Here is a 56,533-nt window from a genome sequence, read left to right as displayed (position 1 = left end):
GACGACGACGGCACCAGCGCCGGCGCCGGCGCCGGCAGGATCGGAGACGCCTGCCGAGCCGAGTGCTACGACGCCGGCCAAGCCGGCTACCCCGCCGGGAGCACAGAATACTCCGGCTGCGCCGGCGCAGCCGAACCAGCAGGTGGCATCGCTCAACAATGACGGTGCGGCCGCCAATTCCAAGTTTACGCAGCGGCTGCTTGCCGACGGAACCGAAGTCGACAGCGGGCCGGCGTCGGTGCCGGGAACGCCGACCGCGGAAGGCAAATCGGTCGCCGAACAGAACGTCGCCGCAGCGGCTGCTGCTCCGCCTGCCAGCGCGCAGAGCGATACGGCTCCCGCTGAAACACTGACCCCGAACGGCCCGGCGGCATCGCCGCAGCAGACCGCACCCATCGGCGCGTCCGAGAAGATGTTCCTCTATGAGGAGCGTATCGGCCAGAGCTCGCCGACGGCGATCGAAGGATCGGTCGTCTGGAGCGTGCAGCACGAGGCAGGTCAGGACGGCCGGCAGGAGGCGACGGTGCAGGGTGCCGTCACCGTTCCCGAACGCAATCTCTCGGCTCTCGTCACCTTCAAGCGCAATTCCGATCCGTCGCTGCCGGCAAGCCATCTTGTCGAGATCGTCTTCTCGGTGCCGCCGAATTTCGAAGGCGGCAGCATAGAAAGCGTCCAGCGCATCTCGATGAAGCGCACCGAGCAGGATCGCGGCGACGCGCTGATCGCGGTTCCGGCCAAGATCACGGACGATTTCCACATGATCGCGCTCAACGACTATCCCGATGCGCGCAAGGCCAATCTCGACCTGATGGCGACCCGCAACTGGATCGATATCCCGATCACCTACCGCAATGGCCGCCGCGCGCTGCTGACGATGGAAAAGGGCGGTTCAGGAACGGACGCTTTCAACGCTGCGATCAAGGAATGGACCGCGCTCGGGGATGTCTCGACGAGCCAGTGATCTGGCTTGCGGGCGGCATGCCTGATAGCTCTTCCTTGCACTCACCACGGAAACAAAAACGCCCCCTTCCATGCCGGGAAGGGGGCGTTTCCAATTCTGACGTTCAGCCGATCAGGCCGTCGCTTCGACGACGCGGACGGCTTTGGCGCGTTCCAGGGCTTCCTTGCGAACGGCGTCCTGGACCTTTTCGAAGGCGCGGACCTCAATCTGGCGGACGCGCTCGCGGCTGATGTCGAATTCGGCCGACAGATCTTCCAGCGTCACCGGATCCTCGGCGAGGCGGCGGGCCTCGAAGATGCGGCGCTCGCGCTCGTTCAGCACGCTCATCGCTTTCGCCAGCATGCGCCGGCGGGTGTCGAGTTCGTCCTGCTCGATCAGCACGTCTTCCTGGCTGTCGTGGTCGTCCACCAGCCAATCCTGCCATTGTCCGCTGTCGCCTTCGGCCGCCTTGATCGGCGCGTTCAGCGAGGCGTCGCCGGAAAGGCGGCGGTTCATCGAAATGACCTCCTCCTCCGAGACGTTCAGCTTGGTGGCGATTTCGGAGACATGCTCCGGCTTCAGATCACCGTCGTCGATCGCCTGAATGCGGCCTTTCAGCCGGCGCAGGTTGAAGAACAGGCGCTTCTGGTTGGCGGTCGTGCCCATCTTCACCAGCGACCACGAACGCAGGATATATTCCTGGATCGAGGCCTTGATCCACCACATGGCGTAAGTGGCAAGACGGAAGCCGCGCTCGGCGTCGAATTTCTTGACGGCCTGCATCAGGCCGACATTGCCCTCGGAGACGACTTCACCGATCGGCAGGCCATAGCCGCGATAACCCATGGCGATCTTCGCGACGAGGCGCAGATGGCTGGTGACGAGCTTGTGGGCGGCGTCGCGGTCGCCATGCTCGGCATAACGTTTCGCAAGCATGTATTCCTGCTGCGGCTCGAGCATCGGGAACTTGCGAATTTCGTCGAGATAACGATTGAGACCGGCTTCGCCGGCGGTAATGGACGGCAAGGTATTTCGGGCCATAGTGCACCCTCCTAAAGTGGATTCCGGTTCCCGATGGAAACGCGCCCCCGCGTCAAATAGGCAAACCGGGACGTGCGGCTCTCTACCCAAGCCCGCACTAAGTCCATGTACAGATAAGTATGGCAAAACGGCGATTCAAGGTGCCGCTCACGCAGGTGTGAGCGCGCAGGGCCGCGTCCGAAGTCGCCTTTACCCCCGCAATGCCTCGACCAGTTCCACCATGTCGTCAGGCAGCGGCACCTCGAAATGCATGACCTCGCCGGTGCGGGGATGCTCGAACTGCAGCATGAAGGCATGCAGCGCCTGACGGCCGAAACGGTTGACGACCTTGCGGATATCTTCGGGCAGGAGATTGGCCTTGGTCCTGAAGCCGGCGCCATAGACTGTGTCGCCGAGCAGCGGGTGACCGATATGGGCCATGTGGACACGGATCTGGTGGGTTCTGCCGGTTTCGAGGTGACATTCGACCAGCGAGGCAAGCGCGGTGGCGTCGGGTTTCTCCTGAAAGCGCTCGATCACCTCGTAATGCGTGATCGCCTCGTCGGCGTCATGGCTGTCCGGGCGCTTGACGGCGCGGCGCGTGCGGTCGCCGGTGGAGCGGCCGAGCGGCGCATCGACCGTGCCCGTCAAAGTGCGGGGCCGGCCCCAGACGACGGCCTGATAGGCACGCTCCAGCGGCATGGTGCGGCCGTGGTCGGCAAATTGAAGCGAGAGGTGGCGATGGGCGATGTCGTTCTTGGCAACGACCATCACGCCTGTCGTATCCTTGTCGAGACGATGAACGATGCCGGGGCGGCGCACACCGCCGATGCCGGAGAGCGTGTCGCCGCAATGGTGGATCAGCGCATTGACCAGTGTTCCCGTCCAGTTGCCGGGGCCGGGATGAACGACGAGGCCGGCGGGCTTCGATATGACGATGAGGTCTTCGTCCTCATGGAGGATATCAAGCGGGATGTTCTCGCCCTGCGGCGTCGGGTCCTCGGGCTCGGGCAGGGTGATCTCGAAACTGTCGCCGGCGCGCACTTTGCGCTGCGGATCGGTGACCGGCTCGCCGCGCATGGAAACCTGGCCGTCCTTGATTAGCGCCTTGATGCGGCTGCGGGAAAACTCCTCGCCGACCTGCGCCGTCAGCCAGGCATCGAGCCGGCCTTCGGCGGTTTCATCGGCGGTCAGGACTTTTCTAATGCCAGCTGCTTGTTTAAAGGGGTCGCTCAAGACGCTTCTTCTCCGAAGTATTTTTAGAACGGAACGCACAGATGACGACGATCGAGCCAGACGACCAGGAAGAGAAGCCCCTTGATCCGGCGATGGAAAGTGTCCGGCGCAAGATGGTCCGCCTGCAGATCGTGTCCGGCGCCATCATGTTCGTGAGCCTTATGGCGGTCTTCGGCGCGGTTGTCTACAAGACGATGCACAACGAGCCGAAGGACACGGCGTCCACGGCGGCAGCCTCCGGCGTGCCTTCGGATGCACCGCTTGCGGCATCCGTTTCGCTGCCGCCCGGCTTCAAGGTGCAGTCCACCTCGTTCTCGGCAGGGCAGATCCTGTTCTACGGCGAAACCGTCGACGGCAAGAACAAGGCACTGATCTTCGACCTCAGGACCGGCCGCACCGTTGCCGACGTCACCGTCGCGGGCAATTGAGGCCGGCATGGCTGCCGCTCCGATCGCCATCGACAGTGCCGACGATCCGCGCATCGCGGAATTCCGCGATATAAAAGAGCGCGATCTGACGGGCAGAGAGAACCGCTTCATCGCCGAAGGCACGGTGGTGCTCCGCATGCTTGCCGAGGCGCATGCGGAAGGCCGCGGCTTCGCGGCCGAGAAGATCCTGCTGCTGCGCAACCGCGTCGAGGGCGTGCGGCTTATCCTGGAACGGTTTCCGAGCAATGTTCCGGTCTATGTCGCCGACGCCGACGTGCTCGACGGCGTGGTCGGGTTTCATCTGCATCGCGGCGTTCTCGCCATCGGCCGGCGGGAAGACCGCGGGGAGGCGGCCCTTTTCGATGCGCTGTCGGAACGGGCGCTGGTGCTCGTCGGCTGCGGTATTTCCAATCACGACAATGTCGGCTCGATGTTCCGCAATGCGGCCGCTTTCCGGGCCGATGCCGTGCTCCTCGACGAAACCTCTTGCGATCCGCTTTATCGCAAGGCGCTGCGCGTCTCGGTCGGATCGGTGCTGAGCGTCGCCCATCGCCGTGGCGGCAAGGCCTTGGACGTATTGCTGGCGCTTGCCGAGCGGGGCTTTGTCATCTGGACGCTTTCGCCGCACGGCAAGACCGATATCCGCAGCATCCGGCCCTCGCCGCGGATGGCACTCGTCGTCGGTACCGAAGGGGAGGGCTTGCCCGAGGCGCTGCTTGCGCGCTTCCAGAGCGCCTGCATTCCCCAGTCGGAAGAGCTCGACAGCCTTAACGCGGCGACGGCGACGGGGATCGCGCTGTTTTCCATGGCCTCCGCGATGGGGCGGATCTGAAGCTTATCGCTTCGTTCAGTTCGAACTCCGGAGCTTATTAAAGCGGCGGATTGGCGATGATCGCGGTCGCCCTGTCGGCAAGGCTGACGCGATCGTTCGGGTTCTTTTCTGCTGCATCAGGCAGAAGCGTGCGGATCGGCGAAGAAGGGCCTTCATTGAGCGCGGTCAGCGCCACCATGTTGGCGGCGATCGAGGCGATCTCCTCGCGGATCGCGCCATCACGTGCGGTGACGGTCTTTGCCTTCTGCAAGCGCTCGGCGAGGGCGGCGCTGCGCAGGCGGACATCATCGGCCATCTGCCCGGTGACGGCGGCAGTATCAGGCGTGGGTTCGGCCGTCTCTTCGACGGTCGTTTCTGCCGGCAGATCCACTGCCATTTTGGCAAGGCCGGCGTCGCGCAGCACCCGATTGACCTTGCGGATCTCGGCATTGGCAGCCTTCAACTGATCCTTCAATTTGGCGATCTCCTGCTGGCGGCGGGCAAGCAGGGTTTCCTTCTCAGCGGCGGAACCGCTCTCGCGCGCGGCCTTGTCCTCCAGACGGATCACCATATGCTGCTGCTGCGTCAGCTTCTGTTCGGCATCCTTGGCGCGCTTCTGCAGCAGGGTGACGTCCTGGCGCAGAGTGTCGCGTTCGTCGCGAAGCGCGTTGGCGCGGAATTTCAGGCTTTCAGCCTCGGTCTCGCGTGCCGCCAGGTCGATCCTCAGCCCGTCCGCCTGTTCGCCGAGCTTGCTCAGGCGCGTGCGCATCGTCGCCAGTTCGCTTTCCTTGTTGGCGGCGGACTGCTCGGCGATATGCAGATTGGTCTTCAGCTGGCTGATATAGTTCTCGTCCTTGCGCAGACGCGATCGCTGCTCTGCCGCCTCGACCTGCATCTCGCCGATATGAGCCTGCAATTCACCGATCTCGGCGGCAAGCCTGCCGGCATCGACGGCGATCGCATCGTGGCGCAGCTGGAGCGACAGGGATTTCTCGCGCTCACGCAGAAGATCCTGTGTGGTGCGGGCATTTTCGGCGGCGTAGAGCGCGCGCACCATATCCTTCTGGGCGCGCACCTCCTGCGGGCTCAGAGGCATCGTCGCCTTCAGCCGGTTCTCGGTATACCAGACAATGCGGCGATGAACGGCGGGTGAGACCAGGAAGACGAGGAAGGCCGCGGTCAGGAAGCCCAATCCGAACAAGAGAGCATATTCGATCACGGCGCGGCCATCGATTCGAAGGTTGATAGGGGTCAGCCGCGATGATTAAGCAGGCATGGCGTGCATGGCAAGGCCGCCGATGTGAACGGCGGCCGATTCCTGCGGGTTTGCCGCTCAGAAGGGGTTCCAGGTCGGCGTACTGGTGATCTTGAGATAGCCGACATTGATGCCGAGACGGGCGCCGACGCCGGTGCGGATCGGCACAACGAGTACGTCGTTGTTCTTGAGCAGCGTCATGCCGAAGCCGGCGATGACATAGGCCGAGCCGCTGACGCCGCCGAAACGGGCGTAGATGCCGTTGATGGAAGGCAGATCGTAAACCAGCATCATCACGCGCGAGCCCTGGCCGCCGTAATCGATGCCGAGCGAAGGTCCCTGCCAGTAGAGCGGATGTTCGCCGGCATTCTTGGTGTTCAGCTGGCCTTCGCCATAGGTGAGGCCGGCGATGAAGGCGCCGCCGCCTTCCTGTCCGAGGATATAGCCGTTCGGTAGGCCGTATTTCTGGAAAGCGCTTTCGACCACCTTGGCCAATCCGCCACTGGCGGAGCCGAAGAAGGAGTGGCCGGCATCGATGATTTCCTGCATCGTGTACTGGCCGTTGCCGTTGCTCTGGGCGGCAGCCGGTGCGGCAACAATGAGCGAGGAGAAGACGAGGGCCGAAAACAGCCTGCAGAAGCCGATGAAGCGGCGCGGAAGTCGAAGGCGCATGGTGTCATCCATTCGTCGTTTGGCTCAGAGCGGTAACCGCTCGCGGCGATTGGTGCATTTTGCGCCGATGATCTTAACAATCGGTTTACCAAATATGGTGTCATTATGGCGCTGAGTAAGATCGCAAACTTCGCGCAATTTTGATGAAGCATACTACCGGGCGCAATGAGATTGCCGCCCCTCAGGAGACGATGATGTCCAACAACCCTAATCTCACCCTGTCCGGCCCGGATCTGGCCGCGCTTCTCTGCAGCCGCGTTTGCCATGATGTCATCTCGCCGGTCGGCGCGATCAACAACGGCCTGGAACTCCTGGATGAGGGTGGCGCCGATTCCGATGCCATGGATCTGATCCGCACCAGCGCGCTCAACGCTTCCGTCCGTCTCAAATTCGCACGTCTCGCTTTCGGCGCGTCCGGCTCCGTCGGTGCCTCGATCGATACCGGAGAGGCCGAGCGGGCGGCCAAGGATTTCGCTATCGCCGAGAAGAAAACCGAGGTGATCTGGAATGGGCCGCGCGCCATCGTCGCCAAGAACCGTGTCAAGCTGCTGCTCAATCTCTTCCTCGTCGCTTATTCCTCCATTCCGCGCGGCGGCGTGCTGGAGGTGACGCTCGAAAATCCTGAATTCGATGCGAAATTCAAGCTCACGGCCAAGGGCAAGCTGATGCGCTTGCCGCCGAAATTCGTCGAGATATCGACCGGCACGATCGAGGAGGCGATCGACGCCCATTCGATACAGCCCTATTATACGGTGCTTCTGGCCGAGGAGTGCGGAATGACGCTCGATCATAGCGCCAGCGCCGAGGAGCTGGTGTTCACGGCCGTAGTCGCAGCTGCCTGAAAATGGAGCGCGGACGGGTGTCGGCGCCCGTCCGGTAACGATTCCTTAGCCTGATGGAACTATCATCCATGGTTGTAAGAGGTCCCTCGCTGCGACGAATGCGAGGGCAAAGGAGCGGCCATGCAGAGGTTCATGATCACCGATAATTCGGACATCGTCCGCAAGGTTGGCAAGCGCATTCTCTCCGAACTCGACTTTCTCGTCAGCGAGGCTTCCAATGCCGGCGAGGCGCTGCAGCGCTGCCAGACGGAGCTGCCGGAATATCTGATCGTCGATTCCGGCATGGAAGGCGCGCTCGAGCTCATCGCCGCCATCCGCGCCATGGAAGGCGGCAAAGAGGTCAAGATTTATTACTGCGTCGTCGAAGCGGATCTGAAGAAGCTGATGGCAGGCAAACGGGCCGGCGCCACCGACTTCCTGCTGAAACCCTTCGACCGCAAGATCCTGACCGCCGTCTTCGGAAATCGCGCAATCGCGGCCTAAAGGCAGGTGTCTTTTCCTGGAGCATGATGCCGAAAGCGCAAGCGCGCTCGGCCGGGTCGCCCTCTATTTCCCGATCGCAATGCCGAATTTCAGGCTGGTTCCACCACGAATCCCTCGCGGCCAACGGCATCTTATCGCTCCGCAGGAACGAAAAAATCCCGCCGAAAAGACGGGATTTTCGTTATCCGATAAGGGGGATCGGAAAATCAGGCGGTCTCGGCGTATTCGGTACCGTCAGGCTCGCGAAGAACGTAACCACGGCCCCAGACCGTCTCGATGTAGTTGGCGCCGCCGGCGGCATTGGCGAGCTTCTTGCGCAGCTTGCAGATGAAGACGTCGATGATCTTCAGTTCCGGCTCGTCCATACCGCCGTAAAGGTGGTTCAGGAACATTTCCTTGGTGAGAGTGGTGCCCTTGCGGAGCGAAAGCAGCTCCAGCATCTGGTATTCCTTGCCCGTCAGATGGACACGCTGGCCGCCGACTTCGACAGTCTTGGCATCGAGATTGACGATCAGCTCGCCGGTCATGATGACCGACTGGGCGTGGCCCTTGGAGCGACGCACGATGGCGTGGATGCGGGCGACGAGCTCGTCCTTGTGGAAGGGCTTGGTCATGTAGTCGTCGGCGCCGAAGCCGAGCCCGCGCACCTTGTCTTCAATGCCGGCCATGCCCGAGAGAATGAGGATCGGTGTCTTGACCTTGGACAGCCGGAGAGTGCGGAGCACTTCATATCCGGACATGTCGGGCAGGTTCAGATCGAGAAGGATGATGTCATAATCATACAGCTTGCCCAGATCGACGCCTTCTTCACCGAGATCGGTGGTATAAACATTAAAACTCTCTGATTTGAGCATCAATTCGATGCTCTGCGCCGTAGCGCTGTCATCCTCGATGAGAAGTACCCGCATAATTATCCCCTTTACCGCCGCCGAAAGGTGGTCTGGCCCCTACTCACGATACCGAACAAGCTACGTGATTTGGAAGCTGCCACGAAATGGTTAACAAATTCTAATTCACTCTGGCAAGGAGTATCGAATTTATTAAATAATTTTTCCATTTCTCTGTTTTCCAATAGGAATCTCAAATAGGCCATCCTCAACCGCTACATTAGGAAAAGGCGCTAAGTGATTCATCCGACTCGCCAATGAAAAGGTTCGAACTTCATGCCGCGGCATTTACCGAGCCTTAAATCATCCGCTCTATCATTAACGATGCCCGTAAACGAAAGGTTACCAGCGGTAGGTTTTTGTTAATATCGCAGGAAATTTTTTAGCAAACCGTGTCAAAGCGGCGCGCAGGGCAGTTTCAAGTTGAGCCGGGGTCTCGCATCACGGGAGTAATGCGTATGAAGTCGCGAGAAAGTCTCGTTCGCCTGAAGGAGTTTCAGGTGAACGAAAAAAGGCGTCAGCTGCAGCAATTGCAGATGATGATGTCCGAATTCGAACGGATGACGAAGGATCTGGAGAGCCAGATCGTCGTCGAGGAAAAGAAGTCCGGTATTTCCGACCCGAATCACTTTGCTTATCCGACCTTCGCCAAGGCAGCGCGTCAGCGGGCCGACAACCTGCAGATTTCGATCAAGGAACTGAAGATGCAGGAAGAGGCGCTGGAATTGGCGCTCGAAGAGATGCAGGCGGAATATGCAAGGGCGACGGCGCTGGAAGAGCGTGACGGCGGCGCCCGCGCAAGGGCGTAAAAGAAAACGGTGGGCGCCGGCTTCGGCGCCCCGGGGATCGCCACAGAGAAGCCATGTATGGCGGGCGCGCTGTCCGTCATACATGGCTTTTGGTGTTTTCGTGTTTTGAGGTTCGCAGGCCGCGGTGCGAAGCCGAGGCGAAGGAACTAGTTCACGACATCCTTCCATTCGGGATGGTGTTGCGCCTGCGCCTTGAAGAAGGGGCAGAGCGGGATGATCTTCCAACCGCCGGCGCGGGCCGCCTCCACGGCATGAAGCGCCAAAGCCTGGCCGACGCCCTTGCCACGCAGCGCGTCGGGAACGGCGGTGTGGTCGATGATGACAAGCTTCGGCGATGTTCTGGAATAGGTCATCTCCGCCTCATGTCCTTCGAGTTCAGCCGCATAGCGGCCACCGGAGGCGCCTTCCTCGTTTCGAATGTGCATTGTATTCCTCGTGAACGGATATTGTTGTCACCGACCGTGACACGGCAGCGCAGCCGTGCCAAGTCGGTGCGACAGATGGTGGAGGAGACGGAGTGTTCATGAAAAATGCCGGATCGACACGAGGTTCGTCGTTATGAGAGCGTTTTCGATGATCCGCCCCATTCTTCTTGTTGCGGCGCCCTTTCTCCTGGCGCTCGGCCTCATCTTGCCGCTGGTCCGTTTCGAGACGCTGTATTTCTTCAACAAGACGCCGTCGCTCATCGAAATCGTCATCTCGCTCTGGCGGGGCGGGGATGGGCTGCTGGCGGCGATCGTGGCGCTGGTGTCGATCGTGCTTCCATTTCTGAAGATGATCGGGATCGCCGCGGAGGGGACGGCTGCCGGCGGCGGGGCCGGCAGTTTCTTCTATCGTCACGTCGTACCGCATCTGTCCAAGTGGTCTATGATGGACGTGCTGCTGGTCGCGATCGTGATTGCGGCGGCGAAGACGACAGGCCTGGCGGATGCCTTCACGCAGCCAGGCCTCTGGTGTTACGCGGCCTCGTCAATGATTTCGGGCCTTCTTCATTCCCTTATGGGAGATGCGTCCGGCCCGAAATAAATGGCGGTAATGGCGTGTGATCAGTGGCGGTATTGCTGGATGCGCGTGGTGCGCAAGCCGGCGAGGCCGTGGCTATTGATCGACGACTGCCAGGAGAGGAATTCTTCGACCGTGAGCGTGTAACGCTCGCAGGCCTCTTCCAAGCTCAACAGGCCACCGCGAACAGCCGCGACAACCTCTGCCTTCCGGCGGATCACCCAGCGCCGCGTATTGGGCGGCGGAAGGTCCGCGATCGTCAAGGGGCTGCCATCGGGGCCGATGACATATTTTACTCGGGGACGTATCATTTCGGTCATTGGACTCTCTACACAACGCAAGACCACGAACGCCACTCTAGCCTGCCACATTTAAAAATTGCCTAAACCCATCGTAAGACTTTGATAACAAATTTAGATGCCCTCTCGCCCCCTGTGATTTGGGCAGACCGCCTGCCGCTACGTCAATTTGTGGCGGCTGCATGGGAGCCATGCGGAATAGATATTACCCGGACTGCCGGGAAAAATTTATAAGCACTTCAACATAAACGAGCGCCAGACTTCGTCTCCGCTCTTCCCGCTGCATCAGCCCAGGTCGCGCCTTCGACGCTTCGTATTCTCGGAATACGGGCGAAAACCGGCTTTGCCGATGCTCCGGCGCGAGCTTCTCGTCGCCGGCAGCGAGGCCGAGCCGAAGCGCGCCGTATGAAGGATACGAAAATGAAAAGACGTGAGCGCGCCGTCGACGACTGCGCTGAGGATACTGCATTTTCGCCTTCGCGGGCCAATGCCGCAGGTATTGGGTTCAAGGAGGGCGAAGAGCGGCTCGGCGAGATGGCTAAGCTTGCGGGCTTCGATTTCTACCTGCTCTCGGCCTTTCCGCGGGGCGACAGAACGGCCTTCATCGAAAACCGGTTGATCAGCAACTGGCCGCAAAGCCTCGTCGGCTTCTACGAGACGGCCGATCTGTTCTATTGCAGCAAGCTGGTGAGTGCGATGAAGCGGACGGTGCTGCCGATTTTCTGCGAGGAGGGGCCCTTTGCGGGCAGCGCTGCCAATCAGGAAAACCGCCGTCTGAACACGCTCTTCCAGATGCACGGGCTGAAGAACACCTTCGCCTTTACGCTGCATGACGCTGACCTGAAACAATACATCTTCGCCTTCTCAGGCGGTTCTCCCATGCCTCCACGGGAGCAGGCGATGGCGCTGCTCTATGGCTGCATGGAACTTCTGGACAAGGCCTCGCGCAGCATCAGGCCGGAGGAAGGGCCATCGGAGGCGCTCACCCGGCGCGAAATCGAATGCCTGCGCTGGTCGGCTGCCGGCAAGAGCAGCGACGAGATCGCCATCATTCTCGATCTCTCGCCGCATACGGTGGTGGGATATCTGAAGAGCGCGATGCGCAAGCTTGATTCGGTCAACCGCATGCAGGCGGTCGCCAGGGCATTTCGCTACCGGCTGCTCTAAAACGGATTGTTTCAGACCCGCTTCCCGCGCTTCAGGTTCTTGATCAATGCAAATCGCCCAAAACCGCTGAGCAGTTTTGGGCGATTTGCATTGAGGGCAGTTGGTTCTTCTCGGAAAACTTAGAAGCCTTTTCCGCCAGCCAGTTCGGACACGACGGTTCCGGCAATGATGCGCATATCCATCCAGATCGAAAAATTCTCGACGTAGTAGAGATCGCTGGCGATACGAGCACGCGCCTTGGCCGGACGATCGGTCGGGCCGCGCAGGCCGCGCATCTGGGCGAGACCCGTCATGCCGGGGCGCATGGCATGGCGCTGGTGATATTCGGGTACGAGCTCTTCATAGAGCATGTCGCTGGCGCGCATGCCGATGGCATGGCAGCGCGGACCGACGACCGACATGTCACCCAGCAGCACATTCAAGAGCTGTGGCAGCTCATCGATATTCGTGCGGCGCAGGATAGCGCCGATGCGGGTGATGCGCGGATCGTTCATCACCGTCTGGGCAACGCCCGAGGCATCGCAGAGGTCGGTGCGCATTGAGCGGAACTTGTAGACCTTGATGGTCTTGCAGTTCTTGCCCCAGCGGGTCTGTTTGAAGAGCACCGGTCCCGGGCTGTCGAGCTTGATCAGCAGGGCGACGAGCAGAAGGAAAGGTGCAAGGACGAGGAGGGCGCTCAACGACGAAACGATGTCGAACGCCCGCTTCAGGGCAAGATCCATCCACGGCGCCTGCGGCGCATCGCTATGGATAACAGGGGTCTGGAGCTTCAGGCTCGGCAACTGGCGGCTGCTCGGCCGGAAGGACTCAGTCGAAATGCTGTTGTTTAGTTCCGTGATGCTCAAGGATCGTACTCTGTTGTCTTCGAGGGGCGCGGCGGCAATAGGCGATCAATGGTTAACCCTGTCACCAGGGCTGCACTCAGGTCTTGGTAACCCTACTAAAACGGAAAAATGCGACAATTGTGTAATGCTGTCCAGAGAAATATCGCATCGCAACAAATCTTTCGCACCTGCGTTAAGTTGAGGCAACCTCATGATATTCCGTTAAGAATTGGAATTTCGTCAAGGTTTCTAGGCTCTTGGCGAGGGCTTCCATAAGGGCGGCGGCGTGCTGTTCCGACACGCCATCAGCGCCCGTTAACCAATATTTTTAACCAGATCCGCCACGAAATTTTTTCGGCGGAGAGGTTTGGCTGCCATCAACATGTGTCACAATGTGACAAAATCAAGGCGAGATCGGCGGCATCCCGTGCCGGAAAAAGAGAATCGGGTCGCGTAGAGAATCACCTCTGCCGACCGCCGAGCCCTGCGAATCGCTCCGCGGCGATCGCGCTGTTGCCAGAGCCGGCCGCTTGAGAGTGATGAGATAATGGGAAGGTCTCGCGCGGAGCCGTGCCAAGCCTTGGAACGGGGGAGCGTCACATGGTGCGGTGATTGCGCTGGGTATTCAGCGCCTGGCGGGGATGGTCACGCCGGTTCGAGGACGCGCTTCCTGCCGCCCCAGGAGATGAAGTTCGGGTTGGCGAAGTCGAAATCGGCTGCCGTTCCCGTCTTGCCATAAGTCAGCGGTGCGCCGTCGAGCGTCACCGTCGAGCCGCCGGCGGCGCGCAGCACCGCATCGCCGGCCGCCGTATCCCATTCCATTGTGCGGGTGAAACGCGGATAGACGTCAGCCTTGCCTTCCGCCAGCAGACAGAATTTCAGCGAGGAGCCGATATTGGTGCATCTGGAGATCGCATGGTGAGCGAGGAAGCTGCCGGTTTCCGGACTGTTATGGCGAAGGCTGGCGAGCGCCAGCCTGTCGTCCGGCTGTTCGCGCACGGTGATCGCGCTGCGCGCGCCAACCGTGAAATCGTCCATCACGACCAGCCTTTCGGCGTGGCCGCGCTCTCCCGAGAAGGCGAGCCCGAGCGCTGGGGCATAGACGATGCCGGCAACCGGGGCGCCATCCTCGATATAGGCGATGTTGACGGTGAATTCCTGCCGCCCGTCAACGAATTCGCGCGTGCCGTCGAGAGGATCGACCAGGAAGAAGCCTCGGCCGCTGATGTCGGGCACCTTGCCGGCGGCGACCGACTCCTCCGCCACGACGGGTATTTCGGGATAATCTCTGGCAAGATGGGCGAGGATAATGCGTTCGGCCTCCTCGTCGGCGACCGTGACCGGACTTGCATCCGCCTTCATGGCAACGGGAAAGCCTTCGCGTAAGACCGTGATGATGGCCTTACCGGCTTCCAGCGCCGCCTTTTCAAATGTCCTCAGCATTGTCCTTTTGCCGTTCGCCGTGCGGGCCGAGCACCCCGCTGTCGCTCGTCCGCAAACCATCCCTGTCACACCACAATACCAGTCCGGAATTTATATGGTGTTTCCCGTCGCGCTTCGCACCCTTCACACTTAATCCGGCGATGCTACCATAAGTTCCCGGCTCTGTCAGACGATGGTGAGCATCCGCGCATGAAATGGCGTTCGAAAAAGCGCCCGTTCAGGGGGCTGAATTTGCGCCATCTTCCAATTCTGTGGAATAGCTTACGCCGCGAACGGAGCGGAAAATCGGCGGCGAAATCACCGAATAGTTAAACCGACAGCGATTTCTGGCTAAAAATCCGCCTTTCCGTGCTGTTTTTCTGTTGATTTTGGTTCAAAACGAGCCATTTAGCCCTGTTCTGTCAAGAATCTGTCGGAAAAAATCCTTTTTGTCTTCACATTTTCAACGAAACCGCTATGCATGCGGCTTATGAGGTTCTCTGAAACGGAGAACCAAAGAACCAAAAAGAGATGCAGCTTATTCGGCTCGCATCCAGGGGAAAACGACATATGGAGTATTTCGTCCAGCAGCTCTTCAATGGGCTGACGCTCGGATCCATCTATGGCCTTGTGGCTATCGGCTATACGATGGTTTATGGCATTATCGGCATGATCAACTTCGCCCATGGCGACATTTTCATGCTCGGCGGATTCGCTGCTCTTATCGTCTTCCTCGTCCTCACATCCATCTTCGCAGGTCTCCCGGTGGCAATTCTGCTGCTGGCGATGCTTGTCGTCGCGATGCTGATGACGAGTTTGTGGAATTGGACGATCGAGCGTATCGCATACCGTCCGCTGCGCGGTTCCTTCCGCCTGGCGCCGCTGATCACCGCGATCGGCATGTCGATCGTGCTGTCCAACTTCATCCAGGTGACGCAGGGTCCGCGCAACAAGCCCATCCCGCCGCTGGTGAGTTCGGTTTATCAGTTCGGCAATATTTCCGTATCGCTGAAGCAGATTGTCATCATCATCATCACGGCGGTGCTGCTGACGGTCTTCTGGTACATCGTCAACCATACCGCGCTCGGCCGCGCCCAGCGCGCTACGGAACAGGATCGCAAGATGGCGGCGTTGCTCGGCGTCAATGTCGATCAGACGATCTCGATTACCTTCGTCATGGGGGCAGCGCTCGCTGCCGTCGCCGGCACAATGTATCTCATGTATTACGGCGTCGCTTCGTTTTCTGACGGCTTCACGCCGGGTGTAAAGGCATTTACCGCAGCCGTTCTCGGCGGCATCGGCTCGCTGCCGGGCGCCGTTCTCGGCGGATTGATGATCGGCCTCATCGAATCTCTATGGTCGGCCTATTTCACCATCGCGTACAAGGATGTCGCGACCTTCGCCATCCTCGCTTTCGTGCTGATCTTCAAGCCGACGGGTATTCTCGGGCGGCCGGAAGTCGAGAAGGTATAACGTCATGGCAAACATTGAGAATTCCGCAGGCAAGCCCGATGCCGGACTTGTCCGCAAGGGTCTTATCCAAGCCCTTTTTGCCGCCGTGCTGGCGCTCGGTATGTTCGTTCTCTATGTCGGTCTCAAGACCGACCAGAATATCAGCAACGAGTTGGTCATCGTTCAGCGCTGGGGACTGCTTGCGATTTTCGTCATAATCGCTGCAGTTGGCCGCTTCGCCGTCGTCATGTTTGCAGCAACACCCGGCCTGTTCGCCAAGACGATGCGAGTGGTGGCTCCGTTAGCGGTTTTGCTGATCGCCGTCTATTTTGGCTACGTGTTCGTTCGTGAACAGCTATGGTTCGACCTGCTCATCCTGGGCGGTCTGGTTGTGTTTGCCGCATTGTTGTATGCGCTTATCAAATACGTCCTACTGCCGGCAGAGGAGAGGCGTCGGGAACGCAATGTCGAGGCCGAAAGACTCGGATTGCCGCTGGAAGCAAGCCCGTATGAGACCCATTATCTGAAGGTCGTGCTGGCTGCGTTGCTACTTTACCCCATGGTGGCTGTGGCGTGGAAAGGCCCTCAGGGTTCGTTGACGTTTGTCGACAATTTCGGCATTCAGATCCTGATTTACGTAATGCTCGCCTGGGGTCTTAACATCGTTGTCGGCCTTGCCGGTCTTCTCGACCTTGGTTATGTCGCCTTCTATGCCGTCGGCGCCTATTCCTATGCATTGCTATCGAGCTATTTCGGCCTGTCTTTCTGGGTGCTGCTGCCGCTTTCCGGTATCTTCGCCGCACTCTGGGGTGTCATCCTCGGTTTCCCGGTATTGCGCTTGCGCGGCGACTACCTTGCCATCGTGACGCTCGCCTTCGGCGAAATCATACGCCTCGTGATCATCAATTGGACTGATTTGACGAAGGGCACCTTCGGCATCTCTGGCATCGCCAAGGCTTCGGTCTTCGGTGTCTGGACCTTCGATGTCGGCAAGGTGAATAATTTCGCCAAGGCTTTCGGGCTGCCTTCGTCATCGGCCTATTACAAAATCTTCCTGTTCTACGTCATCCTGGTGCTCTGCATGCTGACCGCCTATGTTACGATCCGGCTACGCCGCATGCCGATCGGCCGAGCTTGGGAAGCGTTGCGTGAAGACGAGATCGCCTGCCGCTCACTTGGCATCAACACGGTGACGACCAAACTTACGGCGTTCGCTACCGGTGCGATGTTCGCGGGCTTCGCCGGCTCGTTCTTTGCAGCACGCCAGGGTTTCGTTTCGCCAGAATCCTTCGTCTTCCTGGAGTCGGCTGTCATCCTCGCCATCGTCGTGCTCGGCGGCATGGGCTCGCTGACTGGGATCGCGATTGCTGCGATCGTCATGGTCGGAGGGACCGAGGCGCTACGCAGTATGGACTTCTTGAAAGAGATCTTCGGTCCGACCTTCACGCCGGAACTTTACCGCATGCTTATCTTCGGCCTCGCCATGGTTGTGGTGATGCTGTTCAAGCCGCGTGGTTTCGTCGGCTCGCGATCGCCGACAGCCTTCCTCAAGGCGCGAAAGGCTATCTCCGGAAGCTTCATCAAGGAGGGACACGGTTGATGAGCCCGGTCACCAATACGATGTCGAGCGACATTCTTCTCAAGGTCGAGCACCTGTCGATGAAGTTCGGCGGCCTGATGGCCATCAACGACTTCTCTTTCGAAGCCAAGCGCGGCGACATCACCGCGCTGATCGGACCGAACGGCGCCGGCAAGACCACCGTCTTCAACTGCATCACCGGCTTCTACAAGCCGACGATGGGCATGATTACGCTCAACCAGAGAGGCGGCAAGCAATACCTGCTGGAGCGCCTGCCGGACTTCCGCATTACCAAGGAAGCCAAGGTCGCACGCACCTTCCAGAACATCCGCCTGTTTTCCGGCTTGACCGTTCTCGAAAACCTGCTCGTCGCCCAGCACAATAAGCTGATGCAGGCATCGGGCTATACAATCCTCGGCCTGATCGGCGTAGGTCCCTACAAGCGGGAGGCTGCCGCGGCGATCGAGCTCGCGCGTCATTGGCTTGAGAAGGCCGACCTGATCGAGCGCGCCGACGATCCGGCAGGCGATCTGCCCTACGGCGCTCAGCGGCGCCTCGAGATTGCGCGTGCCATGTGCACCGGTCCGGAACTACTCTGCCTGGACGAACCGGCAGCAGGCCTTAATCCGCGCGAATCCGCGACGCTCAATGAACTGTTGCAGAGCATCCGTGCCGAAACCGGAACGTCTATCCTTCTCATCGAGCATGACATGTCGGTGGTCATGGAAATCTCGGATCACGTCGTCGTCCTCGAATACGGCCAGAAGATTTCCGATGGCACGCCGGATCATGTGAAGAACGATCCTAAGGTCATCGCGGCCTATCTCGGCGTCGAGGATGAGGAAGTGGAAGAGGTGATCGCAACCGTCGAGCAGCTCGAAGGAGGCGCAAACTGATGGGCGCTGAAGTAATGACCGGTCAAACGCTCCTTCAGGTAAAGGGCGTCGAAACCTATTATGGCAATATCCGTGCGCTGGCCGGCATCGATGTTCATGTCAACAAGGGCGAGATCGTCAGCCTGATCGGCGCCAACGGCGCCGGCAAGTCGACGCTGATGATGACGATCTGCGGCAGCCCGCAGGCCCGCAAGGGTTCGGTCGTCTTCGAAGGCCATGACATCACCAAGCTGCCGACGCATGAGATCGCCCGGTTGCGCATCGCGCAATCTCCGGAAGGCCGCCGCATCTTCCCGCGCATGACGGTTCTGGAAAACCTCCAGATGGGCGCAGGCCTCGACAATCTCAAATATTTTTCCGAGGACGTCGAGAAGATCTTCACGCTCTTCCCGCGTCTCAAAGAACGCCATGCCCAGCGCGGCGGAACGCTTTCGGGCGGTGAGCAGCAGATGCTGTCGATCGGCCGCGCGCTGATGGCGCGCCCGAAGCTGCTGCTTCTCGACGAACCCTCGCTCGGCCTCGCGCCGCTGATCGTCAAAGGCATCTTCGAGGCGATCCGGAAGCTCAACGAACGGGAAGGGCTCACCGTTTTCCTTGTCGAGCAGAACGCCTTCGCTGCGCTGAGGCTTTCGCATCGCGCTTACGTCATGGTGAACGGCAAGGTGACGATGAGCGGCTCCGGCAAGGAACTGCTCGCCAATCCGGAAGTTCGCGCCGCCTATCTCGAAGGCGGAAGACACTAATCGAAGGGGAGAGTTTGATATGCAGGGACTTTTCTTCGAAAGCGACGATGGCGCTCGTGTCGTCATCCGTGCCATCGTCGTGTTGATCGGCTTCTGGACGGCCTGGCGGGCAGGCAAGGCGGTTGCGGACGGCTGGAACAATTATCCCCGGGCCGTCGTCTATACCTTCCTGCTAGCCTGGGCGATGCAGTTCCTGCACCACGCCCTGTTCAACGGGCCGATGCTCAGCGCGCTTTACTACGGCATCGATTTCGTGACGCTGCTGGTCTTCTCGACGGCCGGCTTCCGCTCTCGCCGCACCAATCAGATGGTCAACAACTATTACTGGCTGTACGAAAAAACTTCCGCGTTTTCGTGGAAGGACAAACATTGACAGTCCGTTGAAACTAGGCATGAATTGCCTTCAGAGTGGAACAGCTTTCCTGGCGCAGTCAATGGTGGGTAGTGCGCCGGGTCTTGGACCGGAACCCGCCCAAAAATTGGGAGTAACAATATGAAGAAGTCTCTTCTGTCGGCAGTGGCTCTGACGGCGATGGTCGCCTTCAGCGGCAACGCTTGGGCCGACGTTCTCATCGCTGTCGCCGGTCCGCTGACCGGCCCGAACGCCGCATTCGGCGCTCAGCTTCAGAAGGGTGCCGAGCAGGCAGCTGCCGACATCAACGCAGCCGGCGGCATCAACGGCGAGCAGATCAAGATCGAGCTCGGCGACGACGTTTCCGACCCGAAGCAGGGCATTTCGGTCGCCAACAAGTTCGTTGCTGACGGCGTGAAGTTCGTCATCGGCCACTTCAACTCGGGCGTTTCGATCCCGGCTTCTGAAGTCTATGCCGAAAACGGCATTCTCGAAATCACTCCGGCCGCTACCAACCCGAAGTTCACCGAGCGCGGCCTGTGGAACACGTTCCGCACCTGCGGCCGTGACGACCAGCAGGGCGCCATTGCCGGCAAGTATCTTGCCGATCACTTCAAGGACGCCAAGATCGCCGTCGTTCACGACAAGACCCCCTACGGTCAGGGCCTTGCCGACGAAACCAAGAAGGCCATGAATGCCGCTGGCGTCACCGAAGTCATGTACGAAGGCATCAACGTCGGCGACAAGGACTTCTCGGCCCTCATCGCCAAGATGAAGGAAGCCGGCGTCTCGATCATCTATTGGGGCGGTCTGCACACCGAAGCCGGTCTCATCATCCGCCAGGCTGCCGACCAGGGCCTGAAGGCAACGCTCGTTTCGGGTGACGGTATCGTTTCCAACGAGCTCGCCTCGATCGCTGGTGACGCCGTCGCCGGTACGCTGAACACCTTCGGCCCCGATCCGACGCTGAACCCGGCCAACAAGGACCTCGTCGCGAAGTTCAAGGCCGCCGGCTTCAACCCGGAAGCCTACACGCTCTATTCCTACGCTGCGATGCAGGCGATCGCCGGTGCCGCCAAGGCTGCCGGTTCGACCGACGCGGAAGCCGTTGCCGCGGCCATGAAGGAAAAGGGTCCGTTCCCGACCGTTCTCGGCGACATCTCGTTCGACGAAAAGGGCGACCCGAAGATTCCTGGCTACATCATGTACGAATGGAAGAAGGGCGCAGACGGCAAGTACACTTACGTTCCGCAGGGCATGTAAGCCTAGCCGTTCCTTCTGGAACAAGATTATCGAAGCCCGGTTTCGACCGGGCTTCTTTCGTTTTCGGACATTTCAATTGCTGGGCGTCTTTTCAAGGCGGGACGTGCGCGACCGGGTTGTTTGAAGGCTCGTCGCCGACATCGTGCCGGGCAGTACCGCTCTCAAATCCTCTCACATCTCATGCAGCACATGCGTCGCCTTCACGGCCGCCGACGCACGGTTTTCGACACCGAGTTTCACGTAGATCTGTTCGAGATGCTTGTTCACGGTGCGCGCCGACAATCCCAGTATCTCGCCGATATCGCGGTTGGCCTTGCCCTTGGCGATCCAGAGCAGCACTTCGGATTCGCGCTGGGTGAGCGAGAAACGCTGGCGCAGCACCTCGTCGTCGCTGCGCTGGCTGGCGGCGGTCAGGCGGAAGAGATATTCGTCAGGCCCGATCGCGCCGAGGAAAGCAAGCTGCAAAGCCGCCTGGCCGGCATGAGCGATGGAGATAATGCCGTCGCGCACCGCTGCCATACGATCGCGCATCCAGCCGGAAATATGGCGCACGACGATCTCCATGCCGTCGTCGCTGCCCATGGCGGCATTGACGAGCCGCGTCGCCTGCGGCGTCGACCAGTGGATCGCACCGTCGCCTTTGACCGCCAGCAGGTGACGGCCGGCGGCATCCAGCGCGACGCGGGCGCTCTGAGCCGAGCGGGCATTGCGCAGGTGGACGCGGATGCGGGCGCGCAGCTCGTCGATGTTGATCGGCTTGGTGAGATAATCGACGCCACCGGATTCCAATGCGTGCACGACATGTTCGGTCTCGGTCAGCCCGGTCATGAAGATAACAGGCACCTGCGCCACCGCTGCATTCGCCTTCAGCCTGCGGCACGTCTCGAAACCGTCCATAACGGGCATGACGGCGTCGAGCAGGATGAGATCGGGCGTGATGCGCTCGACGATACCAAGCGCCGCCGTGCCCGAGGTGGCGATCAGAACGGAGAAACCGGATTGTTCGAGCGCATCGGTCAGGAAGCCGAGCGCTTCGGCCGAGTCGTCGACGAGCAGAACGATGTCGCGGGGGAGGGCCGGCTCAGCCAATGGATTCTACCTTTTCGTCGAAGTCGTGCAGGAAGGTCATGAAGCCGGCCAGGTCGAAGGCGGCGACATAGGCGCGAAGCGCCTCTGTGAATGGACGATTTGCCTCTGCCTTGGCAAGGTCGGAGAGCTTGGCTTCGATGCCCCTGATATAGCCGATCTCGCCGAGCCGCAGCAGTTCCCGCACGTGGGCGGCACCCGGGCTCAGCATCGGCGCTTGGGGCTTTTCCGCTATAATGGGCGCCGCGTCGGCATAGACCCATGTCAGGCCGAGATGCAGGGCAAGTTTATCGCGCAGCTGGCGGATGTCGACGGGCTTGCCGATCGCATCATTATGGCTGTCGTCGCTGTCGCTCAGAACCGCCGCATCGCCGATATTGGCCGAAAGCATCAGCATCGGTGCGGTCTGACCCGCTTCGCGAAGGCGTGAGACGAGCTGCCAGCCGCTCATGCCGGGCATCAGGATATCGACGAGGAAAAGGTCAGGCATGATGCCTTCGATCAGCGTCAGGCATTCGGTGCCGCCAGCCGCCGTCAGCACGATGAAATCGAGCGGCGCCAGGATTTCGCGCATCATCTCGCGGTGATCTTCGTTATCGTCGACGACAACGACCGTGCGCCGCGGGCCGTCATAACCGACGATACGCTTTTCCTGCGGCGGGGCGGCGGCGCGCATGACGGCCGACAGCATCAGCCGCACGCGGAAGGTCGAACCTTCGTCCTTGACGCTCGAAACCGCGATCTCGCCGCCGAGCGTGTTGGTGAGAAGCCGCGTGATGGTGAGGCCGAGGCCGAGGCCCGGCATCGGGCGCACGCTGTCGGCTTCGCCACGCTGGAAGGGTTCGTAGATACGCGTCAGGTCTTTCTCAGTGATGCCGCGGCCGGTATCGGTGACGGTGAATGTCGCAACCTGGCTGCGATAGCCGACGTCGAAAGTGACGCGTCCCTCGTCGGTGAATTTGATGGCATTGGAGAGCAGGTTGACGAGGATCTGGCGCAGGCGCTTCTCGTCCGTGCGGACGAATTGCGGCAAGGCCGGCGAACGGTCATGGGTGAAAGTCAGCCCCTTTGCCTGCGCCTGCGGCCGGAACATCTCGACGATCTGGTCGAGGAAATCCTGGATGTTGATCTCGTTGGAATAGACCTGCAGGCGACCGGCCTCGATCTTGGAAATATCGAGCAGGCCATCGATCAGCCCGGAAAGATGTTCGGCGCTGCGGCGGATGACCTTGATCGAGGATTGGCGCGGGGCCGGGATCGTCTCGTCGCGTTCGAGGATCTGAGCATAGCCGAGCACGGCATTCAAAGGCGTGCGCAGCTCATGGCTGAGGCCGACGACATAGCGGCTCTTGGCGCGGTTGGCGGCCTCGGCCGTCTCCTTGGCGTTCTGCAGGGCCGCGTCAGTCTTTTTGTGGGCGGCGATTTCCTTGAGCAGCAGCGTGTTCTGGCGCGAAGATTCCTCCTCGGCGACGACCCTGCTGTCATGGGCGAGCACATAGAACCAGCAGACGACGCCCGAGATCACCGAGAAGACGAAGAAGACGATGAGGATGGTGCGGTTGACCACCTCGGCGGTCTCGGGAGAGGCGGAGGAGACCTGATGGGCGATCATCGCCAGGATCGCGCCGATGGCGGTCAGCGCCAGCGCGACGGCAATGCAGTAGCGGCCAAGGCGCGTCGTCAGCTTGCCGACAATGCTCTCCGACAGCAGCGTCTTGGCGACCGTGCCGACCTGGGCGTTGAAACGGGCGGCCGGCTTGCACATGTCGTGACAACGGCTGTCGAGCGAGCAGCAGAGCGAGCAGATCGGCGCTGAATAGGCCGGGCACCAGGCCATGTCTTCTGGCTCGAAGGCATGTTCGCAGACCGAGCAGGTGATGCTCGTCAGCTTCTTCCAGCTCTGGCGCGGCTTGCGGGCGAGGTAGAATTTTCCCTTCGTCGTCCAGGCAATGGCGGGTGAGGCAACCAGCGCGATGACGAGGGTGATGTAGGGAGCGAGCGAGGCCGCGATCTCGCCGAAGGCGCCGAAATGGGCGATCAGCGATAGCGTCGCCGAAAGCGTCATGGCGCCGAGGCCGACCGGATTGATATCGTAGAGATGGGCACGCTTGAACTCGATGCCGGGAGGGGCAAGACCGAGCGGCTTGTTGATGAAAAGATCGGCGGAGATCGTGCAGAGCCAGGCCATGGCGATGATCGAGAAGATGCCGAGTGTTTCCTCCAGCAGCCGGTAGATGCCGAGCTCCATCAACAGCAGGGCGATCGCGACATTGAAGACCAACCAGATGACGCGGCCGGGATGGCTATGGGTCAGCCGGGAGAAGAAGTTTGACCAAGCGAGTGAGCCGGCATAGGCATTCATCACGTTGATCTTGAGCTGCGAGACGACGACGAAGGCGGCCATCAGCAGCAGCGCGGCATTGTGCCAGGGGACCATATAACCGAAGGCGGTCAGATACATCTGCGCCGGATCGGCGGCGCGATCGAGAGGCACGCCCGAAGTGAAGGTCAGCACGACGAGAAACGAACCGGCAAGCAGCTTCGGCGCGCCGATGATGACCCAGCCCGGACCGGCGAGGAAGACGGCGAGGCGGTGGCGCCACTTGCGCTGCGGATCGGGCGGCAGGAAGCGCAGGAAGTCTGCCTGCTCGCCGATCTGCGACATCAAGGCGAGGATGACGGCGGAGGCGGCACCGAACTCGACTAGATCGAAACCTGCGACCGTGCCCGGCGGGCCGGAGGCGTGGCGAATGCCGGCGAAGGCGCGCCAGAGATCGAATTTTCCCCAGTCCGTCAGGGCGATGAAGATGAAGGGCAGGATATTCAGCACGATCCAGAAAGGCTGGGTCATCAGCTGGAACTTGCTGATCAGCCGCACGCCGTGGGTGACGAGCGGGATCACCATGACGGCGCTTATGATGTAGCCGATCCAGAGCGGAATGCCGAGGGTAAGCTCTAGCGCGCCGGACATGATCGAGGCCTCGATCGCAAACAGCATGAAGGTGAAGCTTGCATAGATCAGCGAAGTAATGGTCGAGCCGATGTAGCCGAAGCCCGCGCCGCGCGTCAGAAGATCGATGTCGACGCCGTGGCGAATGGCGTATCGGCTGATCGGCAAGCCGATCGCCAGCATGGCGACCGAGGCGACGATGATCGCATAGAAGGCGTTGGTGGTGCCGTAGGAGAGGGTGATGGCACCGCCGATCGCCTCCAGCGCCAGGAAGGAGATCGCGCCGATCGCCGTCTGCGAGATGCGCTGGGAAGAGAAGTGGCGCGCGCTTTTTGCGGTAAAGCGCAGCGCGTAATCTTCGAGCGTCTGGTTGGCGACCCAGCGATTATATTCGCGTCTCACCGGAATGATGCGTTGACGCGCTGTCATGCCCTCTTTCCGGCGCTCTGGTTAGCTTGTCGTCTCCCGGGCACTTTTGGCGGGATGGGCGGGAAAGGCAAGAGGCGGAGGACCGGGAGATTCACAGAACGGCAATATTTTTGAAACGGGTCTGTCACATAAGCACTCTAACTCTCCCGCCGTTCGTTCAACCATTTCGGATGCACCCATGTCTGTTTTAAGCCTTTGCCGCCTGAGCACCGCTCTCGTCTGTCTTCTTTCGATTGTGCCGTCTCTTGCCGCCGCCGAACAGGTAACAGCGGCGAAAGCGCCTTATGCGGAGGCCGGAAACACCAACAAGCGTGGCGACGCCTGTTTTTCCACGGTGGACACCAATGCCGCCGTCCATCTTCTCTCCGGCTTTCTCGAAGTCTGGACGCCGCGCACGCCTTTCGTCGACGCTGGTGTAGAAGCCCCGGCCAAGGACAATTGCCCTGCAGTTGCCAAGACCGATTGGGACGGCATTCCCTCCAGCAAGACCGACGGCCAGATCGTCAACAAGCCAGTCCATGATGCCAATATCGCCTATGTCGTCAAGGCGACGAAGGCGCGGACGGCCGAGCAGGCGGTCGCCGCCTATCTCGACGACCGGCGCGGCAAGAATGCCAGCATCGTCGACGGCCTTGGCCCGCTGACGGCGGCCTGGAAGGCGGGCTCCAAGCAGACCACGACGATCACCGAAGTCGCGGCCGATGCGACGACGGTCAAATACGACGACAAGGGTAACAATCGCGGCGCCGGCAGCAAGCCGGACACGGAAAACAAGACCGATGCCAACCCGGACATGGGCCTTGCCATCGACTTCATCAATGCCGCGAGCGGTGACGGCTCGACGGAGCCCGCCAAGCGCTATTTCAAATATGCCCGTCCCTATCGCTGGAGCCAGGACGTCTCGGTCGTCCCGACGCTTGAGCCCGCCAAGAGCGGCAAGCCGGTCGAGGACGGCGGCTTTCCGAGCGGACATACGGCGGAAGCCTGGCGAGATGCGCTCGCCATGGCCTATCTCGTGCCGCAGCGCTTCCAGGAAATGATCACGCGGGCCAGCGAAATGGGCGAAGACCGCATCCTCGCCGGCATGCATTCGCCGCTCGACGTGATGGGCGGCCGCATGCTCGGCACTGCTACCGTCGTCTATAACTTGAACAAGGCCGACAATTCAGCGCTGAAGAGCGATGCTTACGCGCAGGCGCAGTCCTGGCTCGTTGCCAAATCAGGCGTTGCGGATGCGGGCGCGCTCGAAGTCGCCGCCCATGCAGCGCCGCTCGCCGCGGACCGTTTCGCCGATCACGACGCCAATCGCGCTTACGTGCTGCAGCGCCTGAGCTACGGCCTGCCCACCATTCATGCGACCGACCAGCCGGCCCGCGTGCCGCAGGGCGCAGAAGCGCTTCTCGAAACGCGTCTGCCCTATCTCGACGGCGAGCAGCGCCGCGACGTCCTGAAGACCACGGAGATCGCCTCGGGCTATCCGCTGCTTGACGATGCGGAAGGCTACGGCCGTCTCAACCTGTTTGCCGCCGCCGACGGTTATGGTGCCTTCGAACAGGATGTGACCGTGACGATGGACGCTGCAAAGGGCGGTTTCAACGCGATCGACACCTGGCGCAACGACATCGGCGGCAAGGGCAAGCTGGTGAAGCGCGGCAACGGCATTCTCGGCCTTTCCGGCGCCAACAACTATGCCGGTGGCACGGTGCTCGAAGAAGGCGTGCTGGTGGCAGGTTCGCCCGCGGCCTTCGGTACCGGCGGATTGTCGGTGAATGGCGGTTCTCTCGTCCTGGCGGCCGATAAGCCCCTGACTGTAGGCGGGGATTATCAGCAGCTTTTCAATGCCGCGGCGAAGCCGACGCTCGGCCCTGACGGCGCAGGCACGCTTGTCGTCGCAGGCAAGGCGGTGCTTGCCGGTAACCTCGACGTCACGCTTGCCTCGGGCTACGCCCCGGCGCCCGGAACGAAGATCGAGATCCTGAAGGCGGCAGCTATCACCGGCATATTCGACAAGTTCACCATCTCCGGCCACAGGGCGACCCTTTCCTATGGCCCGACGTCCGTCACCTTGACGATCGGTGAATAATAACGAACTGACAGGGCATCCTCTCCGCGGGATGCCCTGTCTTGTCCTTGCCTGCTCGTTTGCCCCCTGCGCCTACGTCATTTTGCGTATGTGTTTTTGCGCTGCAGCACCCGATAGTCCCCCTCGGCAACAGTTAATTTCCGTTTCCGGCCTGTTGCGGAACAAGAGAGGGGATCAACCAAATGAATCTCAAATCCATCTTTACGGGCGCTGCACTCGGCGCCGTCATGGCGGCATCTGCCGCCTTCCACGGTGCTGACGCCGCCGACGACACGATCAAGGTCGGCGTGCTGCATTCGCTATCGGGCACAATGGCGATTTCCGAAACCACGCTGAAAGACGCCATGCTGATGCTCATCGACGAGCAGAACAAGAAGGGCGGTCTTCTCGGCAAGAAGCTCGAGGCCGTCGTCGTCGATCCGGCTTCCGACTGGCCGCTCTTTGCCGAAAAGGCGCGCGAGCTGATCGAAAAGGACAAGGTCGCCGCCGTTTTCGGCTGCTGGACATCGTCCTCGCGCAAATCCGTGCTGCCGGTTTTCGAAGAGCTGAATTCGCTGCTCTTCTATCCGGTTCAGTACGAGGGTGAAGAATCCTCGCGCAACATCTTCTACACGGGTGCCGCCCCGAACCAGCAGGCGATCCCGGCTGTCGACTACCTGATGAAGACCGAGGGCGTGAAGCGTTTCGTGCTGGAAGGCACCGACTACGTCTATCCGCGGACGACCAACAAGATCCTGGCAGCCTATCTCGAATCCAAGGGCATTCCGAAGGAAGACATTCTGGTCAACTACACGCCGTTCGGCTTCTCCGACTGGCAGACGGAGGTCGCCAAGATCAAGGAATTCGGCGCCGCCGGCAAGAAGACCGCCGTCGTCTCTACCATCAACGGCGACGCGAACGTTCCCTTCTACAAGGAACTCGGCAACCAGGGCGTCAAGGCAACCGATATTCCCGTCGTCGCCTTCTCGGTCGGCGAAGAAGAGCTTGCCGGTCTCGACACCAAGCCGCTCGTCGGCCATCTCGCCGCCTGGAACTACTTTGAATCGGTCGATACGCCGATCAACAAGAAGTTCATCAAGGAATGGCACGCCTACACCAAGAACGACAAGCGCGTGACCAACGACCCGATGGAAGCCGCCTATATCGGCTTCAACGCCTGGGTTAAGGCCGTCGAGGCCGCCGGCACGACTGATACGGATGCGGTTCTCGACCACATCATCGGTGTTTCCGTTCCGAACCTCTCCGGCGGCACTGCAACCGTCATGCCGAACCACCACATCACCAAGCCGGTGCTGATCGGTGAAATCCAGGCTAACGGCCAGTTCGAAATCGTCCAGCAGACCCCTGAGGTGGTTGGCGACGAATGGTCCGATTTCCTGCCGGACTCCAAGGATCTGATCTCCGATTGGCGCAAGCCGATGAACTGCGGCAACTTCAACGTTGCCACCGGCAAGTGCGGCGGCAAGGGCTCCTGAGTATATCCCAACCGTTGAAAGCCTGAAGACTTCCGTCCGGACTTGATCCGGGCGGAAGCTCCGTCCTTACCGCTGCGCCGCAAGGCCGACGACAATCGAGGCGAGAGAGCGATGTTTCGCGCCATCAAGATTTTCCTTCTGACACTCTGCCTGGTGCTCCCAGGGCTGACGCTTTCCGGATTGGCGACCGGCCTTCGCGCTCAGGATGACGTGCACGCCCTTATCGACGCGCTCGGCACGGGTGGTTTTCCCGAGCGGGACGCGGCCATTCGTGCGCTCGTTGCGTCGGGGGATCCGCATGTCAGCCAGATCCTGCAGCAGCTGAGCGACGGCCAGCTCTACGTCAATTCGGAAGGTGGCCCAGTTCTCGTGCAGGGCGGGACGGAGGACGAGCCTACCTATTCCGACCCGATCACCGGCGAGGCGGCCGCGGATGTCGATCCCGACATGATGTCGAAGGTCAAGATCAACAATGCGCTGCGCATCACGATCACGACAATGATGAGCCAGCTGACGCTTCTGAGCCCGGATCGTTCCGCGCGGCTCGCGGCAGCTGAGGGCATGCTTAAAGACGCCGATCCCGCCAATCTCGAGCTCCTGAATTCGGCTCTTTCAGCCGAGAAGGACGGCGAGATCAAGAACACCATGGAAGCGGCGCGCGCCGTGATGATGTTGAAGAGCGATGCCGGCATCGAGGAGAAGAAGGCCGCGATCGATACGATTGCAGCGCGCGGCGGCCGCGATGCGCTGACGATCCTGACGACGGCGATGGCGAGCGCGCCCGACGATCTGAAGCCTGCGATCCAGACGGAGATCAATTCGATCAACCGCGACCTGGCGCTCTGGGACGTTGTCCAGAACGTCTGGTACGGGCTGTCGCTCGGTTCGGTGCTGTTGTTGGCCGCCATCGGCCTCGCCATCACCTTCGGCGTCATGGGCGTCATCAACATGGCGCATGGCGAAATGGTGATGATCGGCGCCTATACGACCTATGTCGTGCAGGAAACGATTGCCTCGGCCTTCCCCTCGCTTGCCGATTATTCGTTGGCCTTCGCAGTGCCGGCCGCTTTCCTCTTCACCGGCCTGGTCGGTCTCGTCATCGAACGTTCGGTGATCCGCTATCTCTACGGCCGGCCGCTGGAAACGCTGCTCGCCACCTGGGGCGTGTCGCTGATCCTGCAGCAGGCGATCCGCAGCTATTTCGGCCCGACCAACCGTGAGGTCCGCAATCCGAGCTGGATGTCCGGCGCTTTCGATTTCGGCGGGCTCGTCATCACCTGGAACCGGCTCTGGATCATCGTCTTTGCGATGGTCGTGTTCCTGACGCTCTTGATGCTGCTCAAGCGCTCGGCCTTTGGCCTGCAGATGCGGGCAGTGACGCAGAATCGGCGCATGGCGTCGTCGATGGGCATCCGCACGGGCTGGGTCGATGCCTTCACCTTCGCGCTCGGCTCCGGCATCGCCGGCATGGCGGGTGTGGCGCTCTCGCAGATCGACAATGTATCGCCGAACCTCGGCCAGAACTACATCATCGACAGCTTCATGGTCGTCGTCTTCGGCGGTGTCGGCAATCTCTGGGGCACGCTGGTGGGGGCGCTGTCGCTCGGCGTCGTCAACAAGTTCCTCGAGCCTTTCGCCGGCGCCGTGCTCGGCAAGATCCTGGTGCTCGTCCTCATCATTCTCTTCATCCAGAAGCGTCCGCGCGGGCTCTTCGCACTCAAAGGAAGGGCGGTGGAAGCATGATAACGTCCTTCCTTCTCCGGTCTCTCGATCGCAGGATCTCAATCGCCGTCGCGCTGCTGCTGGCGGTCGCCATTCTGGTGCCGGTGCTGAACCTTGCGACCGGCCCGACCCACCCGCTGCACGTCCCGACCTACATCATGGCGCTGTTCGGCAAGTACCTGACCTATGCGCTGCTGGCGCTGGCGCTCGATCTCGTCTGGGGTTTCTGCGGCATTCTCTCGCTCGGCCACGGCGCCTTCTTCGCGCTCGGCGGTTATGCGATGGGCATGTATCTGATGCGGCAGATCGGCTCACGCGGCGTCTACGGCGATCCCATCCTGCCCGACTTCATGGTGTTCCTGAACTGGAAGGAGCTGCCCTGGTTCTGGTACGGCTTCGATCAGTTCTGGTTCGCGGCGCTGATGGTGCTCCTCGTGCCCGGCCTGCTCGCCTTCGTCTTCGGGTGGTTCGCCTTCCGCAGCAGAGTCAACGGCGTCTATCTCTCGATCATCACCCAGGCGATGACCTATGCTCTGCTGCTTGCCTTCTTCCGCAACGACATGGGGTTCGGCGGCAATAACGGCATGACCGATTTCAAGGACATCCTCGGTTTCAACATCCAGGCGGATGGCACGCGCGCCAGCCTCTTTGCCGCGACCGCTATCTTCCTGGCGCTGTCGCTGACGATCGCGTCTGCAATCGTGCGCTCGAAGTTCGGCAAGGTGCTCGTCGGTGTGCGCGATGCTGAAAGTCGCACGCGCTTCCTCGGCTATCGCGTCGAGCATTTCAAGCTCTTCACCTTCGTCGTCTCGGCGATGATGGCGGGCATTGCCGGCGCGCTCTACGTGCCGCAGGTCGGCATCATCAATCCCGGCGAATTCGCGCCGGCAAACTCCATCGAGGTTGTCATCTGGACGGCGGTCGGCGGGCGGGGAACGCTGATCGGGCCGATCATCGGCGCGATCCTCGTCAATGGCGGCAAGACGATCTTCACTGGCCTGTTCCCGGAGTTCTGGTTGTTTGCTCTCGGCGGTCTCTTCGTCGCCGTGACGCTGTTCCTGCCGAAGGGCGTCGTCGGCACGATTTCGCACTATCTCGGCAAGCGGAAGATCGTGTCCGAACGTGCGCCGCCGCCGGCGCGGGAAGACGGCATCGAGCCGAAAATCCAGGCAGCGGAGTGAAGCCCATGATCCCCGACGTCAAACCCACCAGCGTTCTCTATCTCAGCGGCGTCTCCGTTTCATTCGACGGCTTCAAGGCGCTGAATTCGCTCTCGATCGTCATCGAGCCGGGCGAGCTTCGCGCCATCATCGGCCCGAACGGCGCTGGCAAGACGACGATGATGGACATCATCACCGGCAAGACCAGGCCCGACGAAGGCGAGGTGTTCTTCAACGGCACGATCGATCTCACCAAGAAGGATGAGGCCGACATTGCCCAGCTCGGCATCGGTCGCAAGTTCCAGAAGCCGACAGTCTTCGAAAGTCATACGGTCTGGGACAATCTGGAACTGGCGCTGAACCGCCGTCGCTCGGTCTTTTCGACGCTGTTCTACCGCCTTTTGAGCGAAGACAGGGCGCGCATCGAAGAGATCCTCGAAACGGTGCGGCTGACACACCGGCGCGACGAACTGGCGGCCAACCTCTCGCACGGGCAGAAGCAGTGGCTGGAGATCGGCATGCTCCTGGCTCAGGAGCCGAAGCTGCTGCTCGTGGACGAACCGGTCGCCGGCATGACGGATGCAGAGACGGCGGAAACGGCGATCCTGCTCAAGGATATCGCCAAGACCCGGTCGGTCGTCGTCGTCGAACACGACATGGGCTTCATCCGCGACCTCGGAGTCAAGGTGACGTGCCTCGCGGAAGGCTCTGTGCTGGCGGAAGGCTCGATCGATTTCGTCAGCTCCGATCCGAAAGTGATCGAGAACTATCTCGGGCGGTGAGGGGATGATTGAACTCTTTGTTATCGCTTCGGGTTCGACCCCTCCCCAACCCCTCCTCACAAGGGGGAGGGGCTTAACCGAGCGGCTCGCTTACCGCCATAATTATCGGTTTTCCCGCGGTTGGATGGGAAGCAAAGCGGCAGCTCTGAATCAGCCCCTCATTCTTGTGGGGAGGGGTCGAGGAGGGGTTTTTGCATCCGCAACGCGCCAGGAGGCGACATCATGCTGACAGTCGAAAACGCAAATCTGCACTATGGCGCAGCGCAGGCGCTGCGCGGCATCTCCATCAAGGCTGAGATGGGCAAGATTACCTGCGTACTTGGCCGTAACGGCGTCGGCAAGAGCTCGCTACTGCGCGCCGTCACCGGCCAGCATTCGCTGTCGGCCGGCACCGTCACCTTCAACGATACCAAGCTGAACGGACTGCCGCCCTTTGCCCGCGCCAAGCAGGGCATCGGTTATGTGCCGCAGGGGCGTGAAATCTTCCCGCTGCTCACTGTGAAAGAAAATCTCGAAACCGGCTTTGCTCCGCTTGGCCGTCGCGACCGCAACATTCCTGACGATATCTTCAGTCTCTTCCCGGTGCTGAAATCGATGCTGTCACGGCGCGGCGGCGATCTTTCAGGCGGGCAGCAGCAACAGCTGGCGATCGGCCGCGCCATGGTGACCCGGCCGAGAATTCTTGTGCTCGACGAGCCGACCGAAGGCATTCAGCCGTCGATCATCAAGGATATCGGTCGGGCGATCCGTTATCTCCGTGATTCCACCGGCATGGCGATCCTGCTCGTCGAGCAGTATCTGGATTTCTGCCGCGAGCTTGCCGATTACGTCTACATCATGGATCGTGGCGAGATCGTGCATGAAGGGCTTGCCGAGACGCTGGATACGCCGGAGGCCCGCCGCCACCTGACCGTTTGACGGGCAGCTGCCGTATTTTGCGGCAGGGTGTGTGCGGCGCTTCGTCGATCTCCCGAGCGCGTCGCCGATGTCTCCGGGACGGCATGGGAATTGCTTGGTTTCCGTGATCGGCGCGGTCGAATGGAAAGCCGATCGCGCGACCGAAAGGAACGATATGACGATTGCGGCGGCCAGTACGAGACCGCAAAGAGCGGAAGGACGCGGGCATCTGGCGGCAAGGCTGCTCGATGGGCGCACGCGTATCCGTGAACTCTATCAGGAGGGCGCGGCGAAGATCCGGCTGCCCGACACGTTCGATGCCTCGATGGAAGCCGTCATCATCAACACTGCAGGCGGGCTGACGGGCGGCGACCGGATGGACTGGAGCGTCGTAGCCGGCGCCGGCACGAAGATCGACGTCACCACCCAGGCCTGCGAGAAGATTTACAAGGCATCGGCCGGCATCGCTGAAGTGACGACCCGCATCGAGGTGGGGGCAGGGGCTCGTGTCGACTGGCTGCCGCAGGAAACGATCCTCTTCGACCGGGCGGCGCTTTTCCGCCGGCTAGATGTCGATCTTGACGAAAACGCCGAATTTCTGGCCGTCGAGGCCGTGCTGCTCGGTCGCAAGGCGATGGGTGAGGCGGTGGGGACGGGACTGTTTCGCGACCGATGGCGCATCCGCCGCTCGGGCCGGCTGATCCATGCCGAGGAACTGAGGCTTTCCGAAGGTATTTCGGCGCTGGCGGCGCGTCAGGCCGTGCTCGGCGGACAGGTTGCCTTTGCGACGTTGCTTTATGCCGGTCCGCTGGCGGAAGCCTATCTCGGCAAGGTTCGGCCACTCGTCGAAGGGCCGATGGGCGGTGCCAGCGCCTGGAACGACAAGCTCGTCGTGCGCCTTGCGGCAGCCGACGGCTTCTCGCTCAGAAAAATCCTGATCCCGGTCATTTCCACCTTGCGCAACGGTGCGCCTGTGCCGAAAGTCTGGAATCTATGAATTTAAGCGCGAAGCAGATGGGTGCGTAATGAACCTCACTCCGAGAGAAAAAGACAAGCTGCTGATATCGATGGCGGCGATGGTGGCGCGGCGGCGGCTGGAGCGCGGCGTCAAGCTCAACTATCCCGAAGCGATCGCTCTGATCAGCGATTTCGTCGTCGAAGGCGCCCGTGACGGGCGTCCGGTCGCCGAACTGATGGAGGCCGGCGCCCACGTGATCGGCCGCGACCAGGTGATGGAAGGTATTGCCGAGATGATCCACGACGTGCAGGTGGAGGCGACCTTCCCCGATGGCACCAAGCTCGTCACCGTGCACGAACCGATCAGGTGAGGAGACAGAAATGCTGGAGCTCAGGCCCAATTGCGAATGCTGCGACAAGGATCTGCCGCCGGAGAGCGCAGAGGCGCGGATCTGCACGTATGAATGCACCTTCTGCGCCGATTGCGCCGACGGTGTATTGAAAGGCGCCTGCCCGAACTGCGGCGGCAATCTCGTCGCAAGGCCCATCCGGCCTGCCGCTATGCTCGCCAAAAATCCGGCATCAACGAAGCGCGTGTTGAAGGCCGAGGGCTGCGCGCCCAAGGCGGCTTGAGGAGAATGAAAATGATTCCGGGCGAGATCATTGCCGCAAGCGGCGACATCGAACTCAATGCCGGCGCACCGACGGTGACGCTGGAGGTTTCCAATACAGGTGACCGGCCGGTGCAGGTCGGCAGCCACTATCATTTCGCCGAAACCAATGCCGGGCTTTCCTTTGATCGCGCAGCGGCTCGTGGCAAGCGGCTCGATATTCCGGCAGGGACGGCCGTGCGTTTCGAACCCGGGCAGACGCGCTCGGTGACACTGATCCCGCTTTCCGGCAAGCGCGAGGTCTATGGCTTCCGCCAGCTGGTAATGGGCAAGCTCTAGGATAAACGGGAGAGATGCATGCATTTGAATATCTGCCTCGTCGCGGCAGCGATCTTGCTGCCTTCAGGTGCGGCTTCTGCACAGGATATCGATTGCAAGAATCCCCAGACGCAATCAGACATGACCTCCTGCGAGGCGGCGCGGCATGAGACCGCCGACAAGGCGCTGAACGCGCAATACAAGAAGACCCGCGCCGCGATGGTGGCGATCGACAAGGATCTGGATGGGGGCATGAAGGGCGCGGAGCAGGCGCTGGTCAAGGCGCAGCGCGCCCGGATCGACTATCGTGACGCCGAATGCGACGCCGTCGGTTTCCAGGCCCGCGGCGGCACGATGGAGCCGATGCTGGTTGCCGGGTGCCTTGCCGATATCACGGACAAACGCACGAAAGAGCTGAAAGAGCTCGAAGACACGATGAGCAACTGAGGTGGCGCAGATCGTGATCGTCGGCAATGGCGAGGTCGGAGATGGGATGGCAGGCATCATCGATGCCGCCGATTTCGTCATCCGCTTCAACGATTGCCGCTCCTATGGCGCCGGCGGCAGCCGCACGGATGCCGTCGCAGTCTGCAATACCGGCCGGCCGGCCAAGGCGATGCTCGGCTCGTCCGAATGGCGTGATCATCCCGGCGTCGTTGCTGCGCGCGAAATCTGGAGCGTGCGTGACCCGGAAAAATTCGCCGCGATGCGGGCGCCGCTTGCCGTCTCGCATCCTGATCTCGACGATTTCTGCGACGACTATACAGAGGCATTCGACGCCTTCTGCGCTAAGACCGGCAAGGCGCATGTCGTCATCGACAAATCGGTCCACGAAGCCGTCGACGTCTCGCTTTCGGCCTTTGCGCCTGCGCCCTACGTCGTGCCGAGCAGCGGCATGATCGTCATTGCCGAGGTGCTGAACAAATATGCCGGGGCCGAGGTAGCGCTGGCCGGCTTCGGTCACGTCGGCTGGGAATGGCACCCGTTTGCAGCCGAAAGGCAGCTTGTCGATGCTTATATTGCCGCCGGCCGCATCACGCGGCTCGACGGAAAAATGCTTGTTTCTTCCTCCCACGGAGCCTGATGGATGCCTTACAAGATCTCGCGCGCGGCCTATGCCGGCATGTTCGGACCGACCACCGGTGACAAGGTGCGCCTTGCCGATACGGAGCTCTTCATCGAGATCGAGAAGGATTTCACCACCTACGGCGAGGAGGTGAAGTTCGGCGGCGGCAAGGTCATCCGCGACGGCATGGGCCAGAGCCAGGTGACGCGGGCGGACGGCGCGGTCGACACTGTTATCACCAATGCGGTGATCGTCGATCACTCAGGCATCTACAAGGCCGATATCGGGCTCAAGAACGGGCGTATCGTTGCGATCGGCAAGGCGGGCAATCCCGACATGCAGCCCGGCGTCAACATCATCGTCGGTCCGGGCACGGAAGCGATCGCCGCCGAAGGCAAGATCGTCACAGCCGGCGGCATGGACAGCCATATCCATTTCATCGCGCCGCAGCAGATCGAAGAGGCGCTGATGTCGGGCATGACCTGCATGCTCGGCGGCGGCACGGGGCCGGCGCATGGCACGCTTGCCACCACCTGTACGCCCGGTCCCTGGCATATCGCGCGCATGATCGAGGCGGCCGACGCCTTCCCGATGAACCTGGCTTTTGCTGGCAAGGGCAATGCCTCGCTGCCGGGTGCATTGACCGAAATGGTGCTGGCCGGCGCTACCTCGCTGAAACTGCACGAGGATTGGGGCACGACGCCCGGCGCCATCGACTGCTGCCTGTCCGTCGCAGACGAATACGACGTGCAGGTGATGATCCACACCGATACGCTCAACGAAAGCGGCTTCGTCGAGGATACGATCGGCGCCATCAAGGGCCGCACGATCCATGCCTTCCACACGGAAGGGGCTGGCGGCGGGCACGCGCCCGATATCATCAAGATCTGCGGCCAGTCGAACGTCATTCCCTCGTCGACCAATCCGACGCGGCCCTATACGGTCAATACCATCGCCGAGCATCTCGACATGCTGATGGTCTGCCATCACCTGTCGCCGTCGATCCCCGAGGATATCGCTTTTGCCGAAAGCCGCATCCGCAAGGAAACGATCGCGGCGGAAGACATCCTCCATGATATCGGCGCCTTCTCGATCATCTCGTCCGACAGCCAGGCCATGGGCCGTGTCGGCGAGGTGGCGATCCGCACCTGGCAGACGGCGGACAAGATGAAGCGCCAGCGCGGCCGGCTGAAGGAGGAAAAAGGCGACAACGACAATTTCCGCGTCCGGCGTTATATCGCCAAATACACGATCAATCCGGCGATCACGCATGGCCTCAGCCACGAGATCGGCTCGGTCGAGATCGGCAAGCGCGCCGACCTCGTGCTCTGGAATCCGGCCTTCTTCGGCGTGAAGCCCGACATGGTGCTGCTCGGCGGCTCGATCGCCGCCGCCCCGATGGGCGATCCGAATGCTTCGATCCCGACGCCGCAGCCGGTGCATTACCGGCCGATGTTCGCTTCCTATGGCAAGAGCCTTACCAACTCCTCCGTCACCTTCGTCAGTCAGGCCTCGCTCGATGCCGGCCTGAAAGGCAGGCTCGGCGTCGCCAAGGAACTCGTGGCGGTGAAAAATACGCGCGGCGGCATCTCCAAGGCGTCGATGATCCACAACGACCTGACGCCGGAGATCGAGGTCGATCCGGAGACTTACGAGGTGAGGGCGAACGGCGAATTGCTGACATGCGAGCCGGCGACGGTGCTGCCGATGGCGCAGCGCTATTTCCTGTTTTAGGCCAGCCATTCCGTGCGGAGGGGCATAGGCTGGCTGTTGCGGATCATCGTCCTGCTCGTGGCTCTGGCCGCGGGTGGAACCTTCATTCCCCGGCCGCTGATTGCCCCGGTCGAGGCGTCGTCCGCGCCGGCGACGCACCGGATTCTCCTGCTGTCGGGACCGATCCACACGGATATCGCAATCCCGATCGATGAGGGGACGCGGGCGGCATTTTCCTTCCTCGACAATGCCGATTTTCCGCTCGGCCATCCGAATGCGGAATGGCTCGTCGTCGGCTGGGGCGGCCGCGCTTTTTATCTGGAAACCCCGACCTGGGCGGAACTGAAGCCGCTGCCGGTGCTGCGGGCGCTGACAATCGACCGGTCGGTGCTGCATGTGGACCTTGCCGGCCATATCACCGAGCCGCAGCCGGCTGTGACGTCATTCGATATCAGCGACGACCAACTGGCGCGGCTGCGCAACTTCATGGTGGACAGCTTCGCCCGCGAGGCAGGCGAGACATTGCCGATTCCGGGTGCGGGTTATGGCGAGATCGACCGGTTTTTCGAGGCGAAGGGATACTTCAACGCCCTCTTCGGCTGCAACACCTGGACTGCCGCCGCCCTGCGTGCGGCCGGGCTTAGGACAGGCTTATGGAACCCGCTTCCACAATCTTTGCGATTATCTGTATCTGTCTACAATTGAAGCAACAGGCGACCGGTTCGCCCTCAAACTAAATTGTGAACGGCACTCTCCGTTCGGTTGTAAAAATCAGTGGAGAAACCGGTAATTTCCCGGGTTAAACCATTCTGGAACAGCCCTACCGCCAAGCTCAAAAAAGTCTTTTTATATCAAATATCTAACTGTCTCCCTGAATTGTCCGATTCAGGGATTTTCCGTTTGCATCCCCTGCTAGAAAAAATCTGTCCACCAAATCGTCCAAAACCGTTCGAATTTTAAGGAGTGGATTAAGACACCCGCAGCAATTGGGCTCTTATCAATGCCTTGCAACGCCGGGCAGGAAGGTCGATTCTCATGAGAAACTGGATGTCGCTGCAGGCCGATTTGGGCAATTTTCAATATCGCAGGAACGTCTATGTCTTCGCGCTGAAGACGAGCTTTCTCGCTGTCATTCTTTCCGGCGTCATTATCGGTCTGACGATACCACCGCTCGGTTTTCTCGGGCTGCTGCCGATGACGCTGCCGCATGCGCTCGGCTTCGGCGCCATTTTTTCCTGGCTCGTCGGCGGAACGGTTTCCGGCATGCTGTCGCTGACCGCAGGGTTCGCCATGCACGAGCTGTCGCTGTCGCGGGCGAAATTCGAAAGGCTCAGCCGCACGGATATGCTCTCCGGCCTGTTGAACAGGCGCGCCTTTACTGAGGCGCTCGACAGTATCGAGGACAATGCCTCGCTTGTCATTTTCGACGTCGATCGTTTCAAGGCGATCAACGATCGCTTTGGCCACGCCTGCGGCGACGCCGTCATCACCGCGGTCTCGGCTGTGCTGACCTCGGCCTTCGACGAATTGTCCGTCGTCGCGCGGCTTGGCGGTGAGGAGTTCGGCGTCATCGTCTGCGGCGAACCGCTGGAGGCGCGGCTGGAGCGCATTCAGGCCGTCCGGGCAAGCATCGCCGGCAGGCCGATCACCGCAGAGGGGCATAATATCGCCATCACCATTTCCGGAGGCGTCGCCGATCTTCTCGCCGGACGCAACAAGCAGCAGGTCTATGCCTCGGCCGATCGGGCGCTCTATCTTGCCAAGGCGCTCGGGCGCAATCGCGTCGTGCACGAGCGGGAAGGTCTTCAGCATGCCTGGCACGGGCTTGCCGAAAACGGCTTCGGGACCGAGAGCAGGGGAACAGGCAGCGACACTGTGATGCAGGCCTACGGAATATAAAGCCGAGCGCCAAAGGCGTCTCGCGATGCCTCGGCGCGCTTTTGCGCGGCATGCCGCAAGCGAAAGACTATTGGTGCTTGCATCAGGCAAGGCTATTTTGCATGGTCGTCGTCTCAGCAAAACGGACATATCATGCAGCGCGTCACCTCCTATCTTCCCGCCGGTACCCCTTCCTCCCATCCGACCGCCCAGGTCAAGCTGCCGCATGACCTGCGCCATCTCAGACGCAAGCTCCTGCATCTGGAGAATGGCGAGATGGTCATGCTCGACCTCAAGGACCCGGTGCTTTTCGCCAACGGCGACCTGCTGGTGCGCGAAGACGGCGAGCTGATCGAGATCCTTGCGGCAGACGAGAAGCTCTTCGAAATTCGGGGCCGCGACCGTACGCATCTGGTCGAGCTTGCCTGGCATCTCGGCAACCGCCATCTCGCGGCCCAGATCGAAGAAGACCGCATCGTCATCCTGCGCGATCACGTCATCCGCAGCATGCTGCAGGGACTGGGTGCCACCGTTCTCGATATTGACGAGCCCTTCCAGCCCGCGCGCGGAGCCTACCATTCCCATAGCGGGCATTCTCATGATCATGGACATGCGGCTCATGACCACGGGCACAATCACGACCATGGACATGACCATAAGCATGATCACAGCTGCAACCATGATCATGATCACGACCATGGACATGGGCACGGGCATCACGGCCACAAGCACGACTGAGGCTCCATGACCGGGGATACTGAGCTGCAGGCATTGCTGCGCCTGACGGCATGGCTCTCGCCGGCCTTTCCGATCGGCGGGTTTGCCTATTCGGGCGGGTTGGAGCGGGCGGTGGCCGATGGGCTGGTCACCGATGCGGCCTCGCTTGCCGTCTGGATTGGCACTCTGATCGAGCGTGGTTCGGCATGGAACGATAGTGTGCTGCTCGCCGAAAGCCACAGGCATCAAGCAGACTCCGTCGGCCTCGCCGAAATCGCCGCACTCGCCGAGGCGCTTGCAGGATCGCGCGAGCGCCATCAGGAAACGATGCTGCTCGGCGAGGCATTTCTCGCGGCGGCGCGAGCCTGGCCGGACGGCGTATTCGAGAGGCTGCCTCAGAAGGCCGCTTATCCCGTTGCAGTTGGTGCGGTGACAGGCGCGCACGACATCGCCCCCGAGAAGGCGCTCGCCGCCTTTTTGCATGCCTATGTCTCACAAGCGGTTTCGGCGGGCATTCGTCTCGGCATCGCCGGGCAGAGGGACGGTGTTGCCGTGCTTGCCGGTCTTGAAGAGCACATTGCGGAAATCGCCCGGCGGGCCGCGGTCTCGACGCTCGACGATCTCGGTTCGGCGACGGTGCAGGCCGATATCGTCAGCCTGCGCCATGAGACCCAGACGACGCGGTTGTTTCGCTCGTGACGGTTCAAAATTTCCGCCGGAGTTGCGTCATTTGACGGTGGCGCCCGCCGTCGGTCTCGCTATCATCGGGGTTCGATTGGAGTAAGACACATGAAATCAAGAAACGGACCTCTGCGCGTCGGCATCGGCGGGCCGGTCGGCTCGGGCAAGACGGCGCTGACGGAAAAGCTCTGCAAGGCGATGCGCGACGACTATTCCGTCGCCGTCGTCACCAACGACATCTATACCACCGAGGACGCCGAGGCACTCGTGCGCATGCAGGCGCTGCCTTCCGATCGCATCGTCGGCGTGGAGACGGGCGGCTGCCCGCACACGGCCATTCGCGAGGACGCGACGATCAATCTTCAGGCGATCGCCGGCCTCAACGAGCGGATTCCCGACCTCGACGTCGTCTTCATCGAATCCGGCGGCGACAATCTGGCAGCGACCTTTTCGCCCGATCTTGCCGATATCACCATCTATGTCATCTCCGTCTGCCAGGGCGAGGAAATCCCGCGCAAGGGCGGGCCAGGGATCACCCGCTCGGACCTTCTCGTCATCAACAAGAAGGATCTGGCACCCCATGTTGGCGCCGATCTCGAAGTGATGGACCGCGATGCGACGCGCATGCGCGCGAGCCGACCCTTCGTGTTTTCCGACATGAAGCGCGGCGACGGGGTCAGCTCCATCGTCAGCTTCCTGAGGGAGCAGGGCGGGCTCTAGATTCGTGTGATTTTGGCCCGAATTGACCTAGAGCGTCTTACTTTTCGGAATGGGCATAGGATTCCCTAATTTGAGGCACGTCTCCAGGAAGACCGGCGCGGGCAGCGGACGTACTTCCTTGATGAGCACGTCAAGACGTGAGGCGCTTCGCTCCCCCGCCATGGCGGAAAGCAGCATGCGGCAGCCGCGACAATCGCCGCGGCGTGGACACGCGGCCGGAATGCCGGCCTTGCCGTTCGGTTTGCACATGGTTCTTCTCCGGAAATGCTCGGCGATGCCACGGGCGGAGCCTCAATCCTCCGCCCGCAGCAATCTTTTCAGGCGGCCAGCTTCAGCGCGTCGGCAAGCTTGGCGAAGTCGCCGGCCGAAAGCCCCGGACGGACGGCGAAGTCGATGACGGCCTGGAAGATTTCCGGCGGCGCATTCTTCTTCATGGCGCCCAGCAGTGCTGCGCGCTCCGCCGGATTGACCGCCGGGATCATGATGCGCATGAAGGCCATGCTCTTTTCCGGCGGCAGGGAGCCGATGATGTTCATCTCGATGCCGAATATTTCCTGGTCGGTGAAGTAGCGCCACAGGAGAGGGCCGGTCACCGCCTCCTCCTCGTGCATATGCGCGAAGTCATCGGCGATATAGGCGGCGAAGGCGAGGTAGAGCTTGCGGCCGCAGGCCGCCTTGTGCAGCGGCCAGGCGTTCTCCCAGGCGACGACAAGGTCTTCCAGTTCGCGGAAGGCGGTGCGGTGGTCGTCGTGCTGCTCGTCCAGCGTGACGGTCGAGACGCCCTTTTCGGCAAGCGCCGTGTGGATGTTGTCATCCTCGTGAGTGACATGGGAGGCGGCAAGCATCAGGTAATGGCGCAGGTCGCCGATCAGGAAAACAGTCTCCTCAACGTTCTGGAAATCGGCTGTGCCGAGGCGTCCGAGCAGGTCGCAGCCGGCCTTGCGCAGGCCTTTGTGGATCGCGCCGTAAATGTCGTAGCGGCCGTTGAGATCGGGGATGCTGGTAAGCGAGAATTCATGGCTCATGATGGTTTTCCTCTCGTTATCAGGCGCCTCTCTATGTGCGCCGGGCTGATGGCCGTGAAATAACCGAGCCCTTTGCGAGGCGCTTCCTAAAACCATCCTAAGCAATTGGAACGATTGCTAAGAATATCCTAACTAACTATCATCGCCTGACATCGGGGGGACAAGCATTGCTGGGGCCGGAACTTGCGGAATTTATAGAGAGTCCCGTCATGATCCTGTTCGCGACGCGCGACGAGGCCGGCCGGCCGATGATTGGCCGCGGCTCGGGCGTGCGCGTCGACCGGCAGAGCGGGCATTTGCACTTTCTGGCCTCCCGTAGCCAATGGCCTGATGCCGTCAGCCAGGCGCAGGTCGGCCGGCCGATTGCCATGACCTATGTGCGGGCCGCCGATTACAAGGCCTGCCAGATCAAGGGCCGCATCCTCGCGGCGGGGCTGGCGGATGAGGCCCACCGGGCACGGGGCGAGGCCTATGTCGCAGAACAGCTCGCGCGGATGACGGCGCTTGGGGTCACCCGCATGCAGCTCTCCAGCACACTCTCGGACCGGGAACTCGTCTGCCTGACGATCGAGCCGCAGGCGATCTTCGAGCAGACGCCGGGGCCGGGCGCGGGGCGCAGGCTGACGCCGGAAGCCGCCGCATGATCCCGCTCGAAGGGCTGCGCGACAGTTTCGAAGGCGTCATTCCCTCCGTCATTGCCACCACCGATGCAGACGGAATGCCCAATATTTCCTATCTCTCGCACGTGCATTGCGTAGACGAGACGCATGTGGCGCTCTCCGACCAGTTCTTCTCCAAGACCGCCGCCAATGTGGCGCGCAACGGGCTTGCGACCGTGATGGTGGTCGACGGTTATAGCGGCCAGCAACACGTTCTCGACCTGGCGTTCGTGCGTTCCGAGACGAAGGGCGAGACATTCGAGCGGATGGCGGTCCACCTGGCGATCCTGGAAAGCCGGCTGAGCGGGATCATGAAGCTGCGCGCCGTCGACATCTACCGGGTGGAGGACTGTCGGGCGGTGCCGGCCGCCAATCCGCTGGTCGAGCCGGTGGCACTCGTGCTGCCCGACCTGATGGGCAAGGTGGCGAGGCTGACGGCACGGATGTCAGACTGCGGCGATCCGGAAACGCTGCTCGATGTGACGCTTGAGGGCCTCGGCAAACTCTTCGGCTATAACCATTCCATGGTGCTGGTGCCGGACGGCGAACGCGGAGGGCTGACGACGATCGCCAGCCGCGGCTACGACCAGTTCGGCTTCGGGGCCGAGGTTCCGGCCGGGCGCGGCATTATCGGGCTGGCGGCCGAGCGGCGGCGCAATGTGCGAATCACCGATCTCAGTCGCGGCCAGCGCTATATCCAGGCGGTGCGGGCCATGGCGGGCGTCGAGGATGCGGCGCCGATCCCGCTTCCGGCGCTCGAAAAGCCGCTCAGCCAGATTGCGCTGCCGCTTGTCGCGCGGGGAAGGCTTGTCGGCGTGCTGTTTTCGGAATCGACCGAGCGCTTCACCTTCCGCCATCGCGACGAGGAGGCGCTGATCGTCATCGCAGCGCATCTCGCCACCGCGCTCTCCTTCCTGTCCGAGGAACGCGAGCGAACGGAGACGAATGGGCAGGAAAAACCGGAGGCTCCGGCCGACCGAGCAGGCAGCGAGCCGGCCGGCCGGCGCATCGCCGTTCGTTTCTATCCGCGCGACGGCTCTCTGTTCGTCGACGACGACTATCTGATCCGCGGCGTGCCGGGGCGGCTGCTCCTGCATTTTCTGCAAGACTATGCGCTGACCGGCAAGCGGGACTTCCTGAACCGCGAGATCCGCCGCGACCGTCGCCTGCAACTGCCTGACTTCAAGGACAATCTCGAAACAAGGCTGATCCTCCTGCGCCGGCGGCTGGAGGAAAAGGCCGGTCCGATCACGCTCGAACGCGCCGACCGCGGCCGCCTGCGGCTGACGCTCGCCGGCTGGCCGGAGATTGAGGTGGTCGAGGAATGACGGGTGCCAGGTTTCGCTCCCTGGCGAGGGAAGCAGCTCTCACCAACTGCCGACAAGCGGATTGCCGACAAGAGGAACGCTTCTGCTCTTGCCTGACGGATTGTCCACGGAAATAGCGGCAGCCATACTTTTGGGAGCCTTTCGAAACCACCTTGCTGCAATCGTTGCAAGATCGCCGATCATCGCAAGTTTGTGCCAATCCTGAAAACGCGCGGCGGTCGCGGCAGGTTCGGACAGATAGAAGAAATCTCCGGAGTGATTCAAATTATTGATGCTGGACGCCATCGCTGACAAGGGCCGTTGAAACATCTTCGACGGGACCTGGAGACCGGCCGCTGTCTCTGAGAACGCAGGGGCCATGAAATCAATGGCCCAACCCTCTGCCTCGACCCAGCAATGGAAATTCTCACCAGCTCCTGTGACGTAGCCATCCTCACGATGATCGGCAAACAGGATCATTGTCCCATCCAGATTATACGCCGCAAGGCCGCCTTTAGGCGTCGCTTTCACCTTATAGTGCTGTTCAAGAATGAACGAACCGAAGGTGGCGAAGTACATGCAGGCGTGCGCGGCATTTCCGTTCTCATTGAGGATCAAGCTATTTATAACTCGATAAATCCGATGATAGTCGGTTTGCTTGATTAGCATTCTTGTTTGCCCGTTTTCATTCAACTGGTTGCGTGTCGGTGACATGGTTCAGCATTTCTGCAGCTAGGCTGTGAACCTATTAACGGCCATCGGCATGGCGTGGACGTTCAATGAATTGCGAACAGTTTCAAAATATCGCTGAATTCCTCGCCGAAGGTGGCGCTCGCCGCTGCGTGGCCCTGACGGGAAAGGATTGTCGCTGATGTTGCTGCGTCAATTGCCTCGGCATAGAAATTCCCGTCGGACCACAATGTAATGCGCCCCAAAAGTTCGCTGCTTTCAAAGTCGATTTTGGCGGCTGGATTCGGCGTGGGCGTAAAAACCTCAACATCGATGCCCAAGCTTGACGACGGAGTTGCTGCAAGCCTCGTTCCCCAGGCAATGAACCCATCAATCAAGGTGGCGTCAGACATTTAGCGGATATAGACCAAAATTTGGAACTCGCAAACGCCGGCATGCCGGCTAAGATAGGGGAAAGAGAAAGCGGCGGAATTGATTTCGGTCAAATGCTGAGATGACCGATAAAACGAACGGGCCGGGAGATCGTCCCGGCCCGTCCGTTTACTGGACGTTGCTCACTCCGCCGCGAAGGGCGGCAGGCGAAGCACATTGGTGTCTTTGGCGCCCTTGCGCTTGCTTTCCGGCTTCTCGATCGCGGTCAGGCGCTCGTCCAGCGAGTCGATGTCGGTGCGGTTCTCGCGGGTAACGCGGGTGAGATCTTCGCGCGACAGCGGCAGCTCTTCCTCGTCCTTCCTGCCGACCAGACGGCCGAACATCCAGCCGAGCAGGCGGGACAGATCGTCCATGATCAGGAAGAAGGAAGGCACGACGACGAGGGACAGCACCGTCGAGACGATGATGCCGCCGATCACCGCGATTGCCATCGGCGCACGGAACGAGCCGCCTTCGCCGACGCCGAGCGCCGACGGCAGCATGCCGGCCGACATGGCGATCGAGGTCATGATGATCGGCCGGGCGCGCTTGCGGCCGGCTTCGACCATGGCCTCGACGCGGCCCATACCCTGATGGCGCATCTCGATCGCGAAATCGACGAGCAGGATCGCGTTCTTGGTGACGATGCCCATCAGCATCAGAATGCCGATCATGACCGGCATGGAGAGCGGATTGCTGGTGACGATCAGGCCCGCCGCGACACCACCGATGGCAAGCGGCAGCGAGAACAGGATGGTGAAGGGCTGGATCACGTCCTTGAAGAGCAGGATCAGCACGGTCAGCACCAGCAGGAGGCCCATCAACATGGCGTTGACGAAGCTCTGCTGCATTTCGGTCTGCACCTTGGTATCGCCGCTTTCGGCAAGATGCACCGTGGCCGGGATCTTGGCGTCGTTGACGATCTGGCGGAAACGGGCTGAGGCCGTATCGAGCGCCACGCCCTGCGGCAGGTCCGAACCGATCGAGACGACGCGATAACGGTTGTTGCGCTTGATCGAGCTCACGCCTTCCGAATAGTCGATATTGGCGACGCTCGAAAGCGGAACGGTGCCGCCACTGGCGGTCTGGATCTTCAGCGCCCGAATGGCCGCAAGGTCACGGCGCATGTCGACCGCGGCCTGGACGCGGATCGGGATCTGGCGATCGTCGAGCGAGATCTTGGCGAGAGCCGCATCGACATCGCCGATGGTGGCGACGCGGATCGTCTCGGAGATCTGCTGCGGCGTGATGCCGAGGCGGGCGGCCTCGTCCTTGCGCGGGTAGACCTGCAGTTCCGGACGGGGCAGGGCGCCGTCGGCGCTGACATTGGCGAGCAGCGGATCGGCGCGGAGCTTCGATTCCAGAATGCCGACAGCCTCATTCAGGTCCTTCTCGTTCTTGGAGAGGAAGTTGAAGGAGAGGTCGCGTTCGCCGCGGTCGTTGAGCTTGAGGATGTGGACGTCGGGAATGTCGGCCAGCTTGGCGAAGACTTCCTTTTCAATATCCCATTGCGGACGCACGCGGCCGTGGACGTCCACCTTCGGCAGTTTCGGGCCGATGACCGGGATATGGCCGATCACGTCGTTGACCACCTTCTTGACCAGCGACTGGTCGAGCTTGCCGAGCGCGAGTGTGATGGTTGCGCGGCGCAGTTCGAGCTCGCCCTTCGGCGATGCGCCGCCGAGAACGAAGACGCTTTCGACGCCGTTGATATCCTTGACCCTTTTATAGATCGCATCGGTCGTCTTCTCGGTGTCGTCGAGCCGCGCATTGGGCGGCAGTTCGACCGAGAGAACGATGCGCGACGCGTCTTCCGCCGGCAGGAAGCTGCCGGGCACGAACATGAACAGCGAGATGACCGACCCAACCGTCAAGAGAAAGGCTACGATCAGAGTTGTATAACGCCAATACCACTTGCGGGTCGTGCCGCTGACAAGACGCGTATAGCCCTTCATCAGCAAGCCATCATTGTCGTGATGGTCTTCCATCGCGTCTTCGGCACGCATCAGATAAGCGGCCATCATCGGGGTGATGAGGCGCGCGACCAGCAACGAGAAGAAGACGGAGAAGGCGACGGTCAGGCCGAACTGGATGAAGTACTGGCCAGGAATGCCCGGCATGAAGGAAACCGGCACGAAGACAGCAATGATGGTGAAGGTGGTGGCGATGACGGCGAGGCCGATTTCATCCGCCGCCTCGATCGCCGCTCGATAGGGCGTCTTGCCCATCTTGATGTGACGGGCGATGTTCTCGATTTCCACAATGGCGTCGTCGACGAGAATACCTGTCGCGAGCGTCAAGGCGAGGAAGCTGACGAGGTTCAGCGAGAAGCCCATCATGTCCATGACCCAGAAGGTCGGTATGGCCGACAGCGGAAGGGCAATCGCCGAAATCAGGGTCGCCCGCCAGTTCCTGAGGAACAGAAGAACGACGATGACGGCAAGCAGTGCGCCTTCCAGCAGCGTATGAATGGCGGCTTCGTAGTTGCCGTATGTGAAATAGACCGAATCGTCGATCATCTCGATCTTGACGTTCGGGTTTTCGCCCCTGACCTTGTCGAGGCTCTGCGCCACGGTTTCGGCGACGCTGACTTCGCTGGCGCCCTTCGAGCGGAAGACGCCGAAGGTGACAACCGGCGTATCGTTGAAGCGCGAGAAGGATTTCGGCTCCTCGTAGGTATCCTTGATCACGCCGAGATCGGATAGCTTGACGAAACGGCCGCTCGGCAGCGCAATCGTCGTGTCGGCAAGCTCGGCGACGTTGCGAGCGTCGCCGAGAACGCGGATCGCCTGTTCGCTACCCGCTACCTGGCCGCGGCCGGAGCCGAGGTCGACGTTGGTGCCGCGCAGCTGCTGGTTCACGCTCGCGGCGGTGATGCCGTGGGCGTTCAGCTTGTCGGGGGTGAGTTCGATGCGAACTTCGCGCTCGGCGCCGCCGTAACGGTCGACACGGCCGATACCGGCCTGGCCCTGCAGCGCCCGCTTGATCGTATCATCGACGAACCAGGAGAGTTCTTCCAGCGACATGTCGGGCGAGGAAACGGCGAAGGTCTGGATCGCCTGGCCCTCGACGTCGACCTTGGTGACGATAGGCGCTTCGGCTGTCGCTGGCAGATCACTGCGGATGCGGTCGATCGCGTCCTTGACGTCCTGTACGGCCTGTTCCGTCGGCACTTCCATCCGGAACATGACGTTGGTCTGCGAGCTGCCGTCGGTCACCGTCGACTGGATTTCGTCGATGCCGGTGATCGAGGCGATCGCATCTTCGATCTCCTTCGTCACCTGCATTTCGAGTTCGGCCGGCGAGGCGCCGCTCTGTGTTACGCTGATCGAAACGAGCGGCACGTCGATGTTCGGGAAGCGCGTGATCGGCAGCTTGTTGAAAGACTGCATGCCGATGAAGATCAGCAGGCAGAAAGCCAGGAGCGGCGCGATGGGATTTCGTATGGACCAGGCTGAAAAATTCATCGGATGGTCTCTTTAGTTGGAAGCCGAGGGCTGCTCACGCACCGGCGTGATGTGGTCGCCGTCACGGACGTAGGCGCCCGCCTTGGCGACGACCTCATCGCCGGTCTTCAATCCACTGATGATTTCGACATAGGGGCCGTCCTGAATGCCGGTTTCGATCTTTGCGAATTTTACCACGCCGTCCTCGACCTTGCGGGCGGAGGAGCCCTCCGTGCCGGTAAGGACCGCGGTCAGGGGAAGCGATACGCCCTCTGCCTCGCGCACGATGATTTCGGCGCTGCCATACATGCCGGAACGCGCCTTGCTGTCATCGTCGATGGAGATGTGGACAAGGCCGAGGCGGGTCACCGGATCGACGGTCGGCGAAACCAGACGCACGGAACCGGAAAGTTTTTCGCGGCTGCCGGAGAGTGAAACAGTCGCCTTCTGACCCGGCATGACCCTGACGATGTCGCTTTCGGCGACTTCGGCGACGAGCTCGACATCACCGTCGCGGATGATGGTGAACAGCGGATCGCCGTTACCGGCGGCAATGGCGCCGACCTTGGCGTTCTTAGCAGCGACGGTGCCGGCGACCGGCGTCTTCACGTCGGTGCGCGCAAGCTTCAAATCCGCATCGGCGATCTGGCTGTCGAAGACCTTGAGATCGGCTTCGGCGACCTCGATCGCCTGTTCGGCGGAGACGACGCGGGCATTGGCGGCGGCGGCGGTCGCATCGGCCTGCTCGACCTGGGCGGTGGAAACCGTGCCCTTCTTGCCCATTTCCTGGGCGCGGGCCTGCTGCTGCCTTGCCTGTTCGGCATTGGCCTGCGCCTCGATGAGTTGTGCGCGCAGCTGGGCAAGGCTCGCCTCGCCCTTGGCCTTCGTCGCCATCATCTGGCTCTTCTCCAGCACCAGCGCGTCGTCGTTCAGCGTCGCCAGCCTGCTTTCCGCCTGGACCTTATCGCCGACATCAGCCTTCAGCGTGCGGATCGAGAGGCCCTCGACCTGCGGCTGGATATAGACTTCCTCGACGGGCTTGACCGTTCCCGTGCCGATGACACGGTCGACGAGGGTGCGATTGACAGCCGTGGTGACGACGATCGCCGGCAGGTTCTGCTGCGGCTTTGCGACCGGCGCCTCCTGCGAAAATGCGGTGGATGCAGCCAGGAGCGCTGCAAAGAGTGCGGATGTTCCTAGAATTCCGTTCGGCTTAAGTGCCATGCGTCTTGGTCCAATCTTGTCAAAAGGTTAGCCGAACTCGCGCGTCTGCCATTTCAGCTCGCGACCAGGCCACTGCCTTTCCTGCATTCTCAGGGGTATCCACACATCATTTGCCGTCTTCATCCCTCGTCGGCAAATCGGCTTGTAGTTGGTATCGATTTGCTCGATATGCAAGCCCGATGGAAAACAATTCCCCATGCGCCCATAATAATTACCATCAGAACCTGAATCAATCATCGAAGGGTTATGCGAACATGACGATGATTGATCGAGCTTCTCTCCTAAAGCGCATTGCGATCTTTCAAATTCTCGCCTGCGCGTTAGCTCCTGTTATGCATGTCGAGCCGAAAAACCGCTGCACAGTTTTGCGCGACATGCATCAATGACGTTTGGCGCCGGATAAATGCGACAGTTGCGAGGCATTTTTTTCATCTCGGTGCGAAAAATAAAAAAACGCGCGGAAATCTTTCCGCGCGTCTCGCTTCGCATGCTGGCGTAATTACTTGGAGGCGGCGTCGGTGACGTCGTGCGTCCAGGCGCCGGATGGCTCCTTGCTGATGATCTTCTGGTCGAGCAGCGCCTTCGCCGTGCGGGCATAGAGCGCCTCGTCGAGCTTGCCGGAGCCGTCGCCGACAAGCTTGGCGACTTCGCCCATCATGCGCTTCTGATGGTTCTCGTCCTGGCCGCCATTGTCGACGACGATCTCGGCGGCTTCGTCGGGGTTCTCGGTCGCATATTTCCAGCCCTTCATTGAGGCGCGGACGAACTTGACCATCTTTTCCTTGAAGGCTGGGTCTTTCAGCTTGTCTCCCATCGCATAAAGGCCGTCTTCCAGGAGGTCGTTGCCCATCTGCGTATAGTTGAAGACCGTCAGTTCCTCCGGCTTGAAGCCGGCATCGATCGCCTGCCAGTATTCGTTATAGGTCATGACGGAGATGCAGTCGGCCTGCTTCTGGACGAGCGGCTGCACGTCAAAGCTCTGCTTCAGCACGGTGACGCCGTTCGCGCCGCCTTCCGTGGACAGGCCGAGCTTGTTCATCCAGGCGAAGAAGGGATATTCGTTGCCGAAGAACCAGACGCCGAGCGTGTGACCCTTGAAGTCGGCTTCGGTCTTGACCGGCCCGTCCTTGCGGCAGATCATTTCCAGGCCCGACTTCTGGTAGGGCTGGGCGATGTTGATGAGCGGAACGCCTTTTTCGCGGGCAACCAGTGCGCCGCCCATCCAGTCGACAATGACATCGGCGCCGCCGCCGGCGATCACCTGCTCAGGGGCGATATCGGGGCCGCCCGGCTTGATGTCGACGTCGAGGCCTTCTTCCTTGTAGAAACCCTTCTCCTTGGCGACGTAATAACCGGCGAACTGGCTCTGTGTGACCCATTTCAGCTGCAGCACCACCTTATCGGCGGCCATCGCATGGGCCGCGGCCAGCGACATGGCGCTTGCCATCATTGCAACCATCAATTTTTTCATTTTCTTGTCCTTACCCTCTGAAGTTATGCCCGGACCTTTTGCGAAGCCCCGTGCGCGCCTAGCCACCACGGATAGACGGATGCCAGAAAGTCACCGCCCGTTCCGTCAGGGCAATGACGCCATAGAAGATCGAGCCGGCCAGCGCCGCAACGGCGATTTCCGCCCAGACCATGTCGACATTCATGCGGCCGATCTCGGTGGAGATGCGGAAGCCCATGCCGACGATCGGCGTTCCGAAGAATTCCGCAACGATGGCACCAATCAGCGCCAGCGTCGAGTTGATCTTCAGCGCATTAAAAATGAAGGGCATGGCTGCCGGAAGCTTGAGTTTCAGCAGCGTCTGCCAGTCGCTCGAGGCATAGGTGCGCATCAAGTCGCGCTCCATGCTGCCGGAGGCGGCAAGGCCGGCCACCGTGTTCACCAGCATCGGGAAGAAGGTCATGATGATGACGACGGCGGCTTTCGACGGCCAGTCGAAGCCGAACCACATGACCATGACGGGAGCGATGCCGATGATCGGCAGCGCCGACACCATGTTGCCGATCGGCAGCAGGCCGCGGCGCAGGAAGGCGACGCGGTCGGCCAGCACTGCGACAACGAAGCCGCTGAGGCAGCCGACGACATAGCCGATCAATACCGCCTTGAAGATCGTCTGCCTGACATCGTCACCGAGAATCGGCAGCGAGGCCATGATGCGTGCGCCGATGGCGCTCGGCGGCGGCAGCAGGATAAAGGGGACACCGGCACCACGCGTGACCGCCTCCCAGAGAATGAGGATCCAGGCGCCGAAGATTGCGGGGATCAGAAGCTGGAGTGACGACTTGCCGAAGGTGGTGACGGGCTGCAGTTTCGAAAGCTCGGTGACACATCGCCAGGCAAGCAGCCAGGAGGCAAAGAGCAGCAGGAAGAAAGCCCGTGTTGCCGTAGCCTCGTTGCCGGAAAGAGCCGAAAGCAGCATCCAGGCGGCACCATGCGCGCCGATGAACAGCACGGTGGCGCGATAGGCCGGCGGCTGCGGCGCAAAAGACAGGAGAGCGGCTGCGGCGACGATGATGAAGATCAGGCTCGCCGTGCCGTCGCTCAAGGGTCGCGTCATGCCCTCACCCAGAAGCGGAAGGCTGGTCAGCGCCGCGATGCAGAGAACGAGGGCGATTACGCCCTGCCAGGAAAAGGTCAGATGTCTCATGCCGGTCTCCCGCCCATGGCGCGATCGACGATTTTCCCCGCAAGGCCGACGATCGCGACGAGAACGCCCGCAAGCAGCGATCCGGCGACGAGGGCCGCCCAGATATCGATGGTCTGGCTGTAATAGGAACCGGCAAGCAGCTTCGAGCCGATGCCGGCGGTCGCACCCGTCGGCAGTTCGCCGACGATTGCGCCGACAAGGCTCGCGGCGATCGCGACCTTCATCGACGTAAAGAGGAAGGGGACCGAAGCTGGGACACGCAACTTCCAGAAGGTCTGCATGGGGCTCGCATTATAAGTGCGCATCAGGTCGAGATAGAGGATTTCGGGTGACCGCAACCCTTTCACCATGCCGACGGCGACGGGAAAGAAGGAAAGATAGGTGGAGATCAGCGCCTTGGAAACGAGGCGGGAGGCGTCGGAATCGAGGTTCAGAAGATGCGCCAGCGCGTTGTCGCCGGTCAGCACGTTATAGGAAATAATGACGATCATTGGCGCGATGGCAAGGATCGGTATCGTCTGGCTCGCCACCAGCCACGGCATCAGCGAGCGGTCCATGGCGCGGTTGTGCACGATCAGCACGGCGAGAAGAATGCCGAGCAGCATGCCGAAGCCGAAGCCGAGCAGCGTGGATGAGAGCGTCACCCAGCTATGGTACACGAGGCTGCGGTTGCTCGAAAGGCTGCGCAGGACGGTATTCTCGTAGACATTCTGCGCCACCTGATGCGGCGCCGGCAGGATCGGCTTCGGCTGCGCAAGCGTCTTGCCGACGAATTCCCATGTGGTCGGCGTGGCGCCGGCGCGGCTGTCCATGTCGCGCTGGAACGGCGCATTCATGAGAACGGCCGCGACATACCAGATGGCGATGAGGGCGAGCAGGATGGTGGTGACGGGGATGATCTTGTTTTTGAAGGTGTCGGGTTTCATAGGGAGCGCTCCCATAAGTCCACACCGTGCGTGCGGTTACCCCCCTCTGTCCTGCCGGACATCTCCCCCACAAGGGGGGAGAACGACAAGAGGATAGCGCGTCGATCCCCAATGTTTTGACGCTGGATCAGCGGTCTTTTATTGTTTGGGGAAGCCGGTTCGGCATGTCGATCTCCCCCCTTGTGGGGGAGATGCCCGGCAGGGCAGAGGGGGGTGACCCTCGGACTCAATCGCCTAAACCTCATGGCTATGCCCCGTCCTCAGCCCCTCGCGGACGCGGTGGGCGATTTCCAGGAATTCGGGGGTGTCGCGGATGTCGAGCGGGCGTTCGGCCGGCAGCGTTGAATCGATGACATCGGTCACGCGGCCCGGGCGCGGCGACATCACCACGATCTTGGTCGAGAGGTAGACGGCCTCGGGGATGGAGTGGGTGACGAAGCAGATCGTCTTGTTGGTGCGGGCCCAGAGTTTCAGCAGCTCTTCGTTCAGATGGTCGCGGACGATCTCATCCAGCGCGCCGAAGGGCTCGTCCATCAGCAGCAGGTCGGCATCGAAGGCGAGCGCGCGGGCGATCGAGGCGCGCTGCTGCATGCCGCCGGAAAGCTGCCAGGGAAATTTCTTCTCGAAGCCGGAAAGACCGACGAGGTCGAGCGCCTCGGCGATGCGCCTGGTGCGGTCGGCTGCAGTATAACCCATGATTTCCAGTGGCAGGGCGATGTTTTTTTCGATGGTGCGCCAGGGGTAGAGCGCCGGCGCCTGGAAGACGTAGCCATAGGCGCGGGCCTTGCGGGCTTCCTCCGGCGTCATGCCGTTGATCGAGATTTCGCCCGACGTGCTCTTTTCAAGATCGGCGATGACGCGCAGGAAGGTCGTCTTGCCGCAGCCCGACGGGCCGATGAAGGAGACGAAGTCGCCCTTGCGCACATCGAGATTGACATCGCTCAGCGCATTCACCGGGCCGTCATTCGCCTGGTAGGTGAGACAGAGATCCTTGGCGGATACGACGGAGGGTGCTTGCATCAATGCGACCGATCTTGTTTTCGCCGCCGGGAGGCGGTTTGCATGTTACCATCGCCGCAGGCTTGGCCGGCGGCACAATTCACGGAGGAAGAAAATGGACGCGACATCAAAACCCACCTGCCACATCGTTCGCCCCAACCATGCCTATGACGGCAAGCAGGGGCTGAGCTATTTCCAAGGGATAGCGGCCGAGACGGTCGGCGCCAAGGGCATCTGCATGCACCTCCTGACGATCCCGCCCGGCGTGCGGGCCAAGGCGCATCTGCACGAGGCGCACGAGACGGCGATCTACATGCTCTCCGGCGAGGCCCATACCTGGTATGGCGACCGGCTGGAGCATCACGTCGTCGTCCATGCCGGCGAACTTTTCTACATACCGGCGGGTGTGCCGCATATGCCGGCAAACCTCAGCAGCACGCCATGCACGGCGGTCATTGCCCGCACCGATCCGAACGAGCAGGAAAGCGTCGTGCTTCTGCCTGATTTGGACGCGCTGGTGCCGGCGTGAGGTCATCCGCATGGAGGCGTCATTCCCCGGTTGATGGCCGTTTCGTTGCGCTCCATCGTCACACGCCGGTTGCCGGAATGCCGCTGCGTTCCACCTTGCGCGGAGAGGTGATCTCCTTCCAGGTGGAGAGCGCCTTGCTGACGGCCGTGACCGGCTCGCGCCTGACAAACTCGCCGTGGCCCTCTTGGGTCTTGATGGTGCTTTCCTCGATCGCAACGACGCCGCGCGTCAGCGTATAGCGTGGCAGGCCGGTCACTTCCTTGCCTTCGAAGACATTGTAGTCGATCGCCGACTGCTGGGCCTTGGACGAGATGGTCTTCGACCGTTTCGGATCCCAGACGACGATGTCGGCATCGGCGCCGACGAGGATCGCGCCCTTCTTCGGATAGATGTTGAGGATCTTGGCGATGTTGGTCGAGGTGACGGCGACGAATTCGTTCATCGTCAGCCGGCCGGTGTTGACACCATGGGTCCAGAGCATCGGCATGCGGTCTTCGAGGCCGCCGGTGCCGTTCGGGATCTTGGTGAAGTCGCCGACGCCGAAGCGCTTCTGCGCCGTGGTGAAGGCGCAATGGTCGGTCGCGACCACCTGCAATGAGCCGGAGGCGAGGCCTGCCCAGAGGCTATCCTGATGCTGCTTGCTGCGGAAGGGCGGCGACATGACGCGGCGGGCGGCGTGATCCCAGTCGGGATTGGAATATTCGCTTTCGTCGAGCGTCAGATGCTGGATCAGCGGCTCGCCATAGACGCGCATGCCCTTGGAGCGGGCGCGGCGGATCGCCTCGTGCGCCTGTTCGCAGGAGGTATGGACGATATAGACGGGGCAGCCGGCCATGTCGGCGATCATGATGGCGCGGTTGGTGGCTTCCCCCTCCACCTCGGCGGGGCGGGAATAGGCATGCGCCTCGGGGCCGTTATTGCCCTCGGCGAGCAGCTTTGCCGACATCGAGGCAACGACGTCGCCGTTTTCGGCATGCACCAGCGGCAGGGCGCCGAGCTCGGCGCAGCGCTGGAACGAGGCGAACATCTCGTC

The 56,533-nt window shown here is 61.2% G+C and carries 55 protein-coding genes and 2 pseudogenes (2 of these 57 cut by a window edge); 35 read left to right on the top strand and 22 right to left on the bottom strand.

All coding sequences use genetic code 11. From position 1 onward, the window contains the following. A protein-coding gene (locus NE852_RS17610) for a hypothetical protein (protein ID WP_258155884.1) crosses the window boundary here: on the top strand, positions 1-961 show its final stretch. The gene continues 1,520 nt to the left of window position 1, outside the view; the window shows 961 of its 2,481 coding nt (coding positions 1,521-2,481); its start codon lies beyond the left edge, outside the window; its stop codon occupies positions 959-961. Positions 962-1,072: 111 nt separating this feature from the next. Here the strand turns inward: NE852_RS17610 and rpoH are convergent, their stop codons facing one another. Both rpoH and NE852_RS17600 read right to left on the bottom strand, forming a co-directional pair. Continuing rightward, positions 1,073-1,981, bottom strand: a complete 909-nt coding sequence (rpoH, locus tag NE852_RS17605; protein WP_182562265.1) for an RNA polymerase sigma factor RpoH — start codon at positions 1,979-1,981, stop codon at positions 1,073-1,075. 189 nt (positions 1,982-2,170) lie between these two features. Next, positions 2,171-3,196 carry an RluA family pseudouridine synthase gene (locus NE852_RS17600; protein WP_008534704.1) on the bottom strand — a complete coding sequence of 342 codons (1,026 nt, stop codon included), beginning with the start codon at positions 3,194-3,196 and terminating at the stop codon, positions 2,171-2,173. A 41-nt stretch (positions 3,197-3,237) separates the two neighbouring features. On the opposite strand from NE852_RS17600, the gene NE852_RS17595 reads away from it, so the two are divergent. Together NE852_RS17595 and NE852_RS17590 are read left to right on the top strand one after the other, a co-directional pair. Further along, a complete protein-coding gene (locus NE852_RS17595; protein WP_008534702.1) occupies positions 3,238-3,624 on the top strand; it encodes a hypothetical protein in 387 nt (128 codons plus the stop codon). A 7-nt stretch (positions 3,625-3,631) separates the two neighbouring features. Next, positions 3,632-4,456 carry an RNA methyltransferase gene (locus tag NE852_RS17590; protein WP_008534700.1) on the top strand — a complete coding sequence of 275 codons (825 nt, stop codon included), beginning with the start codon at positions 3,632-3,634 and terminating at the stop codon, positions 4,454-4,456. Between the two features lie 37 nt (positions 4,457-4,493). Here NE852_RS17590 and NE852_RS17585 read toward each other — a convergent pair whose 3' ends face one another. Then, positions 4,494-5,654: a hypothetical protein gene (locus tag NE852_RS17585; RefSeq protein WP_008534699.1), complete on the bottom strand. Its 1,161-nt coding sequence runs from the start codon at positions 5,652-5,654 to the stop codon at positions 4,494-4,496. 114 nt (positions 5,655-5,768) lie between these two features. After that, on the bottom strand, positions 5,769-6,362 hold the full coding sequence (locus NE852_RS17580) for a DUF1134 domain-containing protein (RefSeq protein ID WP_008534698.1): 594 nt from the start codon (positions 6,360-6,362) through the stop codon (positions 5,769-5,771). Positions 6,363-6,556: 194 nt separating this feature from the next. Here NE852_RS17580 and chpT point away from each other — a divergent pair, with 194 nt between their 5' ends. Continuing rightward, positions 6,557-7,204 (top strand): histidine phosphotransferase ChpT, encoded by a 648-nt coding sequence (gene chpT / locus NE852_RS17575; RefSeq protein ID WP_008534697.1) that lies wholly within the window; start codon positions 6,557-6,559, stop codon positions 7,202-7,204. A 120-nt stretch (positions 7,205-7,324) separates the two neighbouring features. Beyond that, entirely contained in the window at positions 7,325-7,687 is a 363-nt protein-coding gene (locus NE852_RS17570) for a response regulator (protein WP_008534696.1), read from the top strand. 206 nt (positions 7,688-7,893) lie between these two features. Here NE852_RS17570 and ctrA read toward each other — a convergent pair whose 3' ends face one another. Beyond that, complete coding sequence (gene ctrA / locus NE852_RS17565; protein WP_007533606.1) at positions 7,894-8,595, bottom strand: response regulator transcription factor CtrA; 702 nt, start codon at positions 8,593-8,595, stop codon at positions 7,894-7,896. A gap of 437 nt (positions 8,596-9,032) precedes the next feature. Here ctrA and NE852_RS17560 point away from each other — a divergent pair, with 437 nt between their 5' ends. After that, complete coding sequence (locus tag NE852_RS17560) at positions 9,033-9,383, top strand: hypothetical protein (protein WP_008534695.1); 351 nt, start codon at positions 9,033-9,035, stop codon at positions 9,381-9,383. Positions 9,384-9,529: 146 nt separating this feature from the next. Here the strand turns inward: NE852_RS17560 and NE852_RS17555 are convergent, their stop codons facing one another. After that, positions 9,530-9,808 (bottom strand): GNAT family N-acetyltransferase, encoded by a 279-nt coding sequence (locus NE852_RS17555; RefSeq protein WP_008534693.1) that lies wholly within the window; start codon positions 9,806-9,808, stop codon positions 9,530-9,532. 133 nt (positions 9,809-9,941) lie between these two features. Here NE852_RS17555 and NE852_RS17550 point away from each other — a divergent pair, with 133 nt between their 5' ends. Continuing rightward, positions 9,942-10,409 (top strand): paraquat-inducible protein A, encoded by a 468-nt coding sequence (locus tag NE852_RS17550; protein WP_037174998.1) that lies wholly within the window; start codon positions 9,942-9,944, stop codon positions 10,407-10,409. A gap of 20 nt (positions 10,410-10,429) precedes the next feature. Here the strand turns inward: NE852_RS17550 and NE852_RS17545 are convergent, their stop codons facing one another. Continuing rightward, entirely contained in the window at positions 10,430-10,705 is a 276-nt protein-coding gene (locus NE852_RS17545; protein WP_007533628.1) for a DUF1153 domain-containing protein, read from the bottom strand. Positions 10,706-11,104: 399 nt separating this feature from the next. Between NE852_RS17545 and NE852_RS17540 the strand changes: the two genes are divergently transcribed. Then, positions 11,105-11,851 carry a LuxR family transcriptional regulator gene (locus tag NE852_RS17540; RefSeq protein ID WP_037175001.1) on the top strand — a complete coding sequence of 249 codons (747 nt, stop codon included), beginning with the start codon at positions 11,105-11,107 and terminating at the stop codon, positions 11,849-11,851. Between the two features lie 119 nt (positions 11,852-11,970). Here the strand turns inward: NE852_RS17540 and NE852_RS17535 are convergent, their stop codons facing one another. Together NE852_RS17535 and cysQ are read right to left on the bottom strand one after the other, a co-directional pair. Next, on the bottom strand, positions 11,971-12,696 hold the full coding sequence (locus NE852_RS17535; protein ID WP_008534674.1) for a sugar transferase: 726 nt from the start codon (positions 12,694-12,696) through the stop codon (positions 11,971-11,973). 624 nt (positions 12,697-13,320) lie between these two features. After that, a complete protein-coding gene (gene cysQ / locus NE852_RS17530; RefSeq protein ID WP_008534672.1) occupies positions 13,321-14,118 on the bottom strand; it encodes a 3'(2'),5'-bisphosphate nucleotidase CysQ in 798 nt (265 codons plus the stop codon). 549 nt (positions 14,119-14,667) lie between these two features. Here cysQ and NE852_RS17525 point away from each other — a divergent pair. The 6 genes and pseudogenes from NE852_RS17525 (at position 14,668) to NE852_RS17500 (ending at position 20,382) form a co-directional block, all read left to right on the top strand. Beyond that, complete coding sequence (locus NE852_RS17525) at positions 14,668-15,570, top strand: branched-chain amino acid ABC transporter permease (RefSeq protein WP_258155883.1); 903 nt, start codon at positions 14,668-14,670, stop codon at positions 15,568-15,570. A 94-nt stretch (positions 15,571-15,664) separates the two neighbouring features. Beyond that, a pseudogene (livM, locus tag NE852_RS17520) lies at positions 15,665-17,149 on the top strand (high-affinity branched-chain amino acid ABC transporter permease LivM); the annotation flags it as partial. Continuing rightward, a complete protein-coding gene (locus NE852_RS17515) occupies positions 17,149-18,024 on the top strand; it encodes an ABC transporter ATP-binding protein (protein WP_008534659.1) in 876 nt (291 codons plus the stop codon). The pseudogene livM and the gene NE852_RS17515, both read left to right, overlap by 1 nt. Beyond that, complete coding sequence (locus NE852_RS17510) at positions 18,024-18,767, top strand: ABC transporter ATP-binding protein (RefSeq protein WP_008534657.1); 744 nt, start codon at positions 18,024-18,026, stop codon at positions 18,765-18,767. The genes NE852_RS17515 and NE852_RS17510 overlap by 1 nt, the downstream gene beginning before the upstream one ends. Before the next feature lie 19 nt (positions 18,768-18,786). Beyond that, a complete protein-coding gene (locus NE852_RS17505; RefSeq protein WP_008534655.1) occupies positions 18,787-19,140 on the top strand; it encodes a DUF6867 family protein in 354 nt (117 codons plus the stop codon). A gap of 120 nt (positions 19,141-19,260) precedes the next feature. Continuing rightward, on the top strand, positions 19,261-20,382 hold the full coding sequence (locus NE852_RS17500) for a branched-chain amino acid ABC transporter substrate-binding protein (RefSeq protein ID WP_008534653.1): 1,122 nt from the start codon (positions 19,261-19,263) through the stop codon (positions 20,380-20,382). A 171-nt stretch (positions 20,383-20,553) separates the two neighbouring features. Here NE852_RS17500 and NE852_RS17495 read toward each other — a convergent pair whose 3' ends face one another. After that, the gene (locus NE852_RS17495; protein WP_008534651.1) at positions 20,554-21,471 is read right to left on the bottom strand and encodes a response regulator transcription factor; all 918 of its coding nucleotides are present in this window, start codon (positions 21,469-21,471) and stop codon (positions 20,554-20,556) included. After that, positions 21,464-24,847, bottom strand: coding sequence for an ATP-binding protein (locus tag NE852_RS17490; protein WP_258155882.1), 3,384 nt, complete (start codon positions 24,845-24,847; stop codon positions 21,464-21,466). Before NE852_RS17490 ends, NE852_RS17495 begins: the two co-directional genes overlap by 8 nt. Positions 24,848-25,025: 178 nt before the next feature. Here NE852_RS17490 and NE852_RS17485 point away from each other — a divergent pair, with 178 nt between their 5' ends. The 18 genes and pseudogenes from NE852_RS17485 (at position 25,026) to ureG (ending at position 41,627) form a co-directional block, all read left to right on the top strand. Continuing rightward, positions 25,026-26,930, top strand: coding sequence for a phosphatase PAP2 family protein (locus NE852_RS17485; protein ID WP_008534637.1), 1,905 nt, complete (start codon positions 25,026-25,028; stop codon positions 26,928-26,930). A gap of 182 nt (positions 26,931-27,112) precedes the next feature. Further along, positions 27,113-28,405: an urea ABC transporter substrate-binding protein gene (urtA, locus tag NE852_RS17480; protein ID WP_008534636.1), complete on the top strand. Its 1,293-nt coding sequence runs from the start codon at positions 27,113-27,115 to the stop codon at positions 28,403-28,405. A 111-nt stretch (positions 28,406-28,516) separates the two neighbouring features. After that, positions 28,517-30,148, top strand: a complete 1,632-nt coding sequence (gene urtB / locus NE852_RS17475) for an urea ABC transporter permease subunit UrtB (protein WP_258155881.1) — start codon at positions 28,517-28,519, stop codon at positions 30,146-30,148. After that, positions 30,145-31,236: pseudogene (urtC, locus tag NE852_RS17470) on the top strand (urea ABC transporter permease subunit UrtC); the annotation flags it as partial. The gene urtB and the pseudogene urtC, both read left to right, overlap by 4 nt. 77 nt (positions 31,237-31,313) lie before the next feature. Then, entirely contained in the window at positions 31,314-32,069 is a 756-nt protein-coding gene (gene urtD, locus NE852_RS17465; protein WP_008534621.1) for an urea ABC transporter ATP-binding protein UrtD, read from the top strand. A gap of 222 nt (positions 32,070-32,291) precedes the next feature. Further along, the gene (gene urtE, locus NE852_RS17460) at positions 32,292-32,987 is read left to right on the top strand and encodes an urea ABC transporter ATP-binding subunit UrtE (protein ID WP_008534620.1); all 696 of its coding nucleotides are present in this window, start codon (positions 32,292-32,294) and stop codon (positions 32,985-32,987) included. A gap of 154 nt (positions 32,988-33,141) precedes the next feature. Further along, positions 33,142-33,963: an urease accessory protein UreD gene (locus NE852_RS17455; protein WP_037174986.1), complete on the top strand. Its 822-nt coding sequence runs from the start codon at positions 33,142-33,144 to the stop codon at positions 33,961-33,963. A 28-nt stretch (positions 33,964-33,991) separates the two neighbouring features. Beyond that, on the top strand, positions 33,992-34,294 hold the full coding sequence (locus NE852_RS17450; RefSeq protein ID WP_003561955.1) for an urease subunit gamma: 303 nt from the start codon (positions 33,992-33,994) through the stop codon (positions 34,292-34,294). Positions 34,295-34,304: 10 nt separating this feature from the next. Continuing rightward, positions 34,305-34,556 (top strand): DUF1272 domain-containing protein, encoded by a 252-nt coding sequence (locus tag NE852_RS17445; protein ID WP_008534607.1) that lies wholly within the window; start codon positions 34,305-34,307, stop codon positions 34,554-34,556. An 11-nt stretch (positions 34,557-34,567) separates the two neighbouring features. Further along, positions 34,568-34,873, top strand: a complete 306-nt coding sequence (locus NE852_RS17440) for an urease subunit beta (protein WP_008534606.1) — start codon at positions 34,568-34,570, stop codon at positions 34,871-34,873. 18 nt (positions 34,874-34,891) lie between these two features. After that, a complete protein-coding gene (locus NE852_RS17435) occupies positions 34,892-35,299 on the top strand; it encodes a lysozyme inhibitor LprI family protein (RefSeq protein ID WP_008534605.1) in 408 nt (135 codons plus the stop codon). 13 nt (positions 35,300-35,312) lie between these two features. Then, positions 35,313-35,936: a hypothetical protein gene (locus tag NE852_RS17430; RefSeq protein WP_037174983.1), complete on the top strand. Its 624-nt coding sequence runs from the start codon at positions 35,313-35,315 to the stop codon at positions 35,934-35,936. Positions 35,937-35,939: 3 nt separating this feature from the next. Further along, entirely contained in the window at positions 35,940-37,652 is a 1,713-nt protein-coding gene (gene ureC / locus NE852_RS17425; protein ID WP_008534601.1) for an urease subunit alpha, read from the top strand. A gap of 12 nt (positions 37,653-37,664) precedes the next feature. Then, on the top strand, positions 37,665-38,336 hold the full coding sequence (locus tag NE852_RS17420; protein WP_008534599.1) for a TIGR02117 family protein: 672 nt from the start codon (positions 37,665-37,667) through the stop codon (positions 38,334-38,336). A gap of 330 nt (positions 38,337-38,666) precedes the next feature. Further along, positions 38,667-39,530 carry a GGDEF domain-containing protein gene (locus NE852_RS17415; RefSeq protein ID WP_037174977.1) on the top strand — a complete coding sequence of 288 codons (864 nt, stop codon included), beginning with the start codon at positions 38,667-38,669 and terminating at the stop codon, positions 39,528-39,530. A gap of 132 nt (positions 39,531-39,662) precedes the next feature. After that, positions 39,663-40,247, top strand: coding sequence for an urease accessory protein UreE (gene ureE, locus NE852_RS17410; protein ID WP_008534596.1), 585 nt, complete (start codon positions 39,663-39,665; stop codon positions 40,245-40,247). Between the two features lie 6 nt (positions 40,248-40,253). Then, complete coding sequence (locus NE852_RS17405) at positions 40,254-40,925, top strand: urease accessory protein UreF (RefSeq protein WP_008534594.1); 672 nt, start codon at positions 40,254-40,256, stop codon at positions 40,923-40,925. Positions 40,926-41,015: 90 nt separating this feature from the next. After that, a complete protein-coding gene (gene ureG, locus NE852_RS17400; protein WP_008534592.1) occupies positions 41,016-41,627 on the top strand; it encodes an urease accessory protein UreG in 612 nt (203 codons plus the stop codon). Between the two features lie 27 nt (positions 41,628-41,654). On the opposite strand, the gene NE852_RS17395 is transcribed toward ureG, so the two are convergent. Together NE852_RS17395 and NE852_RS17390 are read right to left on the bottom strand one after the other, a co-directional pair. Continuing rightward, positions 41,655-41,876 carry a hypothetical protein gene (locus tag NE852_RS17395; protein WP_008534590.1) on the bottom strand — a complete coding sequence of 74 codons (222 nt, stop codon included), beginning with the start codon at positions 41,874-41,876 and terminating at the stop codon, positions 41,655-41,657. A 68-nt stretch (positions 41,877-41,944) separates the two neighbouring features. Continuing rightward, complete coding sequence (locus NE852_RS17390) at positions 41,945-42,652, bottom strand: hypothetical protein (protein WP_008534587.1); 708 nt, start codon at positions 42,650-42,652, stop codon at positions 41,945-41,947. Positions 42,653-42,861: 209 nt separating this feature from the next. Here NE852_RS17390 and NE852_RS17385 point away from each other — a divergent pair, with 209 nt between their 5' ends. Together NE852_RS17385 and NE852_RS17380 are read left to right on the top strand one after the other, a co-directional pair. Beyond that, the gene (locus NE852_RS17385; protein WP_008534585.1) at positions 42,862-43,296 is read left to right on the top strand and encodes a hypothetical protein; all 435 of its coding nucleotides are present in this window, start codon (positions 42,862-42,864) and stop codon (positions 43,294-43,296) included. Beyond that, a complete protein-coding gene (locus tag NE852_RS17380; protein ID WP_008534583.1) occupies positions 43,293-44,639 on the top strand; it encodes a GAF domain-containing protein in 1,347 nt (448 codons plus the stop codon). Before NE852_RS17385 ends, NE852_RS17380 begins: the two co-directional genes overlap by 4 nt. A gap of 39 nt (positions 44,640-44,678) precedes the next feature. Here NE852_RS17380 and NE852_RS17375 read toward each other — a convergent pair whose 3' ends face one another. From NE852_RS17375 to NE852_RS17340, 8 genes are all read right to left on the bottom strand, one after another. After that, positions 44,679-45,287 carry a DUF2026 family protein gene (locus tag NE852_RS17375; RefSeq protein WP_037174974.1) on the bottom strand — a complete coding sequence of 203 codons (609 nt, stop codon included), beginning with the start codon at positions 45,285-45,287 and terminating at the stop codon, positions 44,679-44,681. A gap of 107 nt (positions 45,288-45,394) precedes the next feature. Beyond that, positions 45,395-45,700, bottom strand: coding sequence for a hypothetical protein (locus NE852_RS17370; RefSeq protein WP_128623655.1), 306 nt, complete (start codon positions 45,698-45,700; stop codon positions 45,395-45,397). A 162-nt stretch (positions 45,701-45,862) separates the two neighbouring features. Next, entirely contained in the window at positions 45,863-49,186 is a 3,324-nt protein-coding gene (locus tag NE852_RS17365) for an efflux RND transporter permease subunit (protein ID WP_258155880.1), read from the bottom strand. A gap of 12 nt (positions 49,187-49,198) precedes the next feature. After that, positions 49,199-50,389: an efflux RND transporter periplasmic adaptor subunit gene (locus tag NE852_RS17360; RefSeq protein WP_008534565.1), complete on the bottom strand. Its 1,191-nt coding sequence runs from the start codon at positions 50,387-50,389 to the stop codon at positions 49,199-49,201. Positions 50,390-50,888: 499 nt separating this feature from the next. Beyond that, entirely contained in the window at positions 50,889-51,860 is a 972-nt protein-coding gene (locus tag NE852_RS17355; RefSeq protein ID WP_008534563.1) for an ABC transporter substrate-binding protein, read from the bottom strand. A gap of 58 nt (positions 51,861-51,918) precedes the next feature. After that, on the bottom strand, positions 51,919-53,046 hold the full coding sequence (locus NE852_RS17350; RefSeq protein ID WP_258155879.1) for an ABC transporter permease: 1,128 nt from the start codon (positions 53,044-53,046) through the stop codon (positions 51,919-51,921). Next, on the bottom strand, positions 53,043-53,972 hold the full coding sequence (locus NE852_RS17345) for an ABC transporter permease (RefSeq protein WP_008534550.1): 930 nt from the start codon (positions 53,970-53,972) through the stop codon (positions 53,043-53,045). Before NE852_RS17345 ends, NE852_RS17350 begins: the two co-directional genes overlap by 4 nt. 234 nt (positions 53,973-54,206) lie before the next feature. Next, positions 54,207-54,992 (bottom strand): ABC transporter ATP-binding protein, encoded by a 786-nt coding sequence (locus NE852_RS17340; protein ID WP_008534548.1) that lies wholly within the window; start codon positions 54,990-54,992, stop codon positions 54,207-54,209. Between the two features lie 94 nt (positions 54,993-55,086). On the opposite strand from NE852_RS17340, the gene NE852_RS17335 reads away from it, so the two are divergent. Continuing rightward, positions 55,087-55,500 (top strand): cupin domain-containing protein, encoded by a 414-nt coding sequence (locus tag NE852_RS17335; protein ID WP_008534547.1) that lies wholly within the window; start codon positions 55,087-55,089, stop codon positions 55,498-55,500. Positions 55,501-55,558: 58 nt separating this feature from the next. On the opposite strand, the gene hydA is transcribed toward NE852_RS17335, so the two are convergent. Continuing rightward, positions 55,559-56,533 carry the 3' portion of a dihydropyrimidinase gene (gene hydA / locus NE852_RS17330; RefSeq protein ID WP_008534545.1) on the bottom strand. It continues 480 nt past the right edge of the window, so only the last 975 of its 1,455 coding nucleotides appear in the window; its start codon lies off the right edge, out of view — the gene reads right to left on this strand; the stop codon is at positions 55,559-55,561.

The sequence above is a fragment of the Rhizobium sp. Pop5 genome (genome assembly GCF_024721175.1).
Taxonomy (GTDB): Bacteria; Pseudomonadota; Alphaproteobacteria; order Rhizobiales; family Rhizobiaceae; genus Rhizobium.
Note: the sequence above shows the minus strand (reverse complement) of the source record. Positions and strands in the feature narration are given on the sequence as shown.

Bases quoted from the DNA above. Each gene is read 5' to 3' on its own strand.
- rpoH (WP_182562265.1), bottom strand. From the start codon at position 1,981: ATGGCCCGAAATACCTTGCCGTCCATTACCGCCGGCGAAGCCGGTCTC.
- NE852_RS17595 (WP_008534702.1), top strand. From the start codon at position 3,238: ATGACGACGATCGAGCCAGACGACCAGGAAGAGAAGCCCCTTGATCCG.
- NE852_RS17590 (WP_008534700.1), top strand. From the start codon at position 3,632: ATGGCTGCCGCTCCGATCGCCATCGACAGTGCCGACGATCCGCGCATC.
- NE852_RS17580 (WP_008534698.1), bottom strand. From the start codon at position 6,362: ATGCGCCTTCGACTTCCGCGCCGCTTCATCGGCTTCTGCAGGCTGTTT.
- chpT (WP_008534697.1), top strand. From the start codon at position 6,557: ATGTCCAACAACCCTAATCTCACCCTGTCCGGCCCGGATCTGGCCGCG.
- NE852_RS17570 (WP_008534696.1), top strand. From the start codon at position 7,325: ATGCAGAGGTTCATGATCACCGATAATTCGGACATCGTCCGCAAGGTT.
- ctrA (WP_007533606.1), bottom strand. From the start codon at position 8,595: ATGCGGGTACTTCTCATCGAGGATGACAGCGCTACGGCGCAGAGCATC.
- NE852_RS17560 (WP_008534695.1), top strand. From the start codon at position 9,033: ATGAAGTCGCGAGAAAGTCTCGTTCGCCTGAAGGAGTTTCAGGTGAAC.
- NE852_RS17555 (WP_008534693.1), bottom strand. From the start codon at position 9,808: ATGCACATTCGAAACGAGGAAGGCGCCTCCGGTGGCCGCTATGCGGCT.
- NE852_RS17550 (WP_037174998.1), top strand. From the start codon at position 9,942: ATGAGAGCGTTTTCGATGATCCGCCCCATTCTTCTTGTTGCGGCGCCC.
- NE852_RS17545 (WP_007533628.1), bottom strand. From the start codon at position 10,705: ATGACCGAAATGATACGTCCCCGAGTAAAATATGTCATCGGCCCCGAT.
- NE852_RS17540 (WP_037175001.1), top strand. From the start codon at position 11,105: ATGAAAAGACGTGAGCGCGCCGTCGACGACTGCGCTGAGGATACTGCA.
- cysQ (WP_008534672.1), bottom strand. From the start codon at position 14,118: ATGCTGAGGACATTTGAAAAGGCGGCGCTGGAAGCCGGTAAGGCCATC.
- NE852_RS17525 (WP_258155883.1), top strand. From the start codon at position 14,668: ATGGAGTATTTCGTCCAGCAGCTCTTCAATGGGCTGACGCTCGGATCC.
- NE852_RS17515 (WP_008534659.1), top strand. From the start codon at position 17,149: ATGAGCCCGGTCACCAATACGATGTCGAGCGACATTCTTCTCAAGGTC.
- NE852_RS17510 (WP_008534657.1), top strand. From the start codon at position 18,024: ATGGGCGCTGAAGTAATGACCGGTCAAACGCTCCTTCAGGTAAAGGGC.
- NE852_RS17505 (WP_008534655.1), top strand. From the start codon at position 18,787: ATGCAGGGACTTTTCTTCGAAAGCGACGATGGCGCTCGTGTCGTCATC.
- NE852_RS17500 (WP_008534653.1), top strand. From the start codon at position 19,261: ATGAAGAAGTCTCTTCTGTCGGCAGTGGCTCTGACGGCGATGGTCGCC.
- NE852_RS17490 (WP_258155882.1), bottom strand. From the start codon at position 24,847: ATGACAGCGCGTCAACGCATCATTCCGGTGAGACGCGAATATAATCGC.
- NE852_RS17485 (WP_008534637.1), top strand. From the start codon at position 25,026: ATGTCTGTTTTAAGCCTTTGCCGCCTGAGCACCGCTCTCGTCTGTCTT.
- urtA (WP_008534636.1), top strand. From the start codon at position 27,113: ATGAATCTCAAATCCATCTTTACGGGCGCTGCACTCGGCGCCGTCATG.
- urtB (WP_258155881.1), top strand. From the start codon at position 28,517: ATGTTTCGCGCCATCAAGATTTTCCTTCTGACACTCTGCCTGGTGCTC.
- urtD (WP_008534621.1), top strand. From the start codon at position 31,314: ATGATCCCCGACGTCAAACCCACCAGCGTTCTCTATCTCAGCGGCGTC.
- urtE (WP_008534620.1), top strand. From the start codon at position 32,292: ATGCTGACAGTCGAAAACGCAAATCTGCACTATGGCGCAGCGCAGGCG.
- NE852_RS17455 (WP_037174986.1), top strand. From the start codon at position 33,142: ATGACGATTGCGGCGGCCAGTACGAGACCGCAAAGAGCGGAAGGACGC.
- NE852_RS17450 (WP_003561955.1), top strand. From the start codon at position 33,992: ATGAACCTCACTCCGAGAGAAAAAGACAAGCTGCTGATATCGATGGCG.
- NE852_RS17445 (WP_008534607.1), top strand. From the start codon at position 34,305: ATGCTGGAGCTCAGGCCCAATTGCGAATGCTGCGACAAGGATCTGCCG.
- NE852_RS17440 (WP_008534606.1), top strand. From the start codon at position 34,568: ATGATTCCGGGCGAGATCATTGCCGCAAGCGGCGACATCGAACTCAAT.
- NE852_RS17435 (WP_008534605.1), top strand. From the start codon at position 34,892: ATGCATTTGAATATCTGCCTCGTCGCGGCAGCGATCTTGCTGCCTTCA.
- ureC (WP_008534601.1), top strand. From the start codon at position 35,940: ATGCCTTACAAGATCTCGCGCGCGGCCTATGCCGGCATGTTCGGACCG.
- NE852_RS17415 (WP_037174977.1), top strand. From the start codon at position 38,667: ATGAGAAACTGGATGTCGCTGCAGGCCGATTTGGGCAATTTTCAATAT.
- ureE (WP_008534596.1), top strand. From the start codon at position 39,663: ATGCAGCGCGTCACCTCCTATCTTCCCGCCGGTACCCCTTCCTCCCAT.
- NE852_RS17405 (WP_008534594.1), top strand. From the start codon at position 40,254: ATGACCGGGGATACTGAGCTGCAGGCATTGCTGCGCCTGACGGCATGG.
- ureG (WP_008534592.1), top strand. From the start codon at position 41,016: ATGAAATCAAGAAACGGACCTCTGCGCGTCGGCATCGGCGGGCCGGTC.
- NE852_RS17395 (WP_008534590.1), bottom strand. From the start codon at position 41,876: ATGTGCAAACCGAACGGCAAGGCCGGCATTCCGGCCGCGTGTCCACGC.
- NE852_RS17390 (WP_008534587.1), bottom strand. From the start codon at position 42,652: ATGAGCCATGAATTCTCGCTTACCAGCATCCCCGATCTCAACGGCCGC.
- NE852_RS17385 (WP_008534585.1), top strand. From the start codon at position 42,862: ATGATCCTGTTCGCGACGCGCGACGAGGCCGGCCGGCCGATGATTGGC.
- NE852_RS17380 (WP_008534583.1), top strand. From the start codon at position 43,293: ATGATCCCGCTCGAAGGGCTGCGCGACAGTTTCGAAGGCGTCATTCCC.
- NE852_RS17375 (WP_037174974.1), bottom strand. From the start codon at position 45,287: ATGCTAATCAAGCAAACCGACTATCATCGGATTTATCGAGTTATAAAT.
- NE852_RS17370 (WP_128623655.1), bottom strand. From the start codon at position 45,700: ATGTCTGACGCCACCTTGATTGATGGGTTCATTGCCTGGGGAACGAGG.
- NE852_RS17365 (WP_258155880.1), bottom strand. From the start codon at position 49,186: ATGAATTTTTCAGCCTGGTCCATACGAAATCCCATCGCGCCGCTCCTG.
- NE852_RS17360 (WP_008534565.1), bottom strand. From the start codon at position 50,389: ATGGCACTTAAGCCGAACGGAATTCTAGGAACATCCGCACTCTTTGCA.
- NE852_RS17355 (WP_008534563.1), bottom strand. From the start codon at position 51,860: ATGAAAAAATTGATGGTTGCAATGATGGCAAGCGCCATGTCGCTGGCC.
- NE852_RS17350 (WP_258155879.1), bottom strand. From the start codon at position 53,046: ATGAGACATCTGACCTTTTCCTGGCAGGGCGTAATCGCCCTCGTTCTC.
- NE852_RS17345 (WP_008534550.1), bottom strand. From the start codon at position 53,972: ATGAAACCCGACACCTTCAAAAACAAGATCATCCCCGTCACCACCATC.
- NE852_RS17340 (WP_008534548.1), bottom strand. From the start codon at position 54,992: ATGCAAGCACCCTCCGTCGTATCCGCCAAGGATCTCTGTCTCACCTAC.
- NE852_RS17335 (WP_008534547.1), top strand. From the start codon at position 55,087: ATGGACGCGACATCAAAACCCACCTGCCACATCGTTCGCCCCAACCAT.